The sequence below is a fragment of the Ruegeria sp. CE6 genome (assembly GCF_056537485.1).
In genome coordinates, this window is record NZ_JBQFRR010000002.1 from 567,713 (window position 1) to 622,973 (window position 55,261).

58 protein-coding genes and 1 tRNA gene (1 of these 59 only partly in view) are annotated in these 55,261 nt (G+C 56.1%); 31 read left to right on the plus strand and 28 right to left on the minus strand.

What is annotated here, in order from left to right; translation table 11 throughout:
- Positions 1–221: 221 nt before the first annotated feature.
- The 4 genes from ACR0DK_RS11270 to ACR0DK_RS11285 are packed head-to-tail and all read left to right on the plus strand — an operon-like array spanning position 222 to position 4,456.
- Positions 222–1,823, plus strand: coding sequence for a L,D-transpeptidase family protein (locus ACR0DK_RS11270; protein WP_223118031.1), 1,602 nt, complete (start codon positions 222–224; stop codon positions 1,821–1,823).
- A gap of 34 nt (positions 1,824–1,857) precedes the next feature.
- Entirely contained in the window at positions 1,858–2,949 is a 1,092-nt protein-coding gene (gene lpxD, locus ACR0DK_RS11275) for a UDP-3-O-(3-hydroxymyristoyl)glucosamine N-acyltransferase (RefSeq protein WP_223118032.1), read from the plus strand.
- A gap of 32 nt (positions 2,950–2,981) precedes the next feature.
- On the plus strand, positions 2,982–3,239 hold the full coding sequence (locus tag ACR0DK_RS11280; protein WP_170393043.1) for an acyl carrier protein: 258 nt from the start codon (positions 2,982–2,984) through the stop codon (positions 3,237–3,239).
- Positions 3,240–3,247: 8 nt separating this feature from the next.
- Complete coding sequence (locus tag ACR0DK_RS11285) at positions 3,248–4,456, plus strand: beta-ketoacyl-[acyl-carrier-protein] synthase family protein (RefSeq protein WP_170393044.1); 1,209 nt, start codon at positions 3,248–3,250, stop codon at positions 4,454–4,456.
- Positions 4,457–4,508: 52 nt separating this feature from the next.
- Here the strand turns inward: ACR0DK_RS11285 and ACR0DK_RS11290 are convergent, their stop codons facing one another.
- Positions 4,509–5,108, minus strand: a complete 600-nt coding sequence (locus tag ACR0DK_RS11290) for an invasion associated locus B family protein (RefSeq protein WP_170393045.1) — start codon at positions 5,106–5,108, stop codon at positions 4,509–4,511.
- A gap of 440 nt (positions 5,109–5,548) precedes the next feature.
- Here ACR0DK_RS11290 and ACR0DK_RS11295 point away from each other — a divergent pair, with 440 nt between their 5' ends.
- Positions 5,549–7,096, plus strand: coding sequence for a helicase HerA-like domain-containing protein (locus ACR0DK_RS11295; protein ID WP_480736171.1), 1,548 nt, complete (start codon positions 5,549–5,551; stop codon positions 7,094–7,096).
- Positions 7,097–7,141: 45 nt separating this feature from the next.
- Here the strand turns inward: ACR0DK_RS11295 and ACR0DK_RS11300 are convergent, their stop codons facing one another.
- From ACR0DK_RS11300 to ACR0DK_RS11325, 6 genes are all read right to left on the minus strand, one after another.
- Complete coding sequence (locus ACR0DK_RS11300) at positions 7,142–7,354, minus strand: hypothetical protein (RefSeq protein ID WP_480438555.1); 213 nt, start codon at positions 7,352–7,354, stop codon at positions 7,142–7,144.
- Positions 7,355–7,581: 227 nt separating this feature from the next.
- Positions 7,582–8,895: a branched-chain amino acid ABC transporter permease gene (locus ACR0DK_RS11305; protein WP_170421678.1), complete on the minus strand. Its 1,314-nt coding sequence runs from the start codon at positions 8,893–8,895 to the stop codon at positions 7,582–7,584.
- Positions 8,892–9,902 carry a branched-chain amino acid ABC transporter permease gene (locus ACR0DK_RS11310; protein ID WP_170625894.1) on the minus strand — a complete coding sequence of 337 codons (1,011 nt, stop codon included), beginning with the start codon at positions 9,900–9,902 and terminating at the stop codon, positions 8,892–8,894. The genes ACR0DK_RS11305 and ACR0DK_RS11310 overlap by 4 nt, the downstream gene beginning before the upstream one ends.
- A gap of 85 nt (positions 9,903–9,987) precedes the next feature.
- Entirely contained in the window at positions 9,988–10,818 is an 831-nt protein-coding gene (locus ACR0DK_RS11315) for an ABC transporter ATP-binding protein (protein ID WP_170393050.1), read from the minus strand.
- On the minus strand, positions 10,815–11,603 hold the full coding sequence (locus tag ACR0DK_RS11320; RefSeq protein WP_170393051.1) for an ABC transporter ATP-binding protein: 789 nt from the start codon (positions 11,601–11,603) through the stop codon (positions 10,815–10,817). The genes ACR0DK_RS11315 and ACR0DK_RS11320 overlap by 4 nt, the downstream gene beginning before the upstream one ends.
- 125 nt (positions 11,604–11,728) lie before the next feature.
- A complete protein-coding gene (locus ACR0DK_RS11325; RefSeq protein ID WP_480736176.1) occupies positions 11,729–12,910 on the minus strand; it encodes an ABC transporter substrate-binding protein in 1,182 nt (393 codons plus the stop codon).
- A gap of 170 nt (positions 12,911–13,080) precedes the next feature.
- On the opposite strand from ACR0DK_RS11325, the gene ACR0DK_RS11330 reads away from it, so the two are divergent.
- On the plus strand, positions 13,081–14,175 hold the full coding sequence (locus ACR0DK_RS11330) for a PQQ-dependent sugar dehydrogenase (RefSeq protein WP_480736178.1): 1,095 nt from the start codon (positions 13,081–13,083) through the stop codon (positions 14,173–14,175).
- 88 nt (positions 14,176–14,263) lie between these two features.
- Positions 14,264–14,791 carry a GNAT family N-acetyltransferase gene (locus ACR0DK_RS11335; protein WP_170562711.1) on the plus strand — a complete coding sequence of 176 codons (528 nt, stop codon included), beginning with the start codon at positions 14,264–14,266 and terminating at the stop codon, positions 14,789–14,791.
- A 20-nt stretch (positions 14,792–14,811) separates the two neighbouring features.
- On the opposite strand, the gene ACR0DK_RS11340 is transcribed toward ACR0DK_RS11335, so the two are convergent.
- Positions 14,812–15,816 carry a GlxA family transcriptional regulator gene (locus ACR0DK_RS11340; RefSeq protein ID WP_170393055.1) on the minus strand — a complete coding sequence of 335 codons (1,005 nt, stop codon included), beginning with the start codon at positions 15,814–15,816 and terminating at the stop codon, positions 14,812–14,814.
- 169 nt (positions 15,817–15,985) lie between these two features.
- Here ACR0DK_RS11340 and ACR0DK_RS11345 point away from each other — a divergent pair, with 169 nt between their 5' ends.
- A complete protein-coding gene (locus ACR0DK_RS11345; protein ID WP_480736181.1) occupies positions 15,986–17,356 on the plus strand; it encodes a class II 3-deoxy-7-phosphoheptulonate synthase in 1,371 nt (456 codons plus the stop codon).
- Between the two features lie 55 nt (positions 17,357–17,411).
- Here ACR0DK_RS11345 and ACR0DK_RS11350 read toward each other — a convergent pair whose 3' ends face one another.
- The gene (locus ACR0DK_RS11350; protein WP_480736183.1) at positions 17,412–18,083 is read right to left on the minus strand and encodes a PAS domain-containing protein; all 672 of its coding nucleotides are present in this window, start codon (positions 18,081–18,083) and stop codon (positions 17,412–17,414) included.
- Positions 18,084–18,315: 232 nt separating this feature from the next.
- Here ACR0DK_RS11350 and ACR0DK_RS11355 point away from each other — a divergent pair, with 232 nt between their 5' ends.
- The 10 genes from ACR0DK_RS11355 (at position 18,316) to phoB (ending at position 27,745) form a co-directional block, all read left to right on the plus strand.
- Positions 18,316–19,206, plus strand: coding sequence for a YicC/YloC family endoribonuclease (locus tag ACR0DK_RS11355; protein ID WP_170393692.1), 891 nt, complete (start codon positions 18,316–18,318; stop codon positions 19,204–19,206).
- A gap of 15 nt (positions 19,207–19,221) precedes the next feature.
- Entirely contained in the window at positions 19,222–19,863 is a 642-nt protein-coding gene (gmk, locus tag ACR0DK_RS11360; RefSeq protein WP_170393058.1) for a guanylate kinase, read from the plus strand.
- The gene (locus ACR0DK_RS11365; protein ID WP_223118041.1) at positions 19,860–20,381 is read left to right on the plus strand and encodes a gamma carbonic anhydrase family protein; all 522 of its coding nucleotides are present in this window, start codon (positions 19,860–19,862) and stop codon (positions 20,379–20,381) included. Before gmk ends, ACR0DK_RS11365 begins: the two co-directional genes overlap by 4 nt.
- 6 nt (positions 20,382–20,387) lie before the next feature.
- Positions 20,388–21,419 (plus strand): ATP-binding protein, encoded by a 1,032-nt coding sequence (locus tag ACR0DK_RS11370; RefSeq protein ID WP_480736186.1) that lies wholly within the window; start codon positions 20,388–20,390, stop codon positions 21,417–21,419.
- Between the two features lie 181 nt (positions 21,420–21,600).
- A complete protein-coding gene (locus tag ACR0DK_RS11375; protein ID WP_170393061.1) occupies positions 21,601–22,641 on the plus strand; it encodes a substrate-binding domain-containing protein in 1,041 nt (346 codons plus the stop codon).
- Positions 22,642–22,729: 88 nt separating this feature from the next.
- Entirely contained in the window at positions 22,730–24,202 is a 1,473-nt protein-coding gene (pstC, locus tag ACR0DK_RS11380; protein WP_170732224.1) for a phosphate ABC transporter permease subunit PstC, read from the plus strand.
- The gene (gene pstA / locus ACR0DK_RS11385) at positions 24,199–25,515 is read left to right on the plus strand and encodes a phosphate ABC transporter permease PstA (RefSeq protein ID WP_170562724.1); all 1,317 of its coding nucleotides are present in this window, start codon (positions 24,199–24,201) and stop codon (positions 25,513–25,515) included. The genes pstC and pstA overlap by 4 nt, the downstream gene beginning before the upstream one ends.
- A gap of 12 nt (positions 25,516–25,527) precedes the next feature.
- A complete protein-coding gene (gene pstB, locus ACR0DK_RS11390) occupies positions 25,528–26,325 on the plus strand; it encodes a phosphate ABC transporter ATP-binding protein PstB (RefSeq protein ID WP_170393064.1) in 798 nt (265 codons plus the stop codon).
- A gap of 16 nt (positions 26,326–26,341) precedes the next feature.
- A complete protein-coding gene (gene phoU / locus ACR0DK_RS11395) occupies positions 26,342–27,043 on the plus strand; it encodes a phosphate signaling complex protein PhoU (RefSeq protein ID WP_170393065.1) in 702 nt (233 codons plus the stop codon).
- Between the two features lie 12 nt (positions 27,044–27,055).
- The gene (phoB, locus tag ACR0DK_RS11400) at positions 27,056–27,745 is read left to right on the plus strand and encodes a phosphate regulon transcriptional regulator PhoB (protein ID WP_170393066.1); all 690 of its coding nucleotides are present in this window, start codon (positions 27,056–27,058) and stop codon (positions 27,743–27,745) included.
- Here phoB and ACR0DK_RS11405 read toward each other — a convergent pair.
- The gene (locus tag ACR0DK_RS11405; RefSeq protein ID WP_480736189.1) at positions 27,742–28,653 is read right to left on the minus strand and encodes a LysR substrate-binding domain-containing protein; all 912 of its coding nucleotides are present in this window, start codon (positions 28,651–28,653) and stop codon (positions 27,742–27,744) included. The two genes, phoB and ACR0DK_RS11405, sit on opposite strands and share 4 nt — an antisense overlap.
- Positions 28,654–28,751: 98 nt before the next feature.
- Between ACR0DK_RS11405 and ACR0DK_RS11410 the strand changes: the two genes are divergently transcribed.
- Positions 28,752–29,981 (plus strand): acyl-CoA dehydrogenase, encoded by a 1,230-nt coding sequence (locus tag ACR0DK_RS11410; RefSeq protein WP_480736191.1) that lies wholly within the window; start codon positions 28,752–28,754, stop codon positions 29,979–29,981.
- Positions 29,982–30,114: 133 nt separating this feature from the next.
- Complete coding sequence (locus ACR0DK_RS11415; protein WP_480736194.1) at positions 30,115–30,882, plus strand: SDR family oxidoreductase; 768 nt, start codon at positions 30,115–30,117, stop codon at positions 30,880–30,882.
- Here ACR0DK_RS11415 and ACR0DK_RS11420 read toward each other — a convergent pair.
- The 4 genes from ACR0DK_RS11420 to ACR0DK_RS11435 form a co-directional block, all read right to left on the minus strand.
- A complete protein-coding gene (locus ACR0DK_RS11420) occupies positions 30,879–31,745 on the minus strand; it encodes an acyl-CoA thioesterase (protein ID WP_170662568.1) in 867 nt (288 codons plus the stop codon). The genes ACR0DK_RS11415 and ACR0DK_RS11420 overlap by 4 nt on opposite strands.
- A gap of 49 nt (positions 31,746–31,794) precedes the next feature.
- Positions 31,795–33,012: a serine hydrolase domain-containing protein gene (locus ACR0DK_RS11425; protein WP_480736197.1), complete on the minus strand. Its 1,218-nt coding sequence runs from the start codon at positions 33,010–33,012 to the stop codon at positions 31,795–31,797.
- 107 nt (positions 33,013–33,119) lie between these two features.
- Positions 33,120–34,151: a phosphotransferase family protein gene (locus ACR0DK_RS11430; protein ID WP_480736200.1), complete on the minus strand. Its 1,032-nt coding sequence runs from the start codon at positions 34,149–34,151 to the stop codon at positions 33,120–33,122.
- A 27-nt stretch (positions 34,152–34,178) separates the two neighbouring features.
- Positions 34,179–34,997, minus strand: coding sequence for an SDR family NAD(P)-dependent oxidoreductase (locus tag ACR0DK_RS11435; protein ID WP_480736202.1), 819 nt, complete (start codon positions 34,995–34,997; stop codon positions 34,179–34,181).
- Between the two features lie 108 nt (positions 34,998–35,105).
- On the opposite strand from ACR0DK_RS11435, the gene ACR0DK_RS11440 reads away from it, so the two are divergent.
- The 3 genes from ACR0DK_RS11440 (at position 35,106) to ACR0DK_RS11450 (ending at position 37,435) form a co-directional block, all read left to right on the plus strand.
- On the plus strand, positions 35,106–36,107 hold the full coding sequence (locus ACR0DK_RS11440) for an NADPH:quinone oxidoreductase family protein (RefSeq protein ID WP_480736204.1): 1,002 nt from the start codon (positions 35,106–35,108) through the stop codon (positions 36,105–36,107).
- Between the two features lie 129 nt (positions 36,108–36,236).
- Positions 36,237–36,686 (plus strand): type II 3-dehydroquinate dehydratase, encoded by a 450-nt coding sequence (gene aroQ, locus ACR0DK_RS11445; RefSeq protein ID WP_170405767.1) that lies wholly within the window; start codon positions 36,237–36,239, stop codon positions 36,684–36,686.
- Positions 36,683–37,435 (plus strand): autoinducer binding domain-containing protein, encoded by a 753-nt coding sequence (locus ACR0DK_RS11450; protein WP_170393076.1) that lies wholly within the window; start codon positions 36,683–36,685, stop codon positions 37,433–37,435. The genes aroQ and ACR0DK_RS11450 overlap by 4 nt, the downstream gene beginning before the upstream one ends.
- Before the next feature lie 363 nt (positions 37,436–37,798).
- Here ACR0DK_RS11450 and tsf read toward each other — a convergent pair whose 3' ends face one another.
- The 5 genes from tsf to ACR0DK_RS11475 form a co-directional block, all read right to left on the minus strand.
- Positions 37,799–38,674 carry a translation elongation factor Ts gene (gene tsf, locus ACR0DK_RS11455; RefSeq protein WP_170393077.1) on the minus strand — a complete coding sequence of 292 codons (876 nt, stop codon included), beginning with the start codon at positions 38,672–38,674 and terminating at the stop codon, positions 37,799–37,801.
- 76 nt (positions 38,675–38,750) lie between these two features.
- A complete protein-coding gene (rpsB, locus tag ACR0DK_RS11460) occupies positions 38,751–39,551 on the minus strand; it encodes a 30S ribosomal protein S2 (RefSeq protein WP_170405761.1) in 801 nt (266 codons plus the stop codon).
- 168 nt (positions 39,552–39,719) lie between these two features.
- Positions 39,720–40,574 carry a lyso-ornithine lipid O-acyltransferase gene (olsA, locus tag ACR0DK_RS11465; RefSeq protein ID WP_170646589.1) on the minus strand — a complete coding sequence of 285 codons (855 nt, stop codon included), beginning with the start codon at positions 40,572–40,574 and terminating at the stop codon, positions 39,720–39,722.
- On the minus strand, positions 40,561–41,316 hold the full coding sequence (olsB, locus tag ACR0DK_RS11470) for an L-ornithine N(alpha)-acyltransferase (RefSeq protein ID WP_480569703.1): 756 nt from the start codon (positions 41,314–41,316) through the stop codon (positions 40,561–40,563). Before olsB ends, olsA begins: the two co-directional genes overlap by 14 nt.
- Before the next feature lie 105 nt (positions 41,317–41,421).
- Positions 41,422–41,604 carry a DUF3553 domain-containing protein gene (locus ACR0DK_RS11475; protein ID WP_170393080.1) on the minus strand — a complete coding sequence of 61 codons (183 nt, stop codon included), beginning with the start codon at positions 41,602–41,604 and terminating at the stop codon, positions 41,422–41,424.
- A gap of 42 nt (positions 41,605–41,646) precedes the next feature.
- On the opposite strand from ACR0DK_RS11475, the gene ACR0DK_RS11480 reads away from it, so the two are divergent.
- Positions 41,647–42,243: a histidine phosphotransferase family protein gene (locus ACR0DK_RS11480; protein WP_480704826.1), complete on the plus strand. Its 597-nt coding sequence runs from the start codon at positions 41,647–41,649 to the stop codon at positions 42,241–42,243.
- Here ACR0DK_RS11480 and ACR0DK_RS11485 read toward each other — a convergent pair.
- The 9 genes from ACR0DK_RS11485 to ACR0DK_RS11525 form a co-directional block, all read right to left on the minus strand.
- Positions 42,240–43,502 carry a glutamate-5-semialdehyde dehydrogenase gene (locus ACR0DK_RS11485; protein WP_480736208.1) on the minus strand — a complete coding sequence of 421 codons (1,263 nt, stop codon included), beginning with the start codon at positions 43,500–43,502 and terminating at the stop codon, positions 42,240–42,242. The two genes, ACR0DK_RS11480 and ACR0DK_RS11485, sit on opposite strands and share 4 nt — an antisense overlap.
- Before the next feature lie 39 nt (positions 43,503–43,541).
- A complete protein-coding gene (gene proB, locus ACR0DK_RS11490; RefSeq protein WP_170393083.1) occupies positions 43,542–44,648 on the minus strand; it encodes a glutamate 5-kinase in 1,107 nt (368 codons plus the stop codon).
- Positions 44,636–45,670 carry a GTPase ObgE gene (gene obgE / locus ACR0DK_RS11495; RefSeq protein ID WP_480736210.1) on the minus strand — a complete coding sequence of 345 codons (1,035 nt, stop codon included), beginning with the start codon at positions 45,668–45,670 and terminating at the stop codon, positions 44,636–44,638. The genes proB and obgE overlap by 13 nt, the downstream gene beginning before the upstream one ends.
- A gap of 37 nt (positions 45,671–45,707) precedes the next feature.
- Positions 45,708–46,244 (minus strand): GNAT family N-acetyltransferase, encoded by a 537-nt coding sequence (locus ACR0DK_RS11500; RefSeq protein ID WP_170393085.1) that lies wholly within the window; start codon positions 46,242–46,244, stop codon positions 45,708–45,710.
- Positions 46,241–46,849 (minus strand): LysE family translocator, encoded by a 609-nt coding sequence (locus tag ACR0DK_RS11505; protein WP_480736212.1) that lies wholly within the window; start codon positions 46,847–46,849, stop codon positions 46,241–46,243. Before ACR0DK_RS11505 ends, ACR0DK_RS11500 begins: the two co-directional genes overlap by 4 nt.
- A 95-nt stretch (positions 46,850–46,944) precedes the next feature.
- Positions 46,945–47,214, minus strand: a complete 270-nt coding sequence (gene rpmA, locus ACR0DK_RS11510) for a 50S ribosomal protein L27 (protein ID WP_010440093.1) — start codon at positions 47,212–47,214, stop codon at positions 46,945–46,947.
- Between the two features lie 11 nt (positions 47,215–47,225).
- Positions 47,226–47,843: a 50S ribosomal protein L21 gene (locus ACR0DK_RS11515; RefSeq protein ID WP_170421606.1), complete on the minus strand. Its 618-nt coding sequence runs from the start codon at positions 47,841–47,843 to the stop codon at positions 47,226–47,228.
- A gap of 233 nt (positions 47,844–48,076) precedes the next feature.
- A complete protein-coding gene (locus ACR0DK_RS11520) occupies positions 48,077–48,856 on the minus strand; it encodes a DUF2059 domain-containing protein (RefSeq protein WP_480736214.1) in 780 nt (259 codons plus the stop codon).
- A gap of 26 nt (positions 48,857–48,882) precedes the next feature.
- On the minus strand, positions 48,883–49,725 hold the full coding sequence (locus ACR0DK_RS11525) for a DUF2059 domain-containing protein (RefSeq protein WP_480736216.1): 843 nt from the start codon (positions 49,723–49,725) through the stop codon (positions 48,883–48,885).
- Between the two features lie 123 nt (positions 49,726–49,848).
- On the opposite strand from ACR0DK_RS11525, the gene ACR0DK_RS11530 reads away from it, so the two are divergent.
- From ACR0DK_RS11530 to ACR0DK_RS11560, 7 genes are all read left to right on the plus strand, one after another.
- Positions 49,849–49,938 (plus strand) — tRNA-Ser (locus ACR0DK_RS11530).
- A 202-nt stretch (positions 49,939–50,140) separates the two neighbouring features.
- The gene (locus ACR0DK_RS11535) at positions 50,141–50,695 is read left to right on the plus strand and encodes a hypothetical protein (RefSeq protein WP_170393102.1); all 555 of its coding nucleotides are present in this window, start codon (positions 50,141–50,143) and stop codon (positions 50,693–50,695) included.
- A 210-nt stretch (positions 50,696–50,905) separates the two neighbouring features.
- The gene (locus tag ACR0DK_RS11540) at positions 50,906–51,934 is read left to right on the plus strand and encodes a zinc-binding dehydrogenase (RefSeq protein WP_170393103.1); all 1,029 of its coding nucleotides are present in this window, start codon (positions 50,906–50,908) and stop codon (positions 51,932–51,934) included.
- Positions 51,935–51,976: 42 nt separating this feature from the next.
- Positions 51,977–52,852 (plus strand): branched-chain amino acid ABC transporter permease, encoded by an 876-nt coding sequence (locus ACR0DK_RS11545; protein WP_480736219.1) that lies wholly within the window; start codon positions 51,977–51,979, stop codon positions 52,850–52,852.
- 4 nt (positions 52,853–52,856) lie between these two features.
- On the plus strand, positions 52,857–53,954 hold the full coding sequence (locus ACR0DK_RS11550; protein WP_480736221.1) for a branched-chain amino acid ABC transporter permease: 1,098 nt from the start codon (positions 52,857–52,859) through the stop codon (positions 53,952–53,954).
- Positions 53,951–54,715 (plus strand): ABC transporter ATP-binding protein, encoded by a 765-nt coding sequence (locus tag ACR0DK_RS11555; RefSeq protein WP_223118058.1) that lies wholly within the window; start codon positions 53,951–53,953, stop codon positions 54,713–54,715. The genes ACR0DK_RS11550 and ACR0DK_RS11555 overlap by 4 nt, the downstream gene beginning before the upstream one ends.
- On the plus strand, positions 54,712–55,261 hold the 5' portion of the coding sequence (locus tag ACR0DK_RS11560; protein WP_170405694.1) for an ABC transporter ATP-binding protein. Its footprint extends 224 nt past the window's final position; 550 of the gene's 774 nt are visible here — the first part of the coding sequence; it begins with the start codon at positions 54,712–54,714; the stop codon falls past the right edge of the window. Before ACR0DK_RS11555 ends, ACR0DK_RS11560 begins: the two co-directional genes overlap by 4 nt.

A 55,261-nucleotide genomic window follows, 5' to 3' on the forward strand; every position in this document is an offset into this window, starting at 1 on the left:
GCAGCCAAATCTAGGGGGAAATTTCGGCAGTTTTTTGCGCAACTGATGCAAGTATGCTTGCTTTTGGCGCAGTTCGCGCGTCGGCGATGCAAACGCGCACCAGGGGTCAAAGAAGCGGTCTGGTGATGAATTTGTGAATAGACATCAGGCGCTCAGCAAAACATTATTTTCAGACGCCGCTTATAGGGCGTGACAAGTCATTGAAGAAACAGGGCCATCCTATGTCATTTGTTACCCGTGCTCGTTCAAGTGTTTTTATCGCCGCTTTCCTTGTGGCTTCGGCCTCAGTCGCGCAGGCGGGGACGGATGGCACAGCGTTTCAAATGGCCGTTGCGGAAAGTGTGTCCAACAGCCCGGCAATTGCTGAGTTTTATCGCACAAACGGGTTTGATCCGGTTTGGGTTGGCGATACGCCCGAACATGCTGCACGACGCAAAGCCCTGATCGAAGCGCTTTCGACGACCGATCTGCATGGATTGCCTGGGGCACGTTACGACGTCCAGACTTTGAAGACAAAGATGCAGGACGCGCGCAACACCCGTGATCTGGGCATGCTCGAGGCCGAGCTGACTCGGGTTTTTGTCAAATATGCCAGAGACTTGCATTCCGGTTCTGTAACGCCTTCGCAGATTGATCCCGGCCTAGTGCGGGCGGTGGAACGACGCAGCGCCGCAGAGCATCTTGAACTGCTCGTTTCCAGCCAGGGTGATACCTATTTCAGGGATATGATGCCTCAATCGCGCCAGTATCTTGCGCTGTTGAAACAGAAGAAGGCGCTGGAAGCGCTGATGACACAAGGTGGCTGGGGCGAGACCGTTCCTGTCTCCAAGCTTGAGCTTGGGGACACAGGGAACAGTGTCATCAGGCTGCGCAATCGACTTGTCGCGATGGGTTATCTGAAGCCTACTGCCAGCCCAAACTATGATGATGCGCTGTTTGCGGCGGTGCAATCCTTTCAGGCTGCTCATGGTCTTGAGGCGGATGGCGTAGCTGGCAAAGGCACTATTTCCGAGATCAATCGCCCAGTTTCAGACCGCTTGAAAGCTGTTTACGTTGCGCTTGAACGGGAGCGCTGGTTACCCAAAGACCGTGGTGAGCGGCATATTCTGGTGAATCTGGCCGATTTTTCTGCCAAGATCGTCGATGACGGGCAGGTCACGTTTGAGACTCGTGCCGTGATCGGCAAAAACACACATGATCGCCGAAGCCCAGAGTTCTCGGATGAGATGGAGCATATGGTGATCAACCCAAGTTGGTATGTGCCACGCTCGATCATCACGAAGGAATATCTGCCGCAATTACGGGCCAATCCAAATGCTGTCGGCCATATCCAGATCACCGACCGCCGTGGCCGTCAGGTTAATCGTGGAGCGGTTGACTTTACCCAGTTCACTGCGCGTAATTTCCCGTTTTCCATGCGTCAGCCCCCCAGCAAAAGCAACGCACTGGGGCTGGTGAAGTTCATGTTCCCTAATAAGTACAACATCTATCTGCATGATACGCCTCAGAAATCTCTGTTCGCACGCGAGGTTCGGGCATTCTCGCATGGATGCATCCGTTTGGCGCAACCGTTCGAGTTTGCCTATAAGCTGCTGGCCAAGCAGGAAGAGGATCCAAAGGCGTTTTTCCACCGCGTGCTGAACACGGGCAAAGAAACGAAGGTTGAACTGGATAAAAAAATTCCGGTGCATCTGATTTATCGCACGGCCTATATTGGCCCCAAAGGCGAGGTGCAGTATCGCCGCGACGTGTATGACCGGGATCGCAAGATCTGGGAAGCGCTGCAAAAGGCAGGGGTGGTCCTGCCGGACGTTCAAGGGTAATCACGAGGCAAATCCCGCCACGAGGACGCCCGACATGCAGTTTACCGTTCAACAAATCGCCGATTCCCTGGGGGTCGTCGCAGAAGGCCAGACTGGCCTGACCATCTTGCGGGCAGCCGAGCCGGGAGATGCCGGGCCAACCGATCTGGCCATGGCGATGTCGCCAAAATATGCTGAAGCTTTGGAGACCGGTTCAGCACGGGCCGCGGTTTTGTGGGATGGCGCGGACTGGAAAGCACTGGGGCTTGAGGCCGCCATTTTTGTGCAACGCCCCCGCATGGCGATGGCAGGGATCACCGCGATGCTGGATCGCGGGCAGGGGATTGCGCCGGGAATTCATCCATCGGCTGTCATTGATGAAACCGCCGAGATCGGGGTAGACGTATCGGTCGGCCCGCTTGCTGTTATCGGTGCGCGCGCGCGCGTCGGCGCGGGTTCGGTTATCGGCGCGCATTGCGTGATCGGTATGGATGCGTCGCTTGGTGAAAACGCTCTGCTGCGCGAAATGGTCAGCATCGGTGCGCGGGCTCAAATCGGTGATCGCTTTATCGCGCAGCCGGGTGCCCGTATCGGCGGGGACGGTTTCAGCTATGTCACACCAGAAGTCTCGGGTGCCGAAAATGCGCGGAAAACTCTGGGTGATCAGGGGGATGCAAAGGCGCAAAGCTGGTTGCGCATCCATTCGCTGGGTGCGGTCGAGATTGGCGACGACGTCGAAGTCGGCTCGAACTGCACTGTCGACAACGGGACCATACGCAATACTGTAATCGGAAGTGGATCGAAACTGGATAATCTTGTCCACGTGGGACACAACACCCGAGTCGGGCAGGATTGTTTGTTATGTGGTCAAACCGGCGTTTCTGGTTCGGTCGAGATTGGCAATAACGTGGTACTGGGTGGTCAGACTGGTGTTGTCGATAATATTTTCATCGGTGATGGCGTGATTGCCGGTGGCGGCACCAAGATTCTGTCAAATGTTCCAGCTGGTCGCGTGATCATGGGCTACCCGGGCATTAAAATGGAAAGCCATACCGAGATATATAAAGCCCAACGTCGTCTGCCCCGATTGTCGCGCGACGTCGAGGCGTTGAAAAAGGCTGTTTTCAAACAGCCTTCAAGTGATTAAATCATCCCCAAGGCGAAAATCAGGGGATCGAGATGAGCATCAGCGACCGCGTCATAGCAATCATTGCCGAACAGGCCGTGCTTGAGCCTTCGGATGTGACGCCCGACAGTACGCTCGAAGAATTGGGCATCGATAGCCTGGGTCTTGTTGAGAGTATCTTTGCCATCGAGGAAGAGTTCGATATCACCGTGCCCTTCAACGCAAACGAGCCCACATCCGGCGATTTCGACATTTCGAATGTGACAGCGATCATTGCGGGTATCGAAAAACTCGTGTCTGAAAAGGTCTGACCGCTGGTATGAAACGCGTCGTCATTACGGGTGCTGGCACCATTAACGCGTTGGGCCATTCCGTCCCCGACACTCTGGAAGCCATGCGCGAGGGTCGTTGTGGTATCTCCGAGCTTGAGTTTCGTGATGTGGATCGCCTGTCGATCAAGATCGGCGGTCAAGTCCGGGGTTTTGAGGCCGAGGGCCGTTTCAACCGCCAACAGATGACGCTGTATGATCGGTTCACGCAGTTCACGTTAACCGCCGCCAAAGAAGCGATCGATCAATCCGGTATCGTATTCTCGGGTGACACAGCCGCGCGGTCGGGGGTGGTGCTGGGAACGGCTGGTGGTGGCGTCTCCACCTGGGATGACAACTACCGCTCGGTTTACGAGGATGGCAAAAATCGCGTGCATCCTTTTGTCGTGCCCAAGCTGATGAACAACGCGGCGGCCAGCCACGTTTCGATGGAGCACAACCTAAAAGGCCCTAGCTTTACAGTATCAACAGCGTGTGCGTCCTCGAACCATGCAATGGCGCAGGCATTTCAGATGGTGCGCAGCGGGGCAGCGCCCGCAATGGTGACCGGTGGGTCCGAGTCGATGCTGTGCTTTGGTGGCGTCAAGGCATGGGAAGGGCTTCGCGTCATGTCAAAAGATGCCTGTCGGCCCTTTAGCGCAAACCGAAACGGGATGGTGCAAGGCGAAGGTGCGGGTGTTTTTGTGTTCGAAGAATACGAACACGCGCGCGCGCGCGGAGCAGATATCCTGTGCGAGGTCGTGGGCTTTGCCATGTCCTCGGACGCGGCCGACATAGTTATGCCGAGCAAACAGGGTGCAGCACGGGCCATGGCCGGGGCGCTATCGGATGCACGGCTGAATGCAAGCGATGTGGGTTACATAAATGCCCATGGGACCGGCACGGCTGCAAATGACAAAACCGAATGTGCAGCCGTTGCTGGTGTGTTTGGTCCGCACGCCGACGATCTGATGATTTCGTCAACAAAGTCCATGCACGGACACCTGATCGGCGGTACCGGCGCAGTTGAGCTATTAGCCTGTATCATGGCCCTGCGCGACGGGGTGATCGCCCCGACCATTGGCTATGAAGAGCCCGACCCCGAATGCGCGCTAGATGTGGTGCCAAACGAGGCGCGTGAGGCGAAAGTTAATGTCGCCCTTAGCAATGCTTTCGCCTTTGGTGGGCTGAACGCCGTTCTTGCGTTGAAGCGTATATGAAGAAGCCGCCGTGTTATCACGGCGGCTTTCTTATTCGATGCTTTTGCGGGGCTTAGTTTATGGAAACGTTCAGTCCGTCAAATCCTGCTGTGAAGCCAGACAAAGACATGTCCATATTCAGAACCTGATCTGGCAGGCGCGCAGGAACCAGCGACAGCACTGCCTTTTGGCCTGATTTCATCGCGTCGATATCACCCTGTGTCAAACCCAGTTGCGCCACGCAGCCAACTGGAATGCAGTGGTGATAATTGTAAAGCTTGCGCGGTGCCCCATCGATCGACATAGCCAATTGCGCCTGCAGCAGGGTTTCGAGCGGTACAACAACATTCGCCCAAGCAACAGCGGCACCGCCTTCGGGCAGTTTTCCGATCGAAACTTCGGCAATCGGATCACCCTGTTGGTTATTGAGGATCTGAACCATCGCGCAGGGATCGTCTTCGCCTTCGGTTTTGATGCAGGAAATATTCCATTCACCCGTTTGTTCTTTGACGTATTGCTCGCCAACACGGGGACCGGATTCACCCAGATCCAGATCGCTGCCAACTTCGGCTTCAGCACCGGCTTCAGGTTGCTGTGTGGTTTCCTGCGCAAATGCTGTTCCGCACAAAAGTGCTGCGGCCGCCACATTAAAAGGGACAAGTTTCCTGATCATGAATGCCTCATCTAACTGATCCTGTTTTTTGTTTCCTCTATCACCGCAATTCAGTGGTGTCAGGGTAAATCCGAATTCCAGACCGGGAATTGATCGTTTTTTGCCGAAATGCGTGGGAAACACCGCGATCTGCAACGAAAAAGGGAGCCGGTGGAGCGGCTCCCTTCCTGAATATTTTCTCCCCGTCGGACTGGCCGACTTAGTTATGCGCAGACGTTACGAAAGGGGAACCCGTTGGTCAACTCCTAACCCTAAAAAACTATTCTTGCGTCTTTCGGTTTTTGTAGAATTTAAAAAAAGCCGTGCCAAAAGGCACGGCCAGTCGACAGGGAGGAAGTTTGCCCCCGCAGCCAGGCCACGAGAAGCAACATTTACTCTCGCAGCGAAAGGTTAACTTTGTATGCTTGCAGCAGATCGGTAGAATTCGGGACAGATTTTCAATGGACAACAAGATCTTCGTAGGCGGTGGTGGCGACGGCTATACAGTGGCACAGGGGCTGTCGCTGAAATATGCGAACCGCCATGGCCTGATTGCTGGTGCGACCGGTACGGGCAAAACGGTTACGCTGCAAATTCTGGCTGAAGGCTTCTCACAGGCGGGGGTTCCAGTGTTTCTGGCCGATGTGAAAGGTGACTTGTCGGGGCTGGCGCTGCCTGGAAGCGAAACCCACAAATTACACCAGGCTTTTTTGGATCGGGCCGCGAAGATCGGGTTCGGCACATTCTCTTACGCCGCGTGTCCAGTCACGTTCTGGGATCTGTTTGGCGAGCAGGGGCATCCGGTCCGGACCACAGTAACCGAGATGGGCCCACTGCTGCTATCGCGATTGATGGAACTGAGCGAGGCGCAGGAAGGCATTCTGAACATCGCCTTTCGGGTCGCAGACGAAGAAGGCATGCCGCTGCTTGACCTGAAAGACCTGCAGGCATTGCTGGTCTGGATAGGCGAGAAACGTGCCCAACTATCGCTGCGCTATGGCAATGTCTCGACATCTTCGATCGGTGCTATTCAACGCCGCTTGCTGGTTCTGGAAAATCAGGGCGGTACCAATCTGTTTGGCGAGCCTGCGTTGGACCTGGCCGACCTGATGCGGACAGATGCGAACGGGCAAGGGATGGTGAACATTCTGGCCTCTGACAAGCTGATGGGCTCTCCGCGTCTGTACGCGACTTTCCTGTTGTGGCTGCTTAGCGAATTGTTTGAAGAACTGCCCGAAGTGGGGGACTCTGAAAAACCGAAACTGGTGTTCTTCTTTGATGAAGCGCACTTGCTGTTCGAGGACGCCCCCAAAGTGCTGGTGGACAAGGTCGAGCAGGTGGCGCGCCTGATCCGATCAAAGGGCGTTGGCGTTTATTTCATCTCGCAGAATCCGGCGGACATCCCGGAAGATATTCTGGGTCAGCTGGGCAACCGGGTCCAACATGCGCTGCGGGCCTTCACAGCGCGCGACCGCAAGAATCTGCGACTTGCTGCTGAGACCTATCGTGAAAACCCAGCTTTCGATACTGAGACCGCAATCCGAGAGGTGGGCGTGGGCGAGGCCGTGACGTCGATGCTGCAAAAGAAGGGTGTACCGGGCGTTGTCGAGCGCACTTTGATCCGGCCACCGGGCTCCCAACTTGGTCCGATTACCAAAGCTGAGCGTCAGTCGGTGATCAAAGCTTCGCCGATGGATGCAAAATACGGCAAGCGTATCGACCGCAAATCGGCGTTTGAGATTCTGCAGGCGCGCGCGGATGCCGCTGCGAATGCGGCGGAACAGGCGGAATCCGACGAAGTTCTGGAACAGCAGACCCCGGCAGAACGCGAATACGCCTCGGCCCGAAGGTATTCGGGCAACCGCGTTGGGCGATCGTCATCTCGTCTTTCGCGCAAAAAGGATACCTTCGCCACGGCCATGAGCGAGGCCGTGATCAAAGAGCTGAAAGGAACAACTGGCCGCCGCATCGTCAGGGGCATACTGGGCGGCTTGTTCCGCAATCGATAGAATCCGGAGCGCAGCGCGCGCCGAACCAGTCGCGCGCCCATATTGTTATCGATTAAGCCGGCGCAGGCCTTCCTGTCTGCAATAATTATCCGCCTCGGGCACCGACATTTTGGTGGCCGGAAAATCGATTGCGCGGTCCCAGGTGACGCGGTCCTGGCGGTAAAGCTGGCAGGTCACAACTCCTTTGGGCGTCTGGACCTTGACCGGGGTGGTCTCCAACTGTTCGGGTGAGGGAATACACGCTGATAGCGTTGCCATCAGCGGGATCCCGATTGCGAAAACTCTGAGTGGTTTAATCATTGCGACTACGGTGCTCTCATCTTGGTTAACTGTCAGATCGTTACAACTCCGCACCAAACAAACATGGTATGGGGCACAGCGCGATGTGGTGGATCACGATACACCGATTTAGAGCGTTCTGACTCGCCGCACAATAAAACGCACCGATTAACGGTGCGTTAGGGGAATTTCGCAAGAAATTTTGCTTATTTCTCGGGGATCAGCCCTCTTGGACTGAATCTGAGAACAATCAAAAGAATCAGCCCCATGGTGAACAGGCGCATATGTGCGGCGCTATCGATCAGATGCGTCTTAAGTGCGCTGCCGTCAGGCATGCCTGAGGTTATCAGGTTCATCAGCCACAGGCCCATGGGTTCGACTTGAACCCACAGGAACCAGATCAGGAACGCTCCCAGTACGGCACCGAAATTGTTGCCCGACCCGCCGACGATCACCATGACCCAGACAAGGAATGTAAAGCGAAGCGGGTTGTAAGTGCCCGGCGTCAGCTGCCCGTCCAAAGTGGTCATCATCGCACCGGCGATGCCGCAGATGGCCGAGCCCAGCACGAAGATCTGCAGATGGCGGCGGGTGACATCCTTGCCCATCGCCTCGGCTGCGACCTCGTTGTCGCGGATGGCGCGCATCATGCGGCCCCAAGGGCTTTTCAACGCCATCTGAGCCATCCACAGCAGCACCAGGAGCACGATCAGGAACAGCAAAGAGTAGCCCAGCTTGACGGAAAGCGTCGAGGCAGTAACCGGATCCAGCCCGAACCACTCGGCCCTTGCAAGGAAAGTTGGGTCTTGCTGCAATTCAACTTCGTAGCCAACCACCGGTGAGGGGCGTGGAATGCCGTAGACGTTCTTGACCCCACGTGCCAGCCAGTCCTCGTTTTTCATGACGGCGATGATGATCTCGGCGATACCAAGTGTGGCGATTGCCAAATAGTCCGAGCGCAGGCCCAGCGCTGTTTTTCCGATCAGCCATGCTGCGCCCGCCGCCAAAAGTCCCCCGGCAGGCCAAGCGAATAGGACAGGAAGGTTCAAACCGCCGATATTACCAGCGACAGCAGGATCAATCGCTTCGATCGCAGCTACGTTGGGATCAAAAATTGCGCGGTAAACAAAAAAACCTACGACCAGAATACCGATGATTGCAAAGGTTTGTGTGCGTCCCTTGGGCATTTTTTGGGCCACCATCACAGCTGCAACCACGGTTGCCGCGCCCATTAAAAGCGACAGGATGACGCCATATCCTCCACCAGACCAGGCGCCGGGGGTTGGGGGTGTCGAAACCAGCACAACCGCTAGCCCGCCCAGCGCGACAAAGCCCATGACACCAACGTTGAAGAGGCCAGCAAAGCCCCATTGCAGGTTGACGCCAATCGACATGATGGCCGAGATCAAGCCCATGTTCAGGATCAGGATTGCGGCGTTCCAGCTTTGGGTGAATCCGGTCAACAGGATGAGTGCGCCGACGACCACAAAAAGCAGCGTGTTTTTGACGGGCTCGCTCATATCACTTTTCCTTTGAACAAGCCGGTTGGCTTAAACAGAAGTACGATCAGCAAAATGGCAAAGCTGACAGCGAATTTGTAATCGGTGGACAGGAACTGCACCAAACCTGACGGCTCCAGATTTTCAGGTGCCAGATAAGTCAGCACTTTCTTCCACGCGTAGGTGATCGTCACCTCAGAAAACGCGATGATGAAACCGCCCGCGATAGCGCCCAGAGGGTTTCCTAGGCCACCCACGATAGCCGAGGCAAAAATCGGCAGCAAAAGCTGGAAATAGACAAATGGCTTGAAGCTTTTGTCGAGGCCGTAGAGCACACCAGCAGTGGTCGCCAGCGCGGCAACGATGATCCATGTGATCATCACCACGCGCTCGGGGTTGATACCGGACAGCAACGCAAGATCCTCATTGTCAGAATAGGCCCGCATTGATTTGCCGGTGCGCGTTTTGTTCAGGAACCAGAACAACAGCGCCACGGCGACAACCGCGACGATCACCGTGATGCCCTGGGAGGTCTTGATTGCCAGCCCTTCACGCAGCCCAGTCATCGCCTTGAAATCTCGCGCCGAGACGATGAAACGCGCTCCGTCCGAGAACCTCTGGTCATCCGGACCGATGATGAAACGAACCAGCCCGTTCATGATGAACATCACGCCCATCGAGACGATCACCAGAATGACAGGCTTGGCCTTCTGTTCCCGATAGAAGCGATAGACCAACCGGTCGGTGATCAGCACCAGAACGATACAGCCCAGAATGGCAAAGGGCAGGGCGAGCAGAGCCGTTGGCAACGGCCCGAAACTGACGCCTGCGGCTTGCAGGCCCCAAGTGACCAGCACCGCGATCATCGCGCCAAAGGCCATCGTATCGCCATGGGCAAAGTTCGAAAACCGCAGGATGCCGTAGATCAGCGTCACCCCCAAAGCGCCCAGCGCCAACTGACTGCCATAGGCGATTGCGGGAACAAGAACGAAGTTGGCGAGCGCCACAAGGGCGTTGAGGAAGTCCATTAGTTCGTTACCTCATTTTCCAAGTTCGTACGTCTTTTCGACCTGATTTCAGAGTGATCAAACACGAGAGTAGCTGTCACTGGCGTCATCCCCCCAAGAAACTCTTGCGAACTTCTGGATCGGCCAACAGCTCCTTGCCTGTCCCGGTATAGGCATTGCGACCCTGGACCAGTACATATCCCTTGTCCGCAATCTCCAGCGCCTGACGGGCATTCTGTTCGACCATCAGGATCGGTAACCCGGTGCGCGAGACCTCGATGATCCGGTCGAACAGCTCATCCATCACGATTGGTGAGACACCGGCGGTGGGTTCGTCCAGCATCAACACCTTGGGCTGGGTCATTAGCGCACGGCCCACGGCGACCTGTTGACGTTGACCACCTGACAGCTCTCCGGCGGCCTGATTGCGTTTGTCGCGGAGAATGGGGAAGAGGTCATAGACCTGTTCCATCGTCTGGCTGATGTCGTCGCGCCGGATGAAAGCACCCATCTCTAGGTTCTCTTCCACTGTCATCGACGTAAAAATGTTCGAGGTCTGCGGGACAAAGCCCATGCCGCGTACCACGCGGTCTTGCGGGCTGAGATTGGTGATATCTTCGCCATCCAGCCGCACAGACCCTTGGCGTACGTCCAGCATGCCAAACACAGCCTTCATTGCGGTGGATTTGCCCGCGCCGTTGGGGCCGACGATCACCGCGATCTCGCCCTTATCAACGGCGATGGTGCAGTCATGCAGGATGTCCGGCCCTTTGCCATAGCCACCAGTCATGGTGTCGCCAATCAGGAAAGGACCGCCCTCGACCCGATGCGTTTCACCGCTTTTGCGATGCGCTGGTGTCATGGTGCCGACGCCATGCGTATTGGTGATCGAGGCGTCCTTGTTGCCCTTGTCGTCCTGGTAGGGGTTGTCGCTCATGCGCCCGCCTCCAGCTTGTCTTTGTTCTTCAGGCCGGTGCCTAGGTAGGCTTCGATCACGTGTTCATTGGCCTTGATCTCGTCCAGAGTGCCTTCGGCCAGCACCTTTCCCTCGGCCATACAGATGACCGGGTCGCAAATCTTGCCGATGAAATCCATGTCGTGCTCGATAACGACGAAGGTATAGCCGCGTTCCTTGTTCAGGCGCAGGATCGTGTCGGCGATGGTCATCAGCAGGGTGCGGTTCACACCAGCGCCGACCTCGTCCAAAAACACGATCTTGGCATCGACCATCATGGTTCGGCCAAGTTCCAGCAGCTTCTTCTGACCGCCCGAGACCTGACCGGCCTTGTGATCGGCCAGATGTTCGATTGTCAGGAACTCCAGCACCTCATCGGCTTTCGCCCTAAGTGCGCGTTCCTCATCCGCGATACGCTTACGCCCGAACCATGTGTTCCACAGCGATTCCCCGGATTGTGCGCCGGGCACCATCATCAGGTTTTCACGGCAACTCATCGACGAAAACTCATGCGCGATCTGGAAGGTGCGCAGCAGGCCCTTATGAAACAGCTCGTGCGGGGGCAGGCCAGTGATATCCTCACCGTCCATGTGTACCTTACCGCTGGTCGGTGGAAGTACGCCCGCGATCACGTTGAATAGCGTGGTTTTTCCGGCCCCGTTCGGTCCGATCAGACCGGTGATCGAGCCCTTTTGGATTTCCAGCGATGCCCCGTCCACCGCATGAAACCCGCCGAAATGCTTGTGCACGTCATCGACGACGATCATCTTTTCCCCTAGCCGCCGTTTTCGGCGTTTTTACCATCCCCGTTAACCGGAGTGCGGCCTTTTTTCATTGAAACAGCCCGGACACAAGGGCCGGGCTGCTTGTTTTTATGACTTTTAACCTTGGATCAACGGAAGTTGACGGTCTTGTTTTCGCCGTCGGTCACCTCGATCTCGCGATAGGAACCTGCGCTTTCACCAGGGCCGATCAGCTCAACGCCCGATGCGCCGACATAATCGATGTCCTGACCGGCAGCCAACAGCTCCAGACCTTTAGCCAGTTCTCCGGGGAAGATTTGCTCACCCGGAGCATTGGCGACATCCATGATTTTCGCGCCGTATTCAGCGGGGTTGGTCGAACCTGCGGCCTGCATCGCCAGCATGAACAGCGCGGCGGCGTCATAGCTTTCCGGCGAGTAGGGCGACGAACCGTCAAAGCCCGCGGCTTCTGCCATGGCAAAATACTTCTCGGCACCTTCACCGCCCGAACCAGCGATCTGACCGAACGAGCCGTTCAGGTCGGGGCCAACGTTTGCGGGCAGCGAGTCACCGATCATGCCGCCGGGCAGGCCGAACGTGTCAAACGCCCCGCTGTCCAGAGCCGACTGGATGATGCCCAGACCACCTTGGTCCAGATATCCGGCGACCACGAGAATATCGCCACCGGCAGATGCCAGCGCGCCAACTTCGGCCGAGTAGTCGGCTTTGCCATCTTCATGCGCAGCAACGATGGTGACTTCGCCACCCGCTGCTTCGAACGAAGACTGGATCGCATCCGCCAGACCTTTGCCGTAGTCGTTGTTGGTGTACGTCAGAGCAATCGAGCTGATGCCACGGTCATTCAGGATGTCTGCCATTACCTGACCTTCACGCGCATCCGACGGCGCGGTGCGGAAGAACAGGCCGTTGTCTTCCATGGTCGACAGACCCGGAGACGTGGCCGACGGCGAGATCATGACCATGCCGTTCGGGATTGCGACGTTTTGCAGGATCGCGCCAGTGACGCCCGAGCAGTCGCCGCCGATGATACCGGCAACGCCATCGGCAATCATACGTTCGCCGTTCGAGGTGGCCAGACCATTGTCGATACAGCCGGTATCGGCGCGGGTTCCGGTCACGCTTGCGCCGTCCAGCAGTTTGCCGGATTCGGTGACCTCAGCCATCGCCATTTCAGCGCCCGAACCCATGGCCGGGGCCAGCGATTCAATCGGGCCTGTAAAGCCGAACAGCACGCCCAGCTTCACGTCCTCGGCCATAGCGGTACCCGCCAGCAGAGCGGTTGCTGCAGTAGCGGTAAGCAGCTTTTTCATTAGGTTACTCCCTATTTATCGTTTGAACGTCGTCGTTCTGGGCATGACCCTAGGCAAGCTGTCCGAAAAAGAAAAGTCCTAACAAAAAAGTGCTTTTGAAAGCAGCAATCCTATCTGTTTTGTTAGGCTAGGTCAGTTTGTTGCGGTGCACCACTAGGGATTGGGTCGATATGATCAGAACTTTTGCGATTCTCATTCTGTCGTGCTGGTCGATTGCAGGCTGGTCCGATGTCATCAACACAACCGGCGGGCCGGTTCAGGTTACTCAGGTGGTCAGAGGCCTTGATACACCTTGGGCGATTGGCATTCTTCCGGATGGCAGCTTTGTTGTCACTGAGCGAGATGGCGAGCTTTTGTACGTTGCCGGAGGTGAGGCGAAGCGCATCAAGGGTCTGCCAAAAGTGGTCGCGAACGGGCAGGGCGGTTTGCTAGATGTCACCATCGCGCGTGACTTTAATCAGACCCGCGAGCTTTTTCTGACTTTCTCCAAATCGCAACGAGGCGGTGCAGGCACCGCTGTCGCTGTCGCTCGTTTATCGGAAAACGGAGAACGTCTAACCAATCTGCGCGTGATATTCGAGGCCTCTCCCGGTGGCTCAGGCGGGCGCCACTTTGGTTCTCGCGTCGTTGAAGCGAATGATGGCACGTTGTTCGTCACTATCGGTGACCGAGGTGATCGCCCGGCTGCGCAGGATCGAACGAACCACATGGGTACGGTCATTCGGATCAACCGTGATGGTTCAGTTCCCAGTGATAACCCGTTTGTGGGCAATCCCGGTGTCCTCCCCGAGATCTGGTCGTTTGGTCACAGAAACGCTCAGGGTGCCAATTTGGATCTGCAGGGTCGGCTTTGGATTTCGGAACACGGGGCAAAAGGCGGGGATGAGGTTAATCTGATCAGACCCGGTGCCAATTATGGCTGGCCAGTGATTTCGTATGGCGTTCATTATTCGGGTCAGAAGATCGGTGAAGGCACGTCGAAGCAAGGAATGGAACAGCCCGAGCATTATTGGGATCCTTCCATCGCACCCTCTGGCTTGATGGTCTATTCCGGGAAACTTTGGCCGGAATGGAAGGGGAATCTGTTCGTTGGCTCTTTGAAATTCGACTACATTGCACGTTTGGCGGGCGATCCACTGCGTGAGGCTGAGCAGATCGAAGGCCCCGAGACCGAACGTGTTCGCGACATCGCCGAAGCACCAGATGGGTCGATCTGGTTCATTTCCGTCGGGCAAGGCGCGGTTTACCGAATGACGCCCCTCTGACGGTTTTAAACGGGGTTAGGGCGTTTGCTTCTATGCCATTCGGTCACGGTGTATCTGTTCCGGGCTTCAGGGTGATCAGGAGATTTGAATGAGTGATTTTGTAATCGAGCTTTGTGAAACAATGCCGCCAAAGCGCGAACTGAATACGATCCTGGCACAATATTACGCGCTTATCGTGCAACGAATGCAGGATATGGGCTTTGAGATTGATCCAGCGGCCCCCGAAAGCGCATTGGCGGAGTTTTGGGCGCATACAGAGGATTACCTACCCCCGAATGGATGTCTTGTGGTGGCGCGAAACGATGCCGGAGACATCATTGGATGTGGGATGCTGAAACGATTTGATCACCAAACCGGTGAACTTAAACGGGTTTTTGTGACCGAGGAGGCACGGGGGACCGGTGCCGGGCGTGCCTTGATCGAAGCCCGGGAACAGGCCGCGCGTGATATGGGTTTGAAACGCCTCATCGCCGATACGCTTACACCGAATGTCGAAATGCGCGACCTGTACCCCAAACTTGGTTTTGTTGAACTGGACTCACCAATCGAAACCACGACCTATCTGGATCAACCGATGTTACGGCCGCACCTGCACTACTTTGCGAAAGATTTGTAAGGTTTCCCTGCGGCTTTGGATTAAACAGACAACCGACCGCTCTGTGCACCGCGTTCGCGATAAGGCGTGGTGTTGTAATGCGCCCGGTAGCATTTAGAGAAATGCGACGGGCTGGCAAAGCCGCAAGCCAGCGCCACATTGATGACGCTCATATCGGTCTGCATCAGCAAGTTCCGCGCTTTATGTAGGCGCAACTCCATGTAGTAGCGCTTGGGCGAGCGGCTGAGATAGCGGCGGAACAGACGTTCTAGCTGGCGCGTCGACATGCCTACGTCCTTGGCTAGAATAGAAGGCGAGATTGGCTCTTCTATGTTCTTTTCCATCATCAGGATAACCTGACTGAGCTTGGGGTGGCGCACGCCGATCCGTGTAGGTGTCGACAAACGTTGCGTGTCCTGATCCGTACGTATCGAAGAATAGATCATCTGATCAGCGACCGCGTTGGCCAGATCTTCTCCGTAATCTTCGGCAATCAGCTTGAGCATCAGGTCAATCGAGGATGTGCCGCCTGCAGTTGTCATTCGGTTGCCATCAACCAAAAACACCGACTTGGTCAGCTCTACAGTGTCGAATTCTTCGGCAAAACTGTCTGAGTTTTCCCAATGGATCGTAGCGCGCTTGCCTTCCAGCAAACCGGCTTTGGCCAGCGTATAGGCCGCGGTGCAAAGACCGCCGATTTTCAACCCTTTACGCGCTTCGCGTCGTACCCAGTTCAGGATGCGTTTGGTGGTTGCCGCTTGTACATCGACCCCCCCGCAGATCAGGACGACGTCGTCACGCTGCAATTCGGTCAGATCAGAATCAAGATTGAAAGAAGTACCGGCTGAACAAGTCACTGTTTCACCGCCTTCGCCCGTCAAGGTCCAGGTATAAAGCTCTCGGTTGGCCATTCGATTGGCGATCCGCAGACTGTCCAAAGCCGAAGCGAATGACAGAAGGGAAAACTTGTCCAAAAGCACAAATACAAAGTTATGCGGCTTGCCTGTGCTATGATCCACAGTGACAACTTGGCGTTGCTCTTGCATGGCGAACTGTCCTTGATTCGGCGCGCACCGGGATTTCCACGGTGGCGGATATGCCAGTCACCATGCTCAAAGCTTGATTATGGCGTCAAGAGGCGCAAAAGGGATATGGCCTCTCATTCATGCATTTTGTATAGAGGCCACCTGAAATACTTCAGCGGAGATAAAAGCTATGACTGAATGGCAAAAAACGAACTGGCGCAACAAGCCCCGGGTTCAGATGCCAGACTATACCGACGCGGCCGCGCTGGCCAAAGTCGAGGCGCAGCTTTCGCAGTATCCCCCGCTGGTTTTTGCGGGTGAAGCGCGACGGCTGAAGCAGCATCTGGGAGCCGCGGGTCGTGGCGAAGCGTTCCTGTTGCAAGGCGGGGATTGCGCTGAAAGCTTTGAGCAGTTCAGCGCGGATGCGATCCGTGACACGTTCAAGGTTATGCTGCAGATGGCAATGGTGCTAACCTACGGCGCCAAGGTTCCCGTGGTTAAAGTTGGCCGCATGGCGGGCCAGTTCGCAAAACCGCGCAGTGCATCGACTGAGGTTGTGGACGGTGTGGAGCTGCCCAGCTACCGCGGTGACATCATCAATGAGCTGGCCTTTACACCCGAGGCACGCATACCGAATCCCGACAAGATGCTTCAGGCCTATACACAGGCGGCGGCAACACTGAACCTGCTGCGGGCGTTCTCGACCGGTGGTTTTGCGGATATGAGCCACGTGCATTCGTGGACGCTGGGTTTTGCCGACGGGCAAGACGTTCAGAAATACTCTGAGATCGCCGACCGCATTCAGGATTCGATTGACTTCATGGGGGCTGCTGGCATCACCGCCGACACCACCCACGAATTCTCATCGGTGGAGTTTTACACCAGCCACGAGAGCCTGTTGCTTGAGTACGAAGAGGCGTTGACCCGTCTGGATTCGACCTCGGGCAATTGGTTGGCCGGTTCTGGGCACATGATCTGGATCGGCGATCGGACCCGTCAGCCCGACGGTGCGCATGTCGAGTTCTGCCGGGGTGTTCTGAACCCGATTGGTCTGAAATGTGGCCCGACAACCAGTGCCGAAGACCTCAAGGTTCTGATGTCCAAGTTGAATCCCGAAAACGAAGAGGGGCGTCTGACTCTGATCGCGCGCTTTGGTGCAGGTAAAGCGGGTGAGCATCTGCCGCGTCTGGTCAAAGCCGTAAAGGAAGAGGGCGCACAGGTTACTTGGGTCTGCGATCCGATGCATGGCAACACGATCAAATCCGCGACCGGCTACAAGACCCGGCCGTTTGATTCCGTGCTGCGCGAAGTACGCGATTTCTTTGGCGTACATCAGGCTGAAGACACGATCCCCGGTGGTGTTCATTTCGAGATGACAGGGCTGGATGTCACCGAATGCACCGGAGGTGTGCGCGCGGTGACCGAAGAGGATCTTTCGGATCGCTATCACACAGCTTGTGACCCGCGCCTGAACGCCTCGCAGTCGCTGGAACTTGCATTCCTTGTCGCGGAAGAACTGACCAACCTACGTCGTGACCGCAGCAAGCGCGCTGCAAGCTGACTTCGAATACATCCTGAATTAGTAAGACGGCGGGCCTCATGCCCGCCGTTTTCATTTAGTCGTCACGTGATGATACCAACCTTAAGTGCGGTGCCCCTTTGAACGTGGTCTGGTCTTCAGCGAACCCCTCTGCTTGCTGTTGGACAGGCCTCGGAGGCTGTTGCAAATCAGAGATCGTGTTGACGCGGCGATCCGAGACGATGAAGCGACGTGGTGTCGACCCGATGGTTCCGTCGCTGACCATGACCCCAAGAATGCGGCTGACGTCGCCCAGATCGCTTTTAAGCGGCAGCAGGATCATGCGGGCCTGAAGGCTGGTTCGTCCCAGCTTGCCTTTCGAAAGCAAGCCCAGTTCGGCAACCGCGGGGCGGGTGAGGACTTGGTCCAGAATGGATTTGACATCATCGCGGGCGCTCGGTTCGAAAAAAGCCGTTAGAGGCATACCGCGAACTTCCATGCCCGCCAGATTGTTCAGGTGACTTCCCGCCAGCCGAAACCGGGCCAACCCCGGCGCGATGCGTTCCAGTATGAAAGTGTATTCGAGAATATTCTCCAGGCCGCGCGGATCGATCTGCGAGCGCATCGGAACGCCTTTACCTGTCAGCAAGGCGGTCCAATAGGCTTCGGCCTGACGGATGGGAGAAAGGCTTCGCCCGCTGTCAAATCGGTCCATTGCGATGATCTTTCCAAGTTCTGAGCCGGAACCAGTCCCGAAAAAGGTTTTCATTTCATCACCCTACCATCAATCACTCGCGATTTTCCTAAAATGCCATCTAATGGGCAAAGCTGCGATCCGCCAGCTTTTCTGACTGTCAGATTGACACGGGTTAATACAATTTTGGAGCAATTCTTTAACGAATGGTTAACCTCTTGGCACTGATTGGGGAATGAGCAAGGTCTTGCCCCTTGCTGGTCAATGGCATTAGGTGCGACCAGTGAATTTGACGGAAAGGGCAGGCATGATCAAATCCATGACCGGTTTCGCCTCGGGCAAGGGGGCGTTTGGTCCCCATAGCTGGACTTGGGAATTGCGCAGCGTCAATGGCAAGGGGCTGGATCTACGTCTGCGGCTTCCCGATTGGTTGACAGGGTTAGAGGCCGCGCTGAGAGGCGATCTGTCGAAGCAGGTCAACCGAGGGAACATCACGCTGTCCCTTCGGATGGGACGGGAAGAATCCGCCGCGGATGTCCGGTTGAATACCCCAGCGATGGAAGCTGCGCTGGATGCACTGGCCCAGACCGAAGCGCTTGCTGGCGCGCGGGGCGTATTGTTGGCTCCGTCCAAAGCCAGCGATCTTCTTGCCTTGAAAGGCATGTTGGAAGCCGGAGCTGACGCGGATGATCCAGCCCAGCTTGTCGAGCACCTGAAGTCTGAGTTCGGTGGCTTGCTTGCTTCATTCATTGAGATGCGCGGTTCCGAAGGTGAAGCTCTGTCAGGCATTCTTGCGGGACAACTCGACCAAGTCGCAAAGCTGACGGATCAGGCCGCTGATCTGGCCGAGCGTCGCCGCGAGGAAATGGCGCAAAACATGCGCGAAAACCTGACACGCGTTCTCGACAATACGCAAGGTGCGGACCCTGATCGCGTTGCACAAGAACTGGCCCTGATCGCGGTCAAGGCCGATATTACCGAAGAAATTGACCGGTTGAAGGCCCATGTCACTGCGGCGCGTTCCCTTTTGACGCAAGACGGCCCGGTTGGGCGTAAGCTGGATTTCCTGATGCAAGAATTCAATCGTGAGGCCAATACGCTCTGCTCGAAATCGCAGAATGCCGAACTGACGGCGGTTGGGTTGGAGCTGAAAGCGGTCATCGATCAGATGCGCGAGCAAGTGCAGAACGTGGAATAAGGACGGGAACATCACATGGCGGATCGCCGCGGTCTATTAATCATACTGTCCTCGCCTTCGGGCGCAGGTAAATCCACTCTGGCCCGCCGTTTGATGCAATGGGATGTCGGTTTGGAATTCTCGATCTCGGCCACCACCCGTGCTCCGCGCCCGGGTGAGGAGCATGGCCGGGAGTATTACTTCCTATCCGAGGACGAGTTCAAACAGCAGGTGGCGGATGGGCAGATGCTGGAACACGCGCATGTGTTCGGCAACTTCTACGGCTCTCCTGCTGGACCGGTCCGCGAGTCCATCACACAGGGGCGCGATGTGCTTTTTGATGTCGATTGGCAGGGAGAAGTGCAGATCCGCAATTCGGATCTGGGCAAGCATGCGTTGTCGATTTTCATCCTCCCGCCCTCGATCCGCGAGCTTCGGCGCAGGCTGGAAGGGCGTGGGCAGGACAGTGAGGATGTGATCGCCAAGCGCATGTTGAAAAGCTGGGATGAGATCAGCCATTGGGGCTACTACGACTATGTTCTGATCAACGATGATTTGGATACCACCGAGGAAAAGCTGAAGACCATCGTCAGCGCAGAACGCATGCGTCGCATCCAACAGCCCAGCCTGCAGAACCACATCCGCTCGTTGCAGACCGAGTTCGAGGGCTTGTCATGACCATCTATGCCTTGGGCGATCACTCGCCGCAAATTCACGAAGACACCTGGGTAGCCCCCGACGCCAACTTGATCGGCAAAGTAGTCCTGGAACAAGGCGCTTCGGTCTGGTTCGGGTGCACCATCCGGGCCGATCACGAAGAAATCCGTGTGGGCGCAGGCAGCAATGTGCAGGAAAACTGCGTGATGCACATCGATGCGGGTTATCCGCTGACCATTGGGAAGAACTGCACAATTGGTCACAAGGTCATGCTGCATGGTTGCACGATCGGAGACAATACGCTGATCGGTATGGGGGCTATCGTTCTTAACGGAGCGAAGATCGGAAAGAACTGTCTGATCGGGGCGGGGGCGCTGATCACCGAAGGCAAAGAGGTTCCCGATAATTCGTTGGTTATGGGCTCGCCGGGCAAAGTTGTGCGGCGGCTTGATGAGGCGGCGGCCCAGAAACTAACGCTGAGTGCGCTGCACTATCAGGACAACATGCGCAAGTTTCGCCAAACATTGCGTCCGGTCTAAACGCGCATGACGGATACCCTGCTTGCCGAATTGGTTTCAGCCATTCCGATGCCCGCCGTGCTGGTTGGTCGGACCGAGCGTATTGTCGCCGCAAATAGCGAGGCGCGGACGCTTTTGGGGCACGCAATCGAAGGCAGGCATTTTGCCACAATCCTGCGCCAGCCTCAGGTCATCGATGCCGTCGAACAATGCCTGCGCTCGAAGCAGCCCGGCAAAGCGCGGCATCTGTCCAATGATGGTGCTCAGGATACGACCTTTGAGGTGCAGTGCAGATTCGTCGGCGGGACCGAGGCGGTATTGGCGGTATTTCAGGATATCACGCATCTGGAACAGGCCGGTCAGATGCGGCGCGATTTTGTGGCCAATGTCAGCCATGAATTGCGCACGCCGCTAACGGCCTTGATGGGGTTTATCGAAACATTGCGAGGCCCCGCCCGCGACGACACCGCCGCCCGCGACCGCTTTCTTCAGATCATGGCGGATGAGGCCAATCGGATGAACCGGCTTGTGGGGGATTTGCTGTCGCTCAATCGGGTGGAAAGTGAAGAACGGGTCAGACCTAAAGAGCCATTGGAACTGACAGGCCTGATTCAATCGACCTTAAACACTCTGCGACCGCTGGCGGATGATGCCAGTGTTGTTGTTTCGTTGGATGCCCCAAACGAGTCGATCGAGATGGTCGGAGACAGCGATCAGCTTCGCCAGGTGATAACCAATCTCGTTGAAAACGCGATCAAATACGGTGGCAGCGGTGGCAAGGTCGATGTGGTCGTAACCCTGTCTGAGCGGGATACGGCGATGCGCGGTCCTGCGGTACGGATCAAGATCATTGATCAAGGGCCCGGTATTGATGCCAAACACCTGCCCAGGTTGACCGAACGGTTCTACCGCGCAGACAGTCACCGCTCGCGCGAGTTGGGCGGAACCGGACTGGGGCTTGCAATCGTGAAGCATATCGTCAATCGCCATCGGGGCAGGTTGCGTGTGGAAAGTGAACCGGGGCAGGGAGCGACGTTTACGGTCATTCTACCACGCTAAGGTCGTGCCAAACGCCGGCTTTACTGGGGTGACGCTTCGTCAAGTTAAGAATTTCTGAGAAATTCATGAGTTGTCATGAAACCGTTACATACCTGTCACAAAAGGCTTACGCAGGCGTCATAGTGCTGCGCTCAGATCATCATGGGGATGATCAGTACCCATCCTTTTCAAGGAGACTGAAATGTCCTTTGTAAAACTGTCGGCTTCTGCGCTGGCTATCGCTGCCGTCTCGGCAACCACTGCTGCTGCGCGTGACAACGTTCAAGTTGCTGGCTCTTCCACCGTTCTGCCTTATGCGTCAATCGTTGCAGAACTGTTCGGTGAAAATACCGACTTCCCCACACCGGTTGTTGAATCAGGCGGCTCGTCCGCCGGTCTGAAACGCTTCTGCGAAGGCGTCGGTGAAAACACGATCGACGTTGCAAACGCATCGCGTGCCATCCGTGAAAAAGAGATTAAAGCATGCGCCGAAAACGGTGTGACCGACATCATGGAAGTCCGCATCGGTTATGACGGTATCGTATTTGCAAGCCAGCAGTCGGGTCCTGCCTTCACGGCGTTTGAGCCTGCGGATATTTACAATGCCATCGGATCGAAAGTGATGAAAGATGGCGCGCTGGTCGACAACAGCTTCAACAGCTGGGCCGAGTTCAACGCTGACCTGCCGGATGTGGAAATCGCAATGTTCATCCCGGGCACCAAGCACGGCACCCGCGAAGTGTTCGAAGACAAAGTTCTGCTGGCAGGTTGTGAAGCGACGGGCGCGATGGAAGCCATGGTCGCGGGCGGCCTAAGCGAAGATGACGCCGAAGATGCATGCCTGGACGTGCGCACCGACGGCAAATCGGTCGATATCGACGGTGACTACACCGAAACTCTGGCCCGCATCGATACCAACACCAATGGTATCGGCGTGTTTGGTCTGGCGTTCTACGAGAACAACACCGACAAGCTGAAAGTGGCAACGATGGGTGGTATCGCACCGTCGACCGAGAGCATCGCGTCGGGTGAATACCCCGTCTCACGCCCGCTGTTTTTCTACGTCAAGAAAGCGCATATCGGCGTGATCCCCGGTCTGAAAGAATACGCCCAGTTCTTCACTCATGAAGAAATTGCTGGTCCCTCGGGCCCGCTGGCCAACTACGGTCTGGTTGCCGATCCTGAACTGGCAAAAACGCAGGACGCGATTGCCAACGAAGTAACCTTGGGTTCGGGCAGCTAATCCCTCACCCCGATTGAATTGACTGGGGGCGGCGTTTTCTGTCGCCCCCAATTTTTCCCTAATCCCGATCAAGACCTATGGGGGCGTCATGCCAATTCTTTGGCTCATTCTGATCGTGCTTGCGATCGCGGCAGTCGGATATGTTTTGGGGCGAATGCGCGCCTTGCAAAGTGCCGGAGGGGACAGCCGCAATCTGCATTCTCTGCCCTCGTTTTATGGCGCGAACGTCGCACTGAAAGTCATAGTTCCCGCCTTGGGTTTGTTGATCGTCTGGCTGCTGGTTCAGCCGCTCTACGTTAACTCTCAGATCTCGGAGATGGTTCCCGAAACGGCGATCAAGGAAGGATCGTCGCGCAGTCTTGTTATGGCCGAGGTGCGTCGGACCGCAAATGGTCTGGACAGTGCCGTTGCGCAGGGACATCTCACCGAAACGCTCGCACAGGATGCGCGGGCAGATATTTCCGAGATGACCCAAAAGTTGAAGGACGCGGGTCAAGTCGTAACCTCGGACATCACGCAGACGGTTTTGCATGCAGCTCAAGCCTATCGGGCGATAAATTCAACCGGTTACGCGATCATGTCCGTCGCTGTGATACTCGTCGCCTTGGCCGGTGCTGCGTTCAGTTGGTTACAGACGCATTCTGAATATCGTGCCCGCAATGTGGTTGAGCAGGGAATTCGTGTGATGCTGCTGGCGGCTGCGTCGATTGCGATCCTGACAACGGTCGGCATCGTCCTTTCGCTGGTTTTCAATACGTGGGAGTTCTTCAAGCTTTACCCGGCATCAGAGTTCTTTTTCGGTACTACCTGGGCGCCCAGTTTCTCGGGCCGTGGCGGGGCATCAGATCTGGGTATCATCCCCTTGCTGTGGGGCACGTTCTATATCTCGTTGGTGGCGTTGTTGGTGGCCGTGCCAATCGGTCTTTTCGCTGCGATTTATCTCAGTGAGTACGCTTCTTCGCGCGTGCGCTCGATCGCCAAACCGATGCTTGAGGTGCTGGCCGGTATCCCGACCATCGTTTACGGCCTTTTTGCCCTGCTGACCGTTGGTCCGCTGTTGCTGAGCGTGTTCGGGGATGACGGATTGGGCTGGATGAAAGCCGGTACGGCCGTGATGACCGCCGGTCTGGTCATGGGCATCATGCTGATCCCATTCGTTTCATCGCTTTCCGATGACATCATCAACGCAGTGCCGCAAGCGATGCGGGATGGCTCTTACGGTTTGGGGGCCACGCAGTCAGAGACCATCCGGCAGGTCGTTTTGCCTGCAGCCTTGCCCGGGATCGTGGGAGCGATCCTGCTGGCGGCATCGCGCGCCATCGGTGAGACCATGATCGTGGTTCTGGGGGCAGGGGCCGCTGCGCGTCTGGACCTGAACCCGTTCGAGGCCATGACCACCGTAACCGCCAAGATCGTCAGCCAGCTGACAGGCGACGCCGATTTCGCCTCGCCCGAGGCCCTCGTCGCCTTCGCGCTTGGCATGACGCTGTTCATCCTCACGCTGGGGCTGAACGTTTTCGCCCTTTATATCGTGCGCAAGTATCGGGAGCAGTACGAATGACCGACGCCAGCATGCAAAATACCTCGACCTCGCTGACTGCATCCGATGCCCGGACCAAAAAACGCGCGGCTGCCGAAAAGCGTTTTCGCGCCTATGGGATCGTCGCCATCGCGACCGGACTGTTCTTTCTGATTGTGCTGTTTGCCTCAATCCTGTCGCAGGGCATCCCGGCCTTCCAGCGCACAGTTATCAGTTTAGAATTCACGCTGAGCGAAGCGCAGCGCGATGAAGCCGAAGGCACGATGTTCAAGACAAAGGCCTACTCCAATCTGTTCATTGCGGAACTGAATGGACAACTGGCCGAAAGTGGCATCACCGTGGATTTCGATCAGGATGCCATCGAGCGTCTGTTGGGCAAAATCGGCGGTACGATCCGAACCTTCTATGCCGATAATCCTAGCAAGCTGGGTGAGCCGATCATGTTCGATCTGGCGGCTTCAAGCCGTGTGGATGGCTACTTCAAGGGTCGGGTGTCTCGCGACACACTGCAGGACAGCCGCTTCCTGCAACTCAGCGATCTGGATCTGGTGGACGCGCTGAAAGAAGCGGGGATCATTAAACAGGCTTTCAACTGGCCGTTCATCACTGGTGCGGACTCGGGCGTGGATAACCCCGGTGGCGCGGGTATTGGTGCCTCGGTCGTCGGTTCGTTCTTCATGATGCTGGTGGTGCTGTGTCTATCGCTGCCCATTGGGGTCGCCGCCTCGATCTATCTGGAAGAATTCGCGCCTCAGAATAAATTCACCGACCTGATTGAGGTGAATATCTCGAACCTGGCCGCCGTTCCGTCTATCGTGTTCGGTATCCTGGGTCTGGCCGTGTTCATCCAATTTATGCACCTGCCGCAATCGGCGCCGCTGGTGGGTGGTCTGGTGCTGACGCTGATGACCCTGCCGACAATCATCATCTCGACCCGAGCCTCGCTAAAGGCGGTTCCCCCGTCTATCCGCGACGCGGCGTTGGGGGTAGGGGCCTCGAAGATGCAGGCCGTCTTCCACCACGTGCTGCCGTTGGCCGCGCCCGGTATCCTTACTGGTACCATCATTGGTCTGGCGCAGGCGCTGGGTGAAACTGCTCCGTTGCTGTTGATCGGCATGGTGGGCTTTGTCGCCAGAGGCTATCCCGATGGCTTTTTAGCGGGCTTCACCGAACCGAACTCGGCCATGCCGGCACAGATCTACACATGGGCCGCGCGTGCCGATGTGGGTTTTTACGAGAAAGCCTGGGGCGGCATCATCATCCTTTTGATGTTCCTGCTGACCATGAATATCATCGCTATCATCCTGCGCCGCCGCTTTGAACGCCGCTGGTAGGAGGGGTTTAAAATGAACGATATGACACGAGTGGAGAGAACCGTGGACTCCAAAGACATCAAGATCAACGCCAAGCAGGTTCAGGTCTACTACGGTGAGACCCACGCCATTAAGGACGTGAGCGTCGATATCGAAGACAAGACTGTGACGGCTTTCATCGGTCCCTCTGGCTGCGGTAAATCCACCTTCTTGCGCTGTCTGAACCGGATGAACGACACAATCGACATTTGCCGGGTGCAGGGTGATATCCTGCTGGACGGTGAAGACATTTACGACAAGCGCGTCGATCCGGTACAGTTGCGTGCCAAGGTCGGCATGGTTTTTCAAAAACCGAACCCGTTCCCCAAATCGATCTATGACAACGTGGCTTACGGTCCGCGTATCCACGGCCTTGCCAAGAATAAGGCAGAACTGGATGAAATCGTAGAGAAATCTCTGCGTCGTGGTGCGATCTGGGATGAGGTCAAGGACCGTCTGGATGCCCCCGGTACCGGCCTTTCTGGTGGTCAGCAACAGCGTCTTTGCATCGCGCGCGCCGTAGCCACCGAGCCTGAGGTGCTATTGATGGACGAACCCTGTTCGGCGCTCGACCCAATCGCAACCGCGCAGGTCGAGGAACTGATTGACGAACTGCGTTCACGCTATTCAGTGGTGATCGTAACCCATTCGATGCAACAGGCCGCGCGGGTCAGTCAGAAAACAGCGTTTTTCCATCTGGGGAACTTGGTTGAGTTCGGCGAAACCGGGCAGATCTTCACCAACCCCGAAGATCCCCGAACCGAAAGTTACATCACCGGCCGGATTGGCTGAGCACAGGATAACTGCAATGAGCGAACAACATATTGCATCCGCGTTCGACCGCGACCTTGAGGCCATCCAAGCACACATCATGAAGATGGGTGGACTGGTCGAAGCCGCCATTATGGGCGCGGCCCGGTCGCTGGAGACCCGCGACGAAGAGCTGGCAAATGAAGTGCGTCAAGGCGACAAGGCCATCGACGCACTGGAAGAACTGATTGATGAAGAGACCGCGCGCCTGATTGCCTTGCGTGCACCGACGGCCAGCGATTTGCGGCTGGTGCTGTCCGTTCTGAAGGTTGCGACCAACCTTGAACGGATTGGAGATTACTCCAAGAACATCGCCAAGCGAACGACCGTTCTGGTGAATGCCGGCGAAATCAACGGCAGTGCCGCCGCTCTGCGCCGAATGGCGCGCGAGGTCGAGCGGATGCTGCGCGACGCGCTGGATGCCTATATCCAGCGTGATGCTGAGCTGGCGCAGGACGTGATCGAGCGGGATCTGGAAGTGGACCAGATGTATAACGGCCTGTTTCGCGAGTTCCTGACCTTCATGGCGGAGGATCCGCGCAACATCTCATCGTGCATGCACCTGCATTTCATCGCAAAAAATATCGAACGCATGGGCGATCACGTCACCGCCATTGCCGAGCAGGTCGTCTATCTCGTCACCGGCGAGAGACCCAGCGAAGCGCGCCCCAAAGCCGACAACACGTCGCAAACGATCTAGGAGATCTCAGTCATGTCCGCTGATCAACCGACGGTACTGGTTGTTGAGGATGAGTTGGCCCAAAGAGAGGTACTGGCCTATAATCTGGACGCCGAAGGGTTCCGGGTAATCCGTGCCGCTAATGGCGACGAAGCTTTGTTGCTGGTCGAAGAAGACCGCCCGGATATCATCGTTCTGGATTGGATGATGCCCAATCTCAGCGGTATCGAGGTCTGCCGCCGCCTGAAAACGCGGCCGGACACCCGATCAATTCCGATCATCATGCTGTCGGCGCGCTCAGAAGAGGTTGATAAAGTGCGCGGCCTTGAAACCGGTGCCGATGATTATGTGGTCAAGCCTTACTCGGTTGTCGAATTGATGGCACGTGTACGGACACAATTGCGCAGAGTCCGTCCAGCGACCGTTGGCATCCGGTTGGAGTTTGACGATATCATACTGGACTCTGAGACCCACAAGGTCAGCCGCGACAACAAGCTGTTAAAACTGGGCCCGACCGAGTTCCGGTTGCTGAGCACATTCATGGAAAAGCCCGGCCGGGTCTGGAGCCGCGAGCAGTTGCTTGACCGCGTATGGGGCCGCGATATCTACGTCGACACGCGTACTGTTGATGTTCATATCGGTCGTCTGCGCAAAGCGTTGACCCAACATGGCGGTGAAGATCCGGTGCGCACTGTGCGCGGGGCAGGATACGCGCTCGGCTAACGTGGCAGTGCTTCTTCGGTCTGGGCCTGAGAAGCAAGCCAGTGTCGAAACTCTCGCAATGATCCGTCATCCGATTTTTCGCGCGGCCAAACCAGATAATATGCCCCCATCGTCTCTATCGCGTCAGGGAAGGCTGCAACCAGCCTACCTGTCGCAAGGTCTTGTTCCATCAGATAGTTTGGCAACAGGGCAACACCCAGGCCGTGCAGCGCGGCTTGGTTGATCGTGTTGAACTGGTCGTGGACGGTGCCGGGCAGGGCATGCGGGTGCGTGACACCCATCTGTTGAAACCAGTCCTGCCAGGCGCGCGGTCGTGTCTGGATATGCAGCAGCGGCAGTTTTAGCAGATCGCGAGGTGAGGTCGGAGTGCCTTTGGGTAAAAGCTCCGGCGCGCAGACGGGCAAAACCCGCTCGACACTTAATAGCAAGCGATCAGTTCCGGGCCAATCAGGTTCCCCAAAATGTAAAGCCGCATCAAAGGGTTCCGAAGCAAAACTAAACGGTCGCAACCGCGTGGTCATGTTGATTGTGATATCCGGATGGCGGCGGGCGAAATCCGGCAGACGCGGTACCAGCCAGCGCATTCCGAATGTCGGCAGAATCGCCAGATTCAATGTCCCACCGACAGGGGAAATGTGCAGTTTCAGCGCCGCCTGCGCGATCTGAGACAAGGCTGGCCGAATTTCTTGTACATAGTCCTGTCCAGCCTTTGTCAGTGACAATCGCTTGCGATCACGGCTGACCAATTCTGCGTCCAAATGCGCTTCAAGCGTCTGCAGTTGCCGACTGACCGCGCTCTGCGTCAGTGCCATTTCATCCGCGACTGCCGAGGCTGATCCAAGGCGATCCAAAGCCTCAAGCGCGCGCAGCGCGGATATAGGCGGCAGGATAGGGCGCTTGGTGTCCATCTATGCGTTTTGATCATGAAACAATGCAAATGTCTCGCTGTTTTTTGAATATTACTCAGATTATAGTTGCGCAAACCTAGTCAAGTCGGAGAAGCAAAATGAACGCTCCAGATACAAAGCCTGTCCTGCGCGCAAAAGATGCGCCTGACCTTGGACGTTTCAACTGGGACGACCCGTTTCGCTTGTCGGACCAGTTGGAAGAGGATGAACGCCTGATTGCCGACAGCGCGCGCGCTTACGCCCAGGAGAAATTGCAGCCGCGTGTCACCAAGGCTTTTGCAAACGAAGAAACCGATCCCGAGATCTTTCGTGAAATGGGTGAAATGGGGCTGTTGGGCACGACAATCCCCGAAGAATATGGCGGGATCGGTGCGAGCTACGTATCTTATGGACTGGTGGCGCGGGAAGTTGAACGGGTGGATTCCGGCTATCGCTCGATGATGTCGGTGCAAAGCTCGTTGGTGATGTACCCGATTTTCGCCTATGGCAGCGAAGAACAGCGTCGCAAATATCTGCCGAAACTGGCAAGTGGCGAATGGATTGGGTGTTTTGGCCTGACAGAGCCGGATGCGGGTTCGGATCCGGCGGCGATGAAGACCCGCGCCGAGAAAATTGATGGCGGGTATCGTCTGACCGGCAGCAAGATGTGGATTTCAAACGCACCGATCGCAGATGTCTATGTGGTCTGGGCCAAGTCTGATGCACATGACGGCAAGATTCGTGGGTTCGTGCTGGATAAAGGCACCAAGGGCCTGAGCGCACCGAAGATCGAGAACAAGCTGAGCCTGCGTACTTCGATCACAGGTGAAATTGTCATGGATGGCGTTGAGGTAGACGAGGGCGCTTTGCTTCCACATGTTCAGGGTCTCAAGGGGCCGTTCGGCTGCCTGAACCGCGCACGCTATGGTATCAGCTGGGGTGCGATGGGGGCCGCGGAATACTGCTGGCACGCAGCGCGTCAATACGGCTTGGATCGTAAACAGTTCAATCGACCACTTGCGCAGACCCAGTTGTTTCAACGCAAACTGGCAGAGATGCAGACCGAAATCTCTTTGGGACTGCAAGCAAGCTTGCGCGTCGGCCGTCTGATGGATCAGGCTGAAGCTGCGCCCGAGATGATCTCGATCATCAAACGTAACAATTGCGGCAAGGCATTGGACATTGCGCGGATGTCGCGTGACATGCACGGCGGCAACGGTATCTCACTTGAGTTCCAGGTGGTGCGTCACATGATCAATCTTGAGACAGTCAACACCTATGAGGGCACGCACGACGTTCATGCATTGATCCTGGGGCGGGCGCAAACCGGACTACAGGCATTTTACTGAGGCTGCATCTGTTACTCGCATAATCGGTATTATGTATAATACGTAGCAAGCGAGCCACGACTATAGAACACACATTGGTCGTGGCTTGCCAATATGTTACGCTGTGTTTGAGAAGTAAGACACGAGCTATGCAATGGTTCTGATTGGGAAGACCGTCGTCATCACTGGCGCTGCAAATGGCATAGGTAAAGGTCTTGCCAAGCGGTTCTCAGAAGAAGGTGCGCATGTAGTCTGCGCCGATATCGACCTTGCCGGCGCGCAGGCCGTGGCGGCGCAAATTGGCGGTGATGCACTCAGCTGTGATGTGTCCAAGGAAAGTGATATTCGAAATCTGATTGAGACTGTCGAGGATAAGATCGCTCCGATTGATTTATTCTGTGCCAATGCGGGAATACTCACCCTAGGTGGATTTGAAGTGCCGGATGCTGAATGGGACCGCATCTGGCAGATCAACGTGATGTCCCATGTCTGGACCGCGCGGCACCTGATCCCAAGGATGGTTGCGCGTGGTGGTGGTTATTTGATGATCACTGCTTCAGCGGCTGGATTGCTCAATCAACCCGGCGCAGCCCCTTATGGCGTAACCAAACATGCGGCTGTGGGTTTTGCTGAATGGATCGCGATGACCTATGGCGATAAAGGTCTCAGGGTTTCGGTTCTGTGTCCGCAGGCCGTTCGGTCCGAGATGATACGTGGACATGAGGATTCGGTCGCCGCGATTGACGGAATAATTGAACCTGATGAGGTCGCCCAAGCCTGTGTCGAGGCGCTGGCGGATGAACGTTTCTTGATTCTTCCGCATCCACAAGTGCTTGACTATATGCGTTTAAAAACAGAAGACTACGACCGATGGTTAGGTGGAATGATGAAGCTTAATCAAAGGTATGCTGGCAGTTCTTAGCGCGGTTTCCGTCTTCTGAGCAGGCCTTCTTGCGCGACGGATGCAACTAATTCGCCATTCTGCGAGAAGATCGAACCCCGATTGAAGCTGCGCCCCTGCCCTGTCCACGGCGATTCCATCGAATACAGATGCCAGTTTTGAAACTGCACGGGCGCATGAAACCAGATTGCATGGTCCAGACTGGCCCCATCAATTTCACCAGTGAACCAGCTCAGCCCATGGGGCCGCATTCCGGAACTGAGCAAGCTCATATCCGAGGCATAGGCCAATAGAAGATGTTGTGTGACGGTGTCCGCGTGGTTCGCTGCGCCCATGCGAAACCAGACGTGATTCTTGTCATCTGCCTTTGCGGGTGCAAACAGGTCCAGCGGATCTATTTCGCGCACTTCGATCGGGCGCTCGCGCAGCAATTCAGCTTTCAGCTTTTCGGGAACGCGATCCAGGTATTTTTCGCGCAATTCGTCACGCGATGGATGGTGCTCGGGCGCTTGAACGTCCGGAATCGAATGCTGATGTTCCCATCCGTCATCCTGCTTGTGAAACGAGGCCGACATGTTCAAAATTTGCTTGCCATGCTGGATCGCAACCACGCGGCGGGTTGTGAAAGAACCACCATCGCGCGCGCGATCCACTTGATATATAACCGGAATTGACGGATCTCCGGGCCTTATGAAATAGGCGTGCAAGGAATGGCATAGACGATCCTCGACCGTCCTGTACGCTGCCGCAAGCGCTTGCGCGATCACCTGCCCGCCAAAGATACGCGTTGGTGTCTCGCCACCAGAACCGGTTCCGCGAAACAAATCGACCTCAAGCGGTTCGATATTCAGCAGATCAAGCAATATGCGTTCGGCTTCGGTCATTCGGGGCTCTCCGGCGTCTTGGCCTTTTCCGGTATCACTCAAACACCGATCATTCAACGAGCGCCGCGTGAACAAGCGCCTTTAACTCGGCTCGGGATGGATAAGAGCTGGATGGCGAGAGCTGTGTAAAAAACACAGTCGACAGCGCGTTGACCGGATCGATCCAGAAGTAGGTCGAGGCCATCCCGCCCCAGCCATAGTCGCCAACCGAGCTTGGGGCTCGGGTGCGCGCCGGGTTCAGTACCACCGCGCCTCCGATGCCAAAGCCTGTGCCTTCCATGGGTTGCTCGGCAAAGCTTTGTGGACCCATGGATGCAATATCGTCCGGTAAATGGTTGCGAAACATGAATTCTACAGTCTTCGGCCCAAGCAATCGCGCGCCATTTGCGGTTCCTTTGTTTCGCAACATCTCGGCGAACTTGCTGTAATCGTCGATGGTACTGATCAATCCGCCACCGCCAGAAAAGGTCGTTGCCGCCTCAAACGGGGACTCTCCGGCCCGATCCACCAACCGCAGTGTTTCGCCACCCGATTTTGCGGCATTCAGCGCCATGGCATCGCCTTCGAGCGGGGTGTAGAGCGAGGCAAATCGGTCCCCTGCCCCTTCAGGCACTGAAAACGCGGTTTCACTCATCCCAAGTGCTCGAAAGATGTGTTCTGTCAGAAACACGTCCAGCGGTTTGCCTGATACAACTTCTATCACGCGGCCAATCACGTCGATACCGACCGAGTACTCCCAGCGACTGCCTGGCTGAAAAGCCAGCGGCAACCCTGCCAGCACTTTAACCCGATCCGCCAGCGGGCCTTGTTTCGGGGAAAAGATCAGATCGAGCTCATCCATGGCCATTGGCAAAAGACCGGGATTGAACGGGTAGCTCAGCCCGCTGGTGTGCGTCAGCAATTGATGCAAGCTGGGCGTCGGCGCGTCCTCGGTCTGGTTCAACTGCGTTGCACCCGGGACCAAAGCTTGCATCGTTGCAAACTCTGGCAGGAAATCGGAAACCGGAGCATCTAGATGAAACAACCCTTGTTCCACCAACATCATCAAAGCAACGGACGTCACAGGCTTAGTCATCGAATAGATCCGAACCAGGCTGTCGCGCTGGAACGCGAGGTCGGTTTCAATGCAGCGGCGGCCACATGCGTGAAAGAATGCCTCTTGCCCGTTCTGGTGGATCAGAAGGGCGCTGCCTGCGTATTTCCTCTGCTCCACATATCGGTGCATCCAATTGTGGATGTCGGTCTGCGCGGTCGGATCAAATCCCATGAGGCAACTCCATCTTAATCAGGCCGATCTTGCCTTCGTGAGATCCGAGGCAACAGCGAATTCTGCTGATTTTTGCTGGATTTGTTGAAGGGCGCCGAGAATACTGCCTACGTTTTTTGCAGCGCAGATAATCCGTTTTGGGCGAAGACCGGCACATAGGCACCGAAAGCCTTAGCGCGTGCCGGGTCTGACGCGTTTCCATCCAAGGCCCGCTTGTAGACACCTTGCAGAATACCGGCCATCCGAAAGAAGTTAAAAGCAAGGTAGAAGCCAAAATTCTCAATCCCCGTTAGGCCGCGGCGCGCGCAATACTCGGTGATGAAGTCCTGATCGGACGGCAGCCCGAGGCTTAACCGATCTACGCCAGCCAACCCCCGACCCTCCTTGCCCGGGGGCAGCTGCCACTGCATGATGACGGCCGCCAGGTCGGCATATGGATGGCCGATGGTCGATAGCTCCCAATCCAGCACTCCGATGCAGGCGGTGCCATGCGCCTCGAACATAAGATTGTCGATGCGGTAATCCCCATGAACCAGTGTTCTTTGATTATCATCCTCGGGGATCTGGCGCTCAAGCTCGGCGATCAGCTGATCCATCTCGGCGATTTTTTCGGTCTCAGAGGCGCGATATTGTTTGGTCCAGCGAGCAATTTGCCGCTCGAAATAGTTGCCTGGAGGTCCGAAATCCGAAAGACCCACCGCATCGATATCGACCATGTGCAGTTCGGCCAGTACGCGGTTCATCTCTTTCAGCACACCCGTGCGCGTCGCATTGTTTTCGCCTTCCATGACAGGGTCGACAAATGTGCGCCCTTTCAGATGCTCCATCACGTAAAAGGCAGAGCCGATGACGCTGTCATCTACACAAAGCAGATGTACTTGCGGGACGGGCACTTTGCTACCAGCCAGCGCCGCTTGTACGCGAAATTCCCGATCCACTGCATGTGCGGATTTCAGCAATATGCCCGGCGGCTTGCGTCTCAGAACATAGGATTTGGCCGGCGTACGCAGCAGATAGGTTGGGTTCGACTGACCCACGGTGAATTTTGTAGCTTCAAGAGGGCCATGATACCCAACAAGATGCGTGTTTAGATAAGCGTCGACGGACTTGATATCCAAAGTGTTTTCAGTGTGTGTCATATATTCAGCCTGCGTATGAACCCACGGCTAAAGGGCATCGGCAAAGATATTGCCACCGGTCTGCACATTTATCCCGCCGGAGACAGGGATGACCGCGCCAGTGACATAGCTGCCTCCGCGACCGCATAGAAACAACATGCAACCAGCGATATCCTCGGCCTGGCCAACCCGGCCCAGTGGAACACCTTTGCCGACCCGCGCGCGCTTGGTTTCGTCCTCGGTAGCAAAGGCCGTCATGCGCGATACGAATGGTCCCGGGGCCAGCGCATTCACCGTGACTCTGTAGGGTGCCAATTCTTTAGCCATGATTTTGGACAGGTGAATAACCGCCGCTTTGGACGCGGAATAGCTGTAGGCCCCGTTACCCATCGGGACCTCACCCATAACCGAACCTACATTGACGACCCGCGCAGGATCCTCGTCGGTTGCGGATTTCATCAGAAGTGGCAGCAATTTTTGGGTCAGATCAAATACGCCTGCGACATTAACCGACATGACTTTGTCCCAAGCGAAATGAGGGAACTGCCCCATCGGCGCGCCCCAAGACACACCTGCATTATTCATCAATATATCAATCGCTTGAGTGCGATTTTTGACTTCATCCACCAACGCATCTACACCCGCCTCACTGCTGATGTCGCCAGCAAACCCTTCGGCCGAGCCTGGCGCGTCCAGAGCGTTCAACTCTGTTGCAACCTCCTCGCATGCCTCGCCTTTGCGAGAAGCGATCAGTACATGCGCCCCGGCACGTACCAACGCCTCGGCCGCCATTCGACCGATACCGGTGGCACCCCCCGTTACCAGTGCCGTCTTTCCACTGAGCGAAAACAAAGTCTCGGGCGTCATGTGTACTCCATTCAGGCGATCTGGGATTCTGTCGTGAGGTCTTCTTGACAATACGTCCTGACAATCCAACGATTTCAAAACAGGTGAAGCAAGAGGCAATTGAAAAACATGCAGGCATTACTCAGCGTCACACCAGGCGGCCCCGAGAGTTTGGAACTGACCACCCTGCCCGATCCAACCCCTGAGTCAGATGAAATTGTATTGCGTATCCGCGCCGCCGGGGTGAACTTCCCTGATACGCTGATGATCCGGGACCTCTATCAGATAAAACCACCCCGCCCCTTTGCACCAGGTGGTGAAATCGCCGGAGAAGTTGTCTCGGTCGGAGAAGGCGTCACAGACTTCGCGCCTGGTGATCGGGTTCTGGCGCTGACAGGGCACGGAGGGTTCGCTACGCACCTGAAGCTCAAACCAGCGACTGCCGTCAAGATACCCGACGTGATGCCGTTTGAAGATGCGGCTAGCTTTGTCTTCACCTACGGCACTTCATACCACGCCCTCAAGGACCGTGCGCTACTTAATCCCGGCGAAAAAGTACTTGTTCTGGGGGCCGCCGGTGGCGTTGGGTCTGCGGCGATCGAGCTAGCCAAAGCGATGGGGGCACATGTGATCGCGGCGGTCTCGTCTGAAGACAAAGCATTGTTTTGCAGAGATATTGGCGCAGACCAGACGCTGATCTATCCACGCGATCTGGACCGCGAAGCGCAAAAGGCCCTGTCCGCCGAGATAAAGGCACTGGCCCTGGGCGAAGGTGTGGATGTGGTCTACGACGCGGTCGGCGGAGACTACGCTGAGCCCGCCTTGCGAAGTATGGCATGGGGCGGGCGCTATCTGGTTGTTGGCTTTCCTGCCGGCATCCCCAGCATTCCGCTGAACCTGACTTTGCTCAAGGGCTGTCAGATCGTCGGGGTGTTCTGGGGTGCGTCCGTATTTCGCGACCCGAAAGGGCACACACAGAACCTGGCCGAGTTGTTCCGCCTATATGGTTCGGGAGAGATTTCACCCCGTATCAGTGCACGATTTCCGCTAACCCAGGCGGCAAAGGCAATTGGCATGCTCGAACGGCGCGAGGCTCTCGGTAAAGTTGTGGTCACGATGGAAGATAATTGAATAGAGGATGGGATTGAGCCGATCCAGCAACCTGCATGCGTCAATGAAGCTCTACCCATAAGAGCGAAGGTCGCTGGACGACCTTTAAATTCATGTTTATGAAAAAAGGAAGATGGGGACAGTTTGAATATGCACAATATCCTGGTTCTGAATGGTCCGAACCTGAATTTGCTTGGTACACGGCAACCCGAGGTCTACGGCGCAACGACGTTGCAGATGATCGAGGACCTGTGCGTTGCGCATGGTGAAACGCTGGGTCAAAACATAACCCATCTCCAATCCAATCACGAAGGCGCGCTAATTGATGCGATCCACGCGGCACGCGGCGCTCAGGATGGTATCGTGCTGAATGCAGGCGCATTCACGCATACATCGATTGCGCTGATGGATGCGATATCTTCGGCCGAAGTACCCGTGGTCGAAGTTCATTTATCTAACATCCACGCGCGCGAGGCGTTTCGTCACAAATCACATATCGCACCAGTCGCGATTGGACAGATCTGTGGTTTTGGCGCGCAAAGCTATGTTCTTGCACTGAACGCGATTGCCGCGCATCTGGCTGAGAGGGACACAGGATGACCCTCAAAGAGTATCTGAATTTTCTGAGCTACACGAAAACTCTGGAAGAGCTTTGGGATGCACATTGCCGCCAGATGGAAAAGTATGGCTTCGACCGGTTGTTGTATGGGTATACGCAATACCGAACGGCGACTTCGCTTGGCGATCCAGAAGACTTTGTAATCCTGACCAATCACTGCTCGGATTACTTGGAAGGGTTCCTTCAATCTGGCCTGTATTTTCACGCCCCCATGCTGAAATGGGCGCTGAACAACGAAGGCGCTGCAAGTTGGAGCATGATACAGGACATGATGTCCAGCGGGGTCATGTCGAACGAAGAGCTTCGGGTTTTTGAGTTCAATAAGTCGCGCGATATTACAGTAGGTTATACGGTCAGCTTCAACTCGGTGTCGATGCGTTCCAAAGGGGCGATTTCGCTTGCGGCACGTAATCACAGCCAGGAGGAGATGGACGAGGTCTGGAACGAGCACGGCGACGACATCCTTCTGATGAACAATGTTGCCCATCTCAAAATCCTGACCTTGCCATATCATGCCCCGAACCGCGCGCTGACCAAACGCCAGCGCGAAGCTTTGCAATGGGTCGGCGACGGAAAGACCACGCAAGACATCGCGCTATTGATGGGTTTGACTTCGGCAACGGTGGAAAAACATCTGAGACTCGCGCGTGAGGCGCTTTCGGTTGAAACAACGGCACAGGCCGTGTTGAAGGCCGCGTTGCAGAATCAGATGTTTGTGATGGAAGCATGACCCTATTTTGATGCTAATTAGCATCAAATTGACCTAGGGTAAGGAATACATGACTTTCCGAATCTCCCGATAAAATTGCAAATTGATATTGTTCCGTGAGTGGTGGCTTTAGCCAGGGAACGTTTTGATCGGATCTTTGTAATACCAAAGCTCTCTGATCGCTCTGACACCGAGGCGTCTATTCGTCCACGTCTCTTTGTCGGGATTATTGAGGGGCCCTTCCATCCCCATCATGCAGGGCCCCTCAATTCACTAATCTTCGCAAGCATTGGTTCACAGGCTTTTGACATGAAAAAAACCCGGCTGCGCTATGCAACCGGGCTCGGTATTTGTTGCAGCCTCCAACCGAAGCTGCAAAAGATTTTAGCCTTGGGCTGCCTTTGCAACTTCGGCAGCGAAGTCTTCTTTTTCGACCACGATGCCCTCGCCTACTTCCATGCGGACAAAACCGGTGATGGTAGCACCTGCTTCTTTGGCAGCCGCTTCGACGGTCAGATCAGGATTCACAACGAAGTCCTGGTTCAGCAGGGTCGCTTCGGCGACGAATTTCTTCATGCGACCGACGATCATCTTTTCGATCACCTGCTCCGGCTTGCCGGATTCGCGAGCGATGTCCATCTGGACCTGCTTCTCTTTCTCGACAACTTCCGGATCCATGTCCGCCTCGGACAGAGCCGCCGGGTTCACCGCTGCAATGTGCATTGCAACCTGCTTGCCGAAGGCTTCATCGCCGCCGGACAGAGCAACCAGAACGCCGATTTTGCCCATGCCGGTTGTCGCCGCGTTGTGAACGTAGGACACGACGGTATCGCCCGACAGTTTCGACATACGGCGGACCGACATGTTTTCACCAATGGTGGCGATCTTGTCGGTCAGGGTATCTGCAACAGACTTGCCGCCCAGATCGGCAGCCAGCAGCGCGTCGACGTCATCAACACCTTCGGCTGCGTAGGTGATCTTGCCGACCATCTCTTGGAATTCGCTGTTTTTCGCAACGAAGTCGGTTTCCGAGTTCACTTCGACTGCAACACCGTTGCCGCCGTTGACGTGAACAGCAACCAGACCTTCCGCTGCAGTACGGCCCGATTTCTTGGCCGCCTTGGCCAGGCCTTTGGTGCGCAGCCAGTCAACGGCTTCGTCCATGTTGCCGCCGGTTTCGGTCAGCGCTTTTTTTGCGTCCATCATGCCTGCGCCGGTCGAGTCGCGCAGTTCTTTTACCATTGCTGCTGTGATTGCCATCTTTTGGCTCTCCTCAATTCAAACGGAATTGGGGCAGGTCTACCCTGCCCCATATGTCATTTACGTGACGGGCAGCTTACGCTTCGGCTTTGACTTCCGGCGCGGCTTCTTCAGCGGGTGCTTCTTCGGCTACGACTTCTTCAACCGGAGCTTCTTCGAATGCACCCAGGTCAACGCCAGCAGCACCCATCTGAGCGGTCATGCCGTCCAGAGCGGCACGTGCGGCCAGATCGCAATACAGAGCGATTGCGCGCGCTGCGTCGTCGTTGCCGGGGATGATGTAGTCAACACCATCGGGCGAGCAGTTGGTGTCGACAACAGCCACAACCGGGATACCCAGCTTGTTGGCTTCGGCGATAGCCAGTGCTTCTTTCTTGACGTCGATGACGAACAGCAGATCCGGAACGCCACCCATCTCGCGGATACCGCCCAGTGAAGCCTGCAGCTTGGCCTGGTCACGCTCCATGCCCAGACGCTCTTTCTTGGTCAGGCCTTCGGCACCCGATTCCATAGCTTCGTCGATCTGGTTCAGACGGTTGATCGACTGGGAAACGGTTTTCCAGTTGGTCAGCGTGCCGCCCAGCCAGCGGTGGTTCATGTAGTACTGAGCCGACTTTTCAGCGGCATCTGCGATCGGCTGAGCTGCCTGACGCTTGGTGCCTACGAACAGAACGCGGCCACCTTTTGCGACGGTGTCACGAACAGCCTGCAGAGCCTGATCCAGCATCGGAACGGTCTGAGTCAGGTCCATGATGTGGATGCCATTGCGCGAGCCGTAGATGAACGGGCCCATGCGGGGATTCCAACGCTGTGTCTGGTGACCAAAGTGAACGCCAGCTTCTAGCAGCTGACGCATGGTGAACTCGGGAAGAGCCATGCTTTACTTTCCTTTTCCGGTTTACGCCTCGGCGGGGGTGAAAGAAGCGGATGCTCCAACCGGCGGGCCAGATAAGGATGTCTCCCTCAAAAAGCCCAAACCCCGCCTGCGGGTTTGAATGGCGCGCGTATACGGCAGGTTTAGCATCAGTGCAAGGGCCAAATGCCCCTATTTTTCAAGCCGCGCCAGTGAATGCGCATGACGTACCGCGTCTTCGCAATGGGCTGCCAGAGCTTTGCGGTTTTCAAAGTCGCTAACCTTGGCTGGCGCGTGGTAGATCAATTCCACGGTGCCTTGTCGACGTGCCCCCAAAGTCTTAAGCAAATGCGGTCCGAAATCCATGTCGCCCCACCAGCCATAAAACCTATCGGGCTGACCTTGGGGAGCGTGAAAGATGACCGAAACCGGTTGAACATACATGAATTCCCGCAGCTCTTCAGTGAAGAACGCGGCAAAGAGTGTTGTTTTAAAGGGTAAAACTCGCTGTCCGTCGGTCGAGGTGCCTTCAGGAAAGAACAACAGCTTGTGCCCGGCTTTCAGACGTTCCTCGAAAATCCGGGTCTGCTCGCGGGCTTTCTTGCGATCACGTTCGATAAAGACCGTACCCGTCGCGCGTGCCAGCCAGCCGATGCCGGGCCATTTTGCAACTTCGGCTTTCGATACGAAATACACGCGCTTACGCGCATTCAGCGCAAAGATATCCAACCACGACGTATGGTTTGCAACCACAGCGCCGCGTTCCTGCATGAGCGCGCCAGAGGTGCGAAATCTGATCCCGAGAATTCGAAATGCATTGCGACAAACGAACTGAGAAATGAACGGTGTCACCGGCCGTTGAACGCCATAAAGCGGTCGCTCGATGAGACGTATGGCCAATAAGACGAACAGCCCCCCAAAAACCAAAAGGGCCAGCGGCAGACCGCGAAGTATCACCAGGACCCAACCTAAGAAACCAAGCTCAATTGGATCAGGAGCGTCTTCACTTTGCCACGATGGGTCGCTCACAGGGTTATGCTCCACCATAAATACGCCGCTGACGCTCATTCATGCGGGCTGTGTCAAGGATCAGACACACATCGGTTGTGTTGAAGGCATGATCGATAAATGCCCCCTCGCCCACGAATCCACCGAGGCGAAGGTAGGCCTTGATGAGAGACGGCACTTGAACCATCGCCGCGCGCCGATCCAGCGCGTTGGGTGCCAAAAGGTCCATTGATTGAAATACCTCTGGCTGGGCCCGAACCCGCAAATCCAGCGGGGCAAGATGGTTGTGATGCAGCATCGACAGCGGCTGCGCCAATTTGCTCACGTCGGTTCCGTGGAAACTCGCGACCCCGAACAAGATCTCAATACCACGCTCAGTGACGTATGCAGCCAGACCATTCCACAGATGATACATCGCCGTGCCACCACGATAATCCGGATGCACGCACGAGCGTCCAAGCTCCAACAGCTTGCGCCCGCTTTGTTTCAGAACGGTGAGATCGTATTCATCCTCGGAGTAGAATTGCCCCAGTTCGGCAGCTCGCTCACCAGGAAGCAGTCGATAGACGCCGATCACCTCTCCAGATGAATCGTCGATGGCGAGCATATGATCGAAGTATGGATCGAACCGATCCTTCTCGAGCCCCGCCTCATGATCCACCATCTCGCCGCCACCGCCCAATTCCTGAACAAACACGTCATAGCGCAGACGTTGGGCCGCCCGCAGTTCAACCTCGGTATTGGCCAATTTGACAGTGAATGAGGGGCCTTCGTCTGGCATCAAGAAAATTCCATCGATCGCGGTTGCGCGCTGATAACGCGATTGCTCGGCCAAAGGCAACTCGCCCGCGTTTTGCCCGAGTTGTTAACCTTTCCTAAACCAGTTTCACGGATCAAAGACCGGCATCAGGGCTATGCGTGTCCCGTCGATCACCACTTTCCCCTGCTCGCGAAAGTTAACGGTGATCTTGCCTCCGATGTTGGACTGCACCTGTCCAACGCCCCAATCGGGGAAATCGGGGTGGCGGACAAACATGCCCGGTGCGAGAATGGCATTCAGATCTGTCATATCGGGCCTCCGGGTCCAAGGCAGATGCAGCAGGAGGTACGCATGGGCGCGTCAGACGTCAACCTGGCCGAATTGATCGGCTCTCGGATCTGTCATGATCTGATCAGCCCCATTGGGGCAATTACCAACGGGCTTGAGCTGTTGGAGATGGTTGGCGCAGTCCAAGGCCCTGAAATGGAGCTGATTTCAGGCAGCGTTGGCAGTGCAGGCGCCCGCATCCGGTTTTTCCGCGTTGCCTTTGGATCAGCAAGCGATCAGCCGTTGGGTCGCACCGAAGTGGTCGAGCTTCTTAAAGATGTGGAAAAGGCCGGGCGCCTGCGGATCAGTTGGAACCTGACCGAACCTGTCCCGCGCAATCAGGTTAAACTCGCGTTTCTGGCTGTGATGTGCTGTGAAAATGCGATGCCCTTCGGCGGCGAAGTGGAAATCGAAACTCAGGGCGACGCATGGACGGTGACTGGCGTTGCTGACAAGCTGAACCTCAATACGGGACTGTGGAAAGGGATTGGCTCGGGGCGATTTACCGAAAAACTAAGCCCGGCGCACGTTCAATTTGCCCTGCTGCCGGACACGGCCTCGACGATGGGGCGCAGGATCACGGCAGAAACGACCGCAACCCGGGTGACACTGCGGTTTTAGTGCCGAGTGGTCCCGTTTCCGCGCACCAGATACTTAAAACTGGTCAACTGAGCGGCACCGACAGGACCGCGCGCGTGCATCTTGCCGGTGGCGATACCAATCTCAGCACCCATGCCAAACTCACCGCCATCCGCGAATTGGGTCGAGGCGTTATGCATCAGGATTGCGCTGTCAAGCCGTTCGAAAAAGTGCTCGGCGGCCACGGAATCCTCGGTAATGATACAATCGGTGTGGCTTGAGCCAAACTGCCGGATATGCGCAATCGCGGCGTCGATATCTGCGACGGGCCGTGCAGCGATGATACTATCTACGTACTCTTTGCCCCAGTCATCATCCGACGCAGGAATGGTGTTCTCATTGGCCAAAACGCCTTCGGCATGCACTTCAACACCCGCAGCTTGAAGAGCAGCGATTAGATCACGGCCCAGTGTTTCTGCAACGTCTTGATGGATCAGCAAGCATTCTGCCGCGCCACAGATACCGGTGCGCCGAGTTTTGGCATTCAACACAACATCCAGCGTCTTCTGGGGATCGGCGGCTTTATCAACATAAATATGAACGATGCCTTCGAGATGCGCAAAGACGGGCACGCGCGCCTCGCGTTGCACAAGACCCACCAATCCTTTGCCACCTCGAGGAACGATGACGTCGACATAATCAGTCATGGTCAAAAGCTCTTGCACCGCAGCCCGGTCGCGAGTCGGCACCAGTTGAATGGCGTCTTCGGGCAAGCTAGCAGCTGCTAGCCCCTCAACCAGACAGGCGTGGATCGCGGTTGACGAATGAAAGCTCTCAGACCCGCCTCGCAAGATCACGGCGTTCCCGGATTTCAGGCACAATGCACCCGCATCCGCCGTCACGTTGGGACGGCTTTCGTAGATCACGCCGATCACACCCAATGGCGTGCGCACACGCTGAATGTTGAGGCCCGAGGCCATGTCCCATTCGGCCAACACCTCACCCACAGGATCGGTCTGATCGGCGACGGTGCGCAGTCCGTCAACCATGCCCTGAACGCGTGCTTCATCCAGCATCAGGCGGTCCATCATCGCGGGGCTCAAACCCTTTTCTCGCCCGAACTCCAAATCCTTCTTGTTCGCTTCGATAATGTCGGCACGTTTGTGCCAAACGGCGTCTGCGGCTGTGATCAGCGCAGCGTGCTTGCGTTCTGCGGTGGCAAAAGCAAGCTCTTGCGAGGCTGCTTTGGCGCGCGCACCAAGGTCGGCCATCATTGCGGGAATGTTGTCGAAATCCTTCATCTCAAGCGCCTTTCGGTCTCAGTTTATCAAATCACGCCCTTACAGCGCCAGATCGTCCCGGTGGATCAGGGCCGCGCGGCCTGGATAGCCTAGCGTCGCCTCGATTTCAGACGATTTACGTCCTTTGATCGCATCCGCCTCTTGCGCGGTATAGCGACTTAGCCCCTGTGCCAGCCTCCGCGCCTGCGCATCCAGAACAGCGACGGGATCGCCGCGACCAAAATCACCCGTGACCTCGACAATGCCAGCGGGCAACAGGCTTTTGCCATTGGAAAGCGCCCTTGCCGCGCCGTCATCGATCACGATCTCTCCGCGCGGTTTCATCGCCGAAATCCAGCGTTTCCGGGCTGCATGCGGATCGAGCGTGGCCGTGAACCAAGTGCAGCTCGCTCCATTTTCAAGCGTTTTCAGCGGGTTCAGGGGTGATCCTTCAGTTATCGCCATATCGCAGCCAGCTGCGGTTGCCATCTTGGCAGCCAACAGCTTGGTCTTCATGCCGCCCTTTGACAGCCCCGATCCCGCGTCACCTGCCATGGCCTCGATCTCGGGCGTGATCTGTTTGATCACGTCATATCGGGTGGCTGTCGTGTCCTCGTTGGGATTGCCCGAATAGAACCCGTCGACATCTGAAAGCAGGATCAACTGATCCGCGCCGATGGTCACGGCGATTTGCGCTGCCAGCCGGTCATTGTCGCCATACCGGATCTCATCCGTGGCGACTGTATCGTTTTCGTTGACAATCGGAACAACACCCAGGCTCAGCAGCGTTTCCAGCGTTGCACGGGAATTCAGATAACGCCGCCGATCTGCGCTGTCTTCCAACGTGACCAGCACCTGAGCGGTTTTGATCTCATGCGGCGTCAACGCTTCTTCATACGCACGGGCAAGCCGGATTTGTCCAACCGCCGCAGCGGCCTGTGATTGTTCCAGCGGCAGATTCTGCATCGGCAGGCCAAGTACACCTCGACCCAACGCGATTGACCCGGACGAGACCAGAACAACATCCGTCCCCTGCCCTTTCAACCAAGCCACGTCCTGCGCCAGCGATTTCAGCCAATCCGACCTGAGCAATCCCGTATCCCGGTCGACCAACAAGGCCGATCCGATCTTGACCACCAGGCGGCGGGCATGGGTCAGGGTTGCCAAGGCGTGGCCTCCTCGGCGGGTTTCTGGCGCAGGCGGCTTTCATCGATCTGAGCTCGCAAGGACCGCAGCACCTCGGTCACGCCCAAATGCGCAACGCCTGACATGGTCATGACCGGGCCGCGAACGGCTTCTTCCAGTTCGGCCTTAATCAGTTCGCGTTCCTCATCGTCCAGAGCGTCGATCTTGTTCAATACGGTGATACGCGGCTTATCCGCCAGCTCTCCGCCATAGGCCTCAAGCTCGGTGATGATTGTGCGATAGTCTTCGACCACAGTTTCCGAGGTGCCGTCGACCAGATGCAACAGTACCGCGCAGCGTTCTACGTGGCCAAGAAACCGGTCACCGATTCCACGCCCCTCATGCGCGCCTTCGATCAGGCCTGGAATGTCGGCAACGACGAACTCCACGTTATCGACACCGACAACGCCCAGATTGGGGTGCAGCGTAGTAAAGGGATAGTCGGCGATTTTGGGCCGTGCATTGGATGTGGCAGCCAAGAAAGTTGATTTCCCGGCGTTGGGCATGCCCAAAAGACCCACATCCGCAATCAGCTTCAGCCGCAGCCAGATGGTGCGGTCGATCCCCGCCTGCCCCGGATTGGCGCGGCGCGGGGCCTGATTGGTCGCGGATTTGAAATGCAGGTTGCCAAAGCCGCCGTTGCCGCCTTTTGCCAGCAAAAACCGCTGTCCAACCTCGGTCAGGTCACAAATCACGGTCTCTTCGTCTTCGTCCAGAATCTCGGTTCCGACGGGAACGCGCAGGATGATGTCGTCACCATCCTTACCGGTGCGTTGCTGACCGCGACCGGGTTGGCCGTTCTTGGCGAAGAAATGCTGTTGATAGCGAAAGTCGATCAGGGTGTTCAGCCCGTCCACAACCTCGGCCCAAACAGACCCACCCTTACCGCCGTCCCCACCATCGGGTCCGCCGTATTCGATGTACTTTTCACGTCTAAAGCTGACGCAGCCGCCACCTCCGGCCCCGGACCGGATGTAGACCTTTGCAAGATCGAGAAATTTCATAGCTGTCCCCTACTGCAAAGGCCCCATCGGCCACAAGTCAGAGTTTCTTTGTATAGGTCCAGGTGGGCACATTCGCATCGCGCGCCACCGAATAGGTTTCCGCATCGCCAAGATACTGGAACCCGCAATGGGTCAGAACCCGGGCCGAGGCCGGGTTGTCCTGGAACACGCTGGCGAACATGGTCGCGTTTTCCAGCGGATTGGCGTTGACCAGCGTTTCAACGGCCAGCGATGCAATGCCGGTGTTCCAATACACCGGGGCGACCCAATAGCCGACCTCGGACTGGTTGCGATCCAGCCGGGTCAATGAAATCAGTCCGATCAGCTCCGGGCCACCATCCTTTGTGGCATCCATTGCCCAGACATCCTCGTCCCGGTCTTCGGCCATCGCGCGCATCACAAACGCCTCAATCGAGCCGGGCGGCAATGGATGCGGGATCGATGTCGTCATGCGCGCCACACGCTCATCGCCTGCATAGTGCTCAATGAGACCCAAATCCGACCGACGCAGAGGGCGAAGGTCGAACCGCTCGGTTTCAATGACCGGCTGATTTATTATTGCCTCAATTTTCATGAGTGCGTTCCTCCTCCGAACAACACAAAAAGTACGGACGCAACTGTCAAACTGGCTAACGTCCACATCAGATATTTTTCCGCAGGCCGACCTTCAACCGCATGGGCGATCCGATCTCCGGCAAATGTCCAGATCGGGTGCAATACGATCTGGCAGATTAACAAACAGAGAGCGATCGTGAGGGCCGCCTCAAAACTGGGTGTTCCTGTTGCCACAAACCCGGTGAAGCCTGCGATAATCATTGCCCAAGCTTTAGGGTTAAGAGGATGCACTATTAACCCCGCCAGAAAACCGGGCACTTGCTTATCCGATTGACCTCGGGAAAGCCGCAGATTGGCAATTTTCCACGCGAGCCAGCAAATATATGCAGCAGAAGCATATTTGAGTGTCTCGAACATCAACGGCGCCTGATCGGCCACTTGCATCAGGCCAAAACCAACCGGCCAGATGATCAGCTGTTTGCCCAGAATGACCCCGCCCACAAAGGGCAGTGCCGACCGAAAGCCAAAACGCGCACCTGTTCCCAGCAGGACCATATTGGCCGGTCCCGGCGTGCCGACCTGCGAAGCGGCAAAAATCAGGAAACTGGTGGTTGCGACTGTCATCGGTTCTGGTGATCACGACTGCGTTAAAACGAAAAAGGGACCGGCACTTTGTGCCGGTCCCCCATGAATTTTTCTTAAACCTTCTGGGTTTCGGCTTACTCTGCGGCCTCCGCCACTGGCAGGACCGAAATAAAGGTGCGGTTTTTAAGTCCCTTATGGAACTTCACGGCGCCATCGACAGTTGCAAAGATGGTATGGTCTTTGCCCATGCCTACGCCTTCGCCCGGCCAGAACTTGGTGCCGCGCTGACGCACGATGATGTTGCCTGCGATGGCGGCCTGGCCACCATACAGTTTCACGCCAAGGCGGCGACCCGCTGAGTCGCGACCGTTACGGGAGGAACCGCCAGCTTTCTTATGTGCCATTCTCTCTCTCCTTAGCCCTGAGCCAGCTCTTTGGCTTGCTCAACCCATTCGGGTTTCACTTTGATGGTGTCGATAGCAGCAATCTGCTCGTCCGACAAGGCGGCCAGAGCGGCAAAGCTTTCGATACCGGCTTCAACCAGCTTTTTGGCAGCGGCAGGGCCGACACCATTAAGAGCTGTCAGATCGTCAGCGGCAGCAGCTGCGGCGGGTGCCTCTGCTTTGGCTTCAGCTTTCTTGGCAGGCTTTTTCGCTACCGGTGCAGCTTCGCCAGCCGGTGCCGAACCGGTTGCAGCTTTGATGCCCGACTTGTCAGCGCCCGACGACAGGATGTCGGTGATTTTGACCAGAGTCAGTTTCTGACGGTGACCAACAGTACGCTTCGAGCTGTGCTTACGACGGCGCTTGACGAACTTGATGACCTTGTCACCTTTGATCTGTTCGATCACTTCGGCCTGTACGCCTGCGCCTTCAACGAAAGGTGCACCAACAACCGGTGCGTCGCCGCCCAGCATCAGAACATCGTTGAATTGAACTTTTTCACCTGCGTCGGCAGCCAGCTTTTCAACACGGAGCACATCGCCCGCCTGAACCTTGTACTGCTTGCCGCCAGTCTTGAGGACCGCAAACATGCGTCTTTCCTTTTTCTAACCGCGTTCTGTGGTCCCCGATTGGGAGTTTCCGGCTTTCGCCACCTCGAACAGCGCGCCCTTTTCGGGCTGTGTGAATGACCTTTGGCACATGCCATCAGGTCAAAGAATAACGATACCCGGCGCGGAAAGCCGGCCGGGATGCGCGCTTATCGAAGCATTCATGAAGAAAGTCAACCAAAAATCCGCAGCTTTGAGATCCGAAAATCTGCGGCTCAGAGATCCGACGCTTTCATGGCTTGCGCAACGGATTGCCCAAGCTGGTAAGAGATGCCGTTTAGCATCTCATCAAAACCCATGAACAAGGCGGAATTCAAGGCCCGACCCGCATCGGTGCGGGAAAAGGCGATGTTCTCTCGCATCTGAGACTCGTTCAACGGCTGATAGGCCAATAAAAGGAACGAGTACATCCATTCAGTTGTCTCCTCCCTGGTGTTCTCATGCTGAGATAGCAGTTCCTGCAACACGGATGCATCGTCGAACAGGGCACTTTGCCCGGAGGCAAGTCCTTGGTAAAAACTATAATCGGCGCTGATGGTGCCTTGCACATTTTTCTCGATCAGGTCGTTGACCTGCACATATTCATCTACAAGACGAAAAAACATGCCCTCGCGATCAGCCTGTTCGTAAGCGCTGCGTGCCATCTCTTCGATCGCGTCATCTGCAATGGCCCGGCGCGCCGAGTTTTCCAGAGAAACGATGCTTTGCCCCAGTTCGCTTTCAAAAAAGATCGAAGCTTGTTCTAGCTGCACATCGGACATCATCTCGCCAACCGACAGCGAAAGTTGTTGGTGCATCGTGGTCGGATCGTACAAATCCTCAACTTGCGCCAAAAAATAGGCTCCTCCTGAGCTGCCCAGCATCGACTCGTTGATTGCATGCCCTTGCGCCACGCCTTCTTCACTAAGAATTTTCATAAAATCCAAAATATGCATCGCCTGCATCAGTCTTTCAGCACGCTCGCTTGCGGCCAGAGGCAGCGCCCAGATCGTCAAACAGAGTGCCGTAGCTAAAACTCGCATCAGATATCCTGCGCCGGGCGCAATTCGGCCATGCGAGCGGCTAATACTTCAAACCGCATCGCCATGATTTCATATTGGATCGCATTCAACAGCTCATAGACCTCCTGCATCAGAGGCTGTTCCAGAGCTTCAACATAGGCGTCGACATCCTCATCCGAGAAATCCTGGTAGGTGTAAGCCGCCCCTGCCAAAGCTGACAGTTGCAGAGATCGACGCAACTCACCTTCATTGCGTTGGATCATCGTGCGCAGTTCATCTCCGCTCAGTTGCATGTCGATAATGCCAGACGCACTTGCGGCCAGTAAAAACCGCACCTGAATCTCTTGCAGCGCGCGCAGCGAGGTTCCGCTGGCGTCCACCGCACGGTTCATGCGCTTCAGGCTTTCAACACGAGATGAGCCTTCTTTTATCAACTTCGAGACGATTTCTTGCCCGGCCAGTTGTTTAGCCTCATCATCGTCATCCATATGAGCGGCGTTTTCAGCAACGACCAGTCTTTGCCCCAACTCCGAGGCATAAAACGAGACCGCGTGGACCAGCGCCTCTTCGCTAAGCGTCTGTTCAAGGATCGAGACGGCCGTTTCGTGCATCAAAGCGGTATCAAATACTTCTTCGGTCAGACGTGCCCAATCCGATCCGAAGCCGTCAGGGTCGATACCCAGCATCTGCGGGGCCGAAGCAGAGGCCTGCGCTATGCTTTCCAAGGCAACGTCAAAACCTGTCGTGGTCAGAAACGCTTCAATCTGATCCTGACTGGCGGCCTGAGATGGCGAGGCCATGACACCAAGTGAGAAAATTGGAAGGATGAGGCTGATTGCGAACTGGCGTATAAAGTAAGTCATACGTATCAGCCTAGGTGTTTTCTTACCTCTGGCAATGGAAAATCCCACTATCGTCAAAATCCGGTATTTTCTGCTTGCACCCCTGCCCGTTCACCACTAAATCCCCCCCTCATAGACCCCCGCGGAGAGGTGCCGGAGTGGTCGAACGGGGCGGTCTCGAAAACCGTTGTGGGTGCAAGCCCACCCAGGGTTCGAATCCCTGTCTCTCCGCCATAAATCAATTCATCCTTCAAGGCTGTTTCTTTGCTTGTGTTGCGATTCCTGCAATGGATGGCATGATGTTGCCACTGCCTGCAGTGTCAATCAGCGCAGTGTGGCTCAAACCCGCAATATGCTGCAAACTCACGTGTTTTCCCCTTTGCTTTAACGTACCTTAACCCCATCTGAGCGACACATCATTTGAAGGAGACATCCAATGTCGCGTCTTTTACTTATCGTAGCCATCGCCGTTATCGGCGGAGGCGCTTACTATTTCGCCACAAAACCTGAACCAACCCCTGCCGAGCAGTTGCAATCGGCGGCTGAAGATGCCTCAGAGGCGGTTGGTGAAGCAGCCTCGGCAATACAAGAGGGCGCTGCTGATGCCGTTGAGGCGGCGACTGAACAAGCATCCGAGGCTGCGTCCTCGATTGCGGATCAGGCCTCGGAAGCTGCATCTTCGGTATCGGAACAGGCCAGCGACGCTGCTACATCTTTGACCGAGCAGGCCAATGATGCAGCCTCAGCAGCTGGCGATCAGGTCGCAGCGCTTGCCGGTCAGGGACAGGAACTGTTCAACTCGTGGGTTCAGGACGGCATGCTGACCGCGCAGAATTTCGACTATGACGCAATCGTCACGTCAGTTCAGGAAAGCGCCTTGTCTCAGGACATCAAAACACAGGTTATGAAGATCCTCGACGAGATCAAAGCGTCGCCTGAGCTGGTTGTCGCGAAGATACAGGATCTGCGCAATCTGATGACGCAGCAGTGATCAATTCCAGAACCAGCCCTAAGAGGGCTGGTTCACCCGGTCGGGATGCGACTTAATTTGCGTCACATTACGGCATTACCCAATTGACATAGCTCACCGTGTTTGATTGCTTTCTTGAGATTGTTTTGAAAAAATAAAACCTTTTGTCAGTGTGTTACATTGTGACGATGAAGGCCTCGTGCTGAACTCGCATCAAAGAAGGATCGAACGATGACCACCCTGCCCGACACCATGTTTGCCGTTGTTCAGACGCAGGACGGATATTCCGGCACAGCCACGGGACCGACGCTGGAGAATGCCTCGGACTGGTTAGCGGAGGCTGAACTGCCTGTACCTGTCCCAAAGGCGGGACAAGTGTTGATCAAAGTGCGCACTGCCTCGGTGAATCCTTCAGATATCCATTTTATCAAAGGGGAATATGGTCAGCCGCGGGTCAAAGGCGCCGCAGCAGGGTTCGAGGGGTGCGGAGATGTTGTTGCCACCGGTACCGGCGCTGACGCCCTGCTGGATCAGCGCGTGGCCTTTGTGGCAGCAGGCTCTGGTGCCTGGGCCGAATATGTTGTGACGCAGGCCCAGATGTGTATCCCCTTGCGCCCCGAAATCTCGGATGAAGACGGGGCGGCGCAGATCGTAAACCCGCTAACCGCAATGGCGATGGTGGATATCGCACGGGCTGAGGGCGAGGCTTTTGTGGTCTCTGCTGCCACCAGCCAGCTTGGTAAGTTGATGTGCAGCCTTGGACGGGATCTTGGGTTGAAACCGATCGCTCTGGTGCGGCGCGCCGAAACGGTCGAGATGTTAAAAGGCCTGGGTGCGGCAGAGGTGGTCGTGACCAGCGATACGGATGCGCCGACGCGGTTTGCCACGATCAGTGCAGATCTGAAACCTCGTGTTTTTCTCGACGCGGTTGCCGACCAACTGTCAGAGCAGGTGTTCTGCGCGATGCCCAATGGCGCGCGGTGGGTTTGCTATGGGAAACTCAGTACGGAAATGCCGAAGTTGACTCAGATGGGCCAGTTGATCTTCATGAGCAAACGGATCGAGGGCTTCTGGCTGACCCGCTGGATGATGGACACTCCCCCGGCTGATCAAATGCGAGTTGTCAGCGAAGTGCAGGCGCGATTTGCAGATGGGCGCTGGCGCACAGATGTTTCCGCACGGCTTTCGCTACGAGAAGTGCTGCCAAATCTGGCGGATGCTCTGAAAAAGAGTGACGGGAAGGTGATAATCACTCCATAGTAGAACAAAGCGCCGGACTTAACCGGCTTAGGGAGGGTGAGATTGGATAACGCACAGCTGCTGATTAGCGGGCTGGCGAATGGTTGTGTCTACGGCCTGATCGCCCTTGGCTTTGTACTGATTTACAAAGCCACCGAGGCAGTGAATTTTGCGCAGGGCGATTTCATGATGCTGGGTGCGTTTGTCACCATTGGCCTTACGAATACGGAATATATGGGGCTGCCCTTCTGGCTGGCGCTACCGATTTCACTGGGGATTATGGGCGGACTTGGGTATCTGATCGATCGGCTGATCATCCGCCGCGTCTTTGGCGAAAGTCAAACTGCCGTGGTGATCCTAACCATCGCCTTGGGCTTTGTGATCAGGTTTGCAGCTGGTCTGATCTGGGGGCACGAGCCGCAAACGCTGCAGAACCCATTGGCTGGTAAGGAGATCCGGTTCGGTGGTCTTGTGCTGGGGATGGAGGACGTGGCCGTGATTGTTGTCACCGTCCTACTGACCTGGGGTCTTTATGTGTTCTTCAGCAAGACCAAGCTGGGGCTTGCCATGCAAGGTGCGTCTCAAAACCAGTTGGCGGCATATTACATGGGGATACCGGTCAAGCGGGTTCAGGGCTTAATCTGGGCATTGGCCGGAGTTGTCGCCGGGATTGCCGGAATTTTGTTCGCGGCCAAAGGCTCGGTCGATCCCACAACTGGGCTTCTGGGGATCAAGGCATTTGCAGCAGCTGTGATCGGCGGGTTTGGCAGCCTGCCCGGCGCATTGGCCGGCGGGCTAATCGTCGGCGTAATCGAGCCCTTTGCCAGCCGCTATATTGCAGCCGGGTACAGTCAGATCGCGCCTTATGCGCTGTTGCTGGCAGTTCTGATCTTTCGACCGCATGGGCTGTTCAGCCAGGTACGGGTCAAGAAGGTCTGATCGCATGCGGATTGTTTTCAAAACAAACTATATGCAGGACATTCGCCCGTGGAAGGATGGCTATCAGCTTAGCCTCTATCTGATCCTGTTGGTGGTCGTAGCCGCTGCGCCGTGGTGGCTGGATGATTTCTATCTTGGGGAACTGACTAATGTCCTGATCTGGGCCATCGCGGGTTTGGGCTTGATGATCCTAACCGGCCATACCGGGCAGGCCAGCCTTGGCCATGCCGCCTTTCTGGCCGTTGGGTGCTATGCCAATGTTATCCTGATCGAGGCTGGAGTACCATTCCCCATCGCTTTCCCGCTGGCGGGTCTGTTGACCGGCATCGTCGGAGCAACCGTCGCCATCCCTGCGCTACGCCTGCATGGCATCTATCTTGCGATCTTCACCCTGGCTCTGTCTGTGCTCATGGACGACATCATCGTTCTGGCCGAACCCGTCACCGGAGGTGTCGCGGGTAAATATCTGGGTGGTGTCAAAATCTTCGGATATCTGGTCGATCGTTGGGCCACCCCGGCCCCGTTTTTCTGGCTGGTGCTGGCCGTCGCCGTTATCGTGACACTGGGCTATATCAACCTATTGCGCGCGCCCTTGGGCCGCAGCTTCATCGCCGTACGAGACTCTGAGATCTCAGCGCAGGCGATGGGTGTGGATATCGCGCGCACCAAGACAATCTCTTTCGCCCTCTCCTGCGCCGTCACCGGACTAGCAGGCGCATTGATGGGTATGTTCTCTGGGGCGTTCAATAACGAGACATTCAGCGTCGTAATTTCCATCCAATTGCTGATGATGATCGTTATCGGAGGTCTGGGTTCGATCCATGGCGCGTTTTTGGGCGCAGTTGTGATCGGTTTCCTGCCGCAGTTTCTGTCGATTTCAAAGGAATACGCGGCAGCCCTGTTTGGCGGCAATACGGTCGCCATTCCGGGGCTCGAATTCGGCATCTTCGGCATGATCCTGATCGCCTTCATCCTGTTCGAACCGATGGGTCTGTATGGTCGATGGCTAAAAATCCGGACGTGGTTCGAACTGTTCCCCTTCTACCGCAAGGACATGTTCAAACGACAAAAGTCCTATCTCAAGACGGAGCGTCTGAGATGAGCTTGCTGGAGTTTGAAAACGTTACCCTGAAATTCGGCGGTCTGACTGCTGTGGATGATCTGTCCTTCAACGTGCAAGAAGGTGAGGTGTTCGCCATCGTCGGTCCCAACGGCGCCGGCAAATCAACGGTCTTCAACCTGATTTCGCGCTTCTATGATCCTTATGCAGGGGCGATCCACTTTGACGGGCATGATCTGCTGCGTATCAAGCCCTCGGGTGTCGCGGCCTATGGCGTCGCGCGGACATTCCAGAACATTGAACTGTTCGAACATGCGACCGTTTTGCAGAACCTTCTGGTCGGGCGCCACCGGCACCGCAAAACCAATCTGATCTCGGAAATTCTGTTCTCGCCCTCAGCTCGCAGTCAGGAGATCGAGAACCGAGAAAAGGTTGAAGAGATCATCGACTTCCTCGACCTCCAGGCCTTTCGTGACAAGATGATCTCGGGCCTCCCCTATGGCGTGCGTAAGGTGGTCGAAGTCGCCCGAGCGTTGGCCACCGATCCAAAACTCCTGCTGTTGGATGAACCCGCCTCGGGCCTATCGGTGGAAGAGACCACAGATATGCGTTGGTGGATCGATGACATCCGGCGTCAGATGGGCATTACCGTGCTTATGGTAGAGCACGATATGGGTCTGGTCTCGGGCGTGTCCGACCGGGTTCTTGCCATGGCCGACGGAGCGAAGCTTGCCCTTGGAACCCCAGCCGAAGTTCAATCTCATCCTGCTGTGGTAGAGGCCTATTTGGGCAAAGCTTCATGAACCAACCGATCCTTAGCATTCGCAATGTTGAAAGCTTTTATGGCCCGATCATGGCCATTCGTGGCGTGTCATTGGACGTGCATCGAGGGCAGGTCGTTTCAATCCTGGGCGCAAATGGCGCGGGCAAGACAACGCTGATGAAAACAATCTCAGGCGTGATGGATCCCGAAAAAGGTTCAATCACATTTGACGGTCAGCAAATACAGGGATCGGAACCTCACAAGGTCGTGCAAAAAGGCATCGTCCATGTGCCCGAGGGACGCGAGGTCTTTCCACTTTTGACCGTCGACGAGAACCTGAACCTTGGGGCTTATACCCTGTCGGATAAAGGACAGATCGATCATGACCGCGATCTGGTGTTTTCCTACTTTCCTGTGCTGAAAGACCGCCGCAATCAGGAGGCTGGCACTCTGTCCGGCGGGCAACAGCAGATGCTGGCGATTGGGCGCGGCCTGATGGCTAACCCGCGTATCATGCTGCTGGATGAGCCCTCGCTGGGCCTATCGCCGCTGCTGGTGCAAGAGATTTTTGGCATTCTCAAACGCC

Bases quoted from the DNA above. Each gene is read 5' to 3' on its own strand.
- ACR0DK_RS11270 (WP_223118031.1), top strand. From the start codon at position 222: ATGTCATTTGTTACCCGTGCTCGTTCAAGTGTTTTTATCGCCGCTTTC.
- lpxD (WP_223118032.1), top strand. From the start codon at position 1,858: ATGCAGTTTACCGTTCAACAAATCGCCGATTCCCTGGGGGTCGTCGCA.
- ACR0DK_RS11280 (WP_170393043.1), top strand. From the start codon at position 2,982: ATGAGCATCAGCGACCGCGTCATAGCAATCATTGCCGAACAGGCCGTG.
- ACR0DK_RS11285 (WP_170393044.1), top strand. From the start codon at position 3,248: ATGAAACGCGTCGTCATTACGGGTGCTGGCACCATTAACGCGTTGGGC.
- ACR0DK_RS11290 (WP_170393045.1), bottom strand. From the start codon at position 5,108: ATGATCAGGAAACTTGTCCCTTTTAATGTGGCGGCCGCAGCACTTTTG.
- ACR0DK_RS11295 (WP_480736171.1), top strand. From the start codon at position 5,549: ATGGACAACAAGATCTTCGTAGGCGGTGGTGGCGACGGCTATACAGTG.
- ACR0DK_RS11300 (WP_480438555.1), bottom strand. From the start codon at position 7,354: ATGGCAACGCTATCAGCGTGTATTCCCTCACCCGAACAGTTGGAGACC.
- ACR0DK_RS11305 (WP_170421678.1), bottom strand. From the start codon at position 8,895: ATGAGCGAGCCCGTCAAAAACACGCTGCTTTTTGTGGTCGTCGGCGCA.
- ACR0DK_RS11310 (WP_170625894.1), bottom strand. From the start codon at position 9,902: ATGGACTTCCTCAACGCCCTTGTGGCGCTCGCCAACTTCGTTCTTGTT.
- ACR0DK_RS11315 (WP_170393050.1), bottom strand. From the start codon at position 10,818: ATGAGCGACAACCCCTACCAGGACGACAAGGGCAACAAGGACGCCTCG.
- ACR0DK_RS11320 (WP_170393051.1), bottom strand. From the start codon at position 11,603: ATGATCGTCGTCGATGACGTGCACAAGCATTTCGGCGGGTTTCATGCG.
- ACR0DK_RS11325 (WP_480736176.1), bottom strand. From the start codon at position 12,910: ATGAAAAAGCTGCTTACCGCTACTGCAGCAACCGCTCTGCTGGCGGGT.
- ACR0DK_RS11330 (WP_480736178.1), top strand. From the start codon at position 13,081: ATGATCAGAACTTTTGCGATTCTCATTCTGTCGTGCTGGTCGATTGCA.
- ACR0DK_RS11335 (WP_170562711.1), top strand. From the start codon at position 14,264: ATGAGTGATTTTGTAATCGAGCTTTGTGAAACAATGCCGCCAAAGCGC.
- ACR0DK_RS11340 (WP_170393055.1), bottom strand. From the start codon at position 15,816: ATGCAAGAGCAACGCCAAGTTGTCACTGTGGATCATAGCACAGGCAAG.
- ACR0DK_RS11345 (WP_480736181.1), top strand. From the start codon at position 15,986: ATGACTGAATGGCAAAAAACGAACTGGCGCAACAAGCCCCGGGTTCAG.
- ACR0DK_RS11350 (WP_480736183.1), bottom strand. From the start codon at position 18,083: ATGAAAACCTTTTTCGGGACTGGTTCCGGCTCAGAACTTGGAAAGATC.
- ACR0DK_RS11355 (WP_170393692.1), top strand. From the start codon at position 18,316: ATGATCAAATCCATGACCGGTTTCGCCTCGGGCAAGGGGGCGTTTGGT.
- gmk (WP_170393058.1), top strand. From the start codon at position 19,222: ATGGCGGATCGCCGCGGTCTATTAATCATACTGTCCTCGCCTTCGGGC.
- ACR0DK_RS11365 (WP_223118041.1), top strand. From the start codon at position 19,860: ATGACCATCTATGCCTTGGGCGATCACTCGCCGCAAATTCACGAAGAC.
- ACR0DK_RS11370 (WP_480736186.1), top strand. From the start codon at position 20,388: ATGACGGATACCCTGCTTGCCGAATTGGTTTCAGCCATTCCGATGCCC.
- ACR0DK_RS11375 (WP_170393061.1), top strand. From the start codon at position 21,601: ATGTCCTTTGTAAAACTGTCGGCTTCTGCGCTGGCTATCGCTGCCGTC.
- pstC (WP_170732224.1), top strand. From the start codon at position 22,730: ATGCCAATTCTTTGGCTCATTCTGATCGTGCTTGCGATCGCGGCAGTC.
- pstA (WP_170562724.1), top strand. From the start codon at position 24,199: ATGACCGACGCCAGCATGCAAAATACCTCGACCTCGCTGACTGCATCC.
- pstB (WP_170393064.1), top strand. From the start codon at position 25,528: ATGAACGATATGACACGAGTGGAGAGAACCGTGGACTCCAAAGACATC.
- phoU (WP_170393065.1), top strand. From the start codon at position 26,342: ATGAGCGAACAACATATTGCATCCGCGTTCGACCGCGACCTTGAGGCC.
- phoB (WP_170393066.1), top strand. From the start codon at position 27,056: ATGTCCGCTGATCAACCGACGGTACTGGTTGTTGAGGATGAGTTGGCC.
- ACR0DK_RS11405 (WP_480736189.1), bottom strand. From the start codon at position 28,653: ATGGACACCAAGCGCCCTATCCTGCCGCCTATATCCGCGCTGCGCGCG.
- ACR0DK_RS11410 (WP_480736191.1), top strand. From the start codon at position 28,752: ATGAACGCTCCAGATACAAAGCCTGTCCTGCGCGCAAAAGATGCGCCT.
- ACR0DK_RS11415 (WP_480736194.1), top strand. From the start codon at position 30,115: ATGGTTCTGATTGGGAAGACCGTCGTCATCACTGGCGCTGCAAATGGC.
- ACR0DK_RS11420 (WP_170662568.1), bottom strand. From the start codon at position 31,745: ATGACCGAAGCCGAACGCATATTGCTTGATCTGCTGAATATCGAACCG.
- ACR0DK_RS11425 (WP_480736197.1), bottom strand. From the start codon at position 33,012: ATGGGATTTGATCCGACCGCGCAGACCGACATCCACAATTGGATGCAC.
- ACR0DK_RS11430 (WP_480736200.1), bottom strand. From the start codon at position 34,151: ATGACACACACTGAAAACACTTTGGATATCAAGTCCGTCGACGCTTAT.
- ACR0DK_RS11435 (WP_480736202.1), bottom strand. From the start codon at position 34,997: ATGACGCCCGAGACTTTGTTTTCGCTCAGTGGAAAGACGGCACTGGTA.
- ACR0DK_RS11440 (WP_480736204.1), top strand. From the start codon at position 35,106: ATGCAGGCATTACTCAGCGTCACACCAGGCGGCCCCGAGAGTTTGGAA.
- aroQ (WP_170405767.1), top strand. From the start codon at position 36,237: ATGCACAATATCCTGGTTCTGAATGGTCCGAACCTGAATTTGCTTGGT.
- ACR0DK_RS11450 (WP_170393076.1), top strand. From the start codon at position 36,683: ATGACCCTCAAAGAGTATCTGAATTTTCTGAGCTACACGAAAACTCTG.
- tsf (WP_170393077.1), bottom strand. From the start codon at position 38,674: ATGGCAATCACAGCAGCAATGGTAAAAGAACTGCGCGACTCGACCGGC.
- rpsB (WP_170405761.1), bottom strand. From the start codon at position 39,551: ATGGCTCTTCCCGAGTTCACCATGCGTCAGCTGCTAGAAGCTGGCGTT.
- olsA (WP_170646589.1), bottom strand. From the start codon at position 40,574: ATGGTGGAGCATAACCCTGTGAGCGACCCATCGTGGCAAAGTGAAGAC.
- olsB (WP_480569703.1), bottom strand. From the start codon at position 41,316: ATGCCAGACGAAGGCCCCTCATTCACTGTCAAATTGGCCAATACCGAG.
- ACR0DK_RS11475 (WP_170393080.1), bottom strand. From the start codon at position 41,604: ATGACAGATCTGAATGCCATTCTCGCACCGGGCATGTTTGTCCGCCAC.
- ACR0DK_RS11480 (WP_480704826.1), top strand. From the start codon at position 41,647: ATGGGCGCGTCAGACGTCAACCTGGCCGAATTGATCGGCTCTCGGATC.
- ACR0DK_RS11485 (WP_480736208.1), bottom strand. From the start codon at position 43,502: ATGAAGGATTTCGACAACATTCCCGCAATGATGGCCGACCTTGGTGCG.
- obgE (WP_480736210.1), bottom strand. From the start codon at position 45,670: ATGAAATTTCTCGATCTTGCAAAGGTCTACATCCGGTCCGGGGCCGGA.
- ACR0DK_RS11500 (WP_170393085.1), bottom strand. From the start codon at position 46,244: ATGAAAATTGAGGCAATAATAAATCAGCCGGTCATTGAAACCGAGCGG.
- ACR0DK_RS11505 (WP_480736212.1), bottom strand. From the start codon at position 46,849: ATGACAGTCGCAACCACCAGTTTCCTGATTTTTGCCGCTTCGCAGGTC.
- rpmA (WP_010440093.1), bottom strand. From the start codon at position 47,214: ATGGCACATAAGAAAGCTGGCGGTTCCTCCCGTAACGGTCGCGACTCA.
- ACR0DK_RS11515 (WP_170421606.1), bottom strand. From the start codon at position 47,843: ATGTTTGCGGTCCTCAAGACTGGCGGCAAGCAGTACAAGGTTCAGGCG.
- ACR0DK_RS11525 (WP_480736216.1), bottom strand. From the start codon at position 49,725: ATGACTTACTTTATACGCCAGTTCGCAATCAGCCTCATCCTTCCAATT.
- ACR0DK_RS11535 (WP_170393102.1), top strand. From the start codon at position 50,141: ATGTCGCGTCTTTTACTTATCGTAGCCATCGCCGTTATCGGCGGAGGC.
- ACR0DK_RS11540 (WP_170393103.1), top strand. From the start codon at position 50,906: ATGACCACCCTGCCCGACACCATGTTTGCCGTTGTTCAGACGCAGGAC.
- ACR0DK_RS11550 (WP_480736221.1), top strand. From the start codon at position 52,857: ATGCGGATTGTTTTCAAAACAAACTATATGCAGGACATTCGCCCGTGG.
- ACR0DK_RS11555 (WP_223118058.1), top strand. From the start codon at position 53,951: ATGAGCTTGCTGGAGTTTGAAAACGTTACCCTGAAATTCGGCGGTCTG.